Consider the following 57,671-nt stretch of genomic DNA (forward strand, 5'->3'; position numbering starts at 1 on the left):
CTCCCCGCGCGGTCGTGTATGATGCAGCCTTTGATTCCAAGCAACGTGTAATTACTGCCACTTCTGCGGGCATTGCCCAAGCTTGGCAGCTAGAGAACGGATCATGACAGATAAAATCATTCAGCAATTGGAAGCTCGCATCAATGACTTAGAATGTCAGCTTGCGTTCCAAGAACAGACTATTGAAGATCTGAACTGCGCCTTGTCGCAGCAACAACTGCAAATTACCAAGATGCTCGATCAGATGAAATATGTGGTAGGTAAAGTGAAAAATATGGACTCGTCGAATTTAGCCGATCCGTCAGAAGAAACCCCACCACCGCATTATTAAAATGCAGGCTCAAATAGCATAAAGCCCAGAACGTGTTCTGGGCTTTGTTGTATTCGCTACTTAAAAATGTTGCTTAGGAATGAGCGGGACGAAATTATTCGTCTGCGTAGATTTTAACGGTCAGCTCGCCTTGCGTATTGATGCCAGCTCGGTACATGCCAGAACTGTTCATCGCAAAGTGCAGCTCACCTTTAGCATCAATTGCAATCAAACCACCTTCGCCGCCCATTGCTTTTAAATCACCCTGAATAATGTGTTCGCACGCCGTATGAACGTCTTCTTGCAAATAACGCATGCGTGCTGCAACGTCTTCCGCAACACGTTTACGAATAAAGAACTCACCGACACCCGTAGTGGAAACCGCGACGACACCATTCTCTGCCACCGTACCACAACCAATCAGAGCGGAGTCTCCCACTCGACCGTATTTCTTGTTGGTCACGCCACCAGTACTGGTGGCAGCGGCTAAGTTGCCTTGTTGGTCCAATGCCACTGCACCAACCGTACCGTGCTTACGATCATCTGGGTAACGAGATTCCGACAGAGCAAACAGTCCTTTCTCACGCATAGACAGCAACTGCTCATAGCGGCGATCGGTAAAGAAGTAATCCTGCTCGGTGTACTCATGACCTTGTTCAAAAGCAAACTTCTCTGCGCCCTCGCCCACCAACAATACATGGTTGCTGTTTCGCATCACGTCACGAGCGAGTTCAATGGGGTTTCTGATATGACGCACCCCAGCGACTGCCCCTGCGGCTTGATGTCGACCATCCATCACAGAGGCATCCATTTCGACCATCTCGTTATGGGTCAGTACCGAGCCTTTACCCGCATTAAAATTAGGAGAGTCTTCCAGCACTTTCACTGCCGCCACGACCGCATCTATGGCTTCACCACCTGTTGCTAGGATTTGATGCCCCGCTTTTACCGCAGCTTCTAAATCCGCCAAGATGGATTGTCGCAGTTCGTCACTCATCTGTTCACGCAAGATAGTGCCTGCACCGCCATGAATGGCAATCGAGAAAGGTTTCGTCATCGCTTTGTCCAACTGTTATTCCTTGTATGATTGGCACTACACCCCAGATAGACAAAAAGCGCAAGTTGAAACCTCAACTTGCGCTTTTTAAAGCTTTGCTAGATAGCGTTATCTAGTGAAGAGCGTGCGATTAGTGAGAACCGCAACCGCCGCCGCCACAACATTCGTGGTCGTCAGCTTTTTCTTCGCCACCGCAGCAGCCGCCTTCGTGATCGTGGTCGTGACCGCCACAACAGCCACCACCTTGGTGGATGTGACCGTGTTCGATCTCTTCAGCTGTCGCTTCACGAGTAGCCATAACTTCTACTTCGAAAGTTAGTGTTTGACCAGCTAGCATGTGGTTGCCGTCTACAACAACTTCGTCGCCGTCTACTTCAGTTACTTCTACAGGGATTGGACCTTGGTCAGTATCTGCTAGAAAACGCATGCCAACTTCGATTTGGTCAACGCCTTGGAATACGTCTGCAGGAACACGTTGCACTAGTGCATCGTTGTGGTCGCCGTACGCATCTTCAGGAGCTACTGTTACTGAGAACTTGTCGCCAGCCACTTTACCTTCTAGTTCTTTCTCAAGACCAGTGATTAGGTTGTTGTGACCGTGAAGGTAATCAAGAGGTGCTTCAGAAGTTGATTGATCAACAACAACACCGTCTTCCAACATTACTTTGTATGCAAGGCTTGCAACAACGTTCTTTTCAATTTTCATACTAACTCCAGGGAGATTAATTGACCTAACCAGAATGGGGTTAAGTACCGAGATGATAGTATTATGGGGATCAATTAACGAAGTTCAATTACTCAGGCTTAAAAATCCCGATCATTTCTTGTTCTGAGTGTTTATTTTTTTCTACAGATTGCGGTTTACGCTGCTCGGTATAATCGCAGTCGACACACTCAACCAGCTCAATGTTGTTATCAATCCACCAGCGCAGAGTATCTTGCTGACTGCATTGCGGGCAGCTTGCACCCGCGATAAAACGTTTCTTGGCTTTCACTTTTGTTCCTTTTCCCGCTTGATGCTGCGCGGGTACTACTTCCAATGATTTGGCGACTGTTGGTCGCTTTCCATTTCACGACCGAAGATTTCTTCTAGTTCTTTACGTGCTTCTTTCGAGCGTTGAGCGAGTTCTTTGTCCTCATTGTGCTGAGGCAACAAGTCTTTGAGCATAGCATTATCTAGCTTGCGAAAATGTGCTTCTGCCCGCTTTGCTTGATACGGGTGCATGCCTAATTCTACGAGCGCTTGGCGACCTAGATCTAATGCGCCTAAAAAGGTTTCTCGCGAGTAATTTTGCACGCCATGGTTCATTAACTGGTAGGCTTCTACGCGGCTGCGAGCACGGGCAAGGATCTTCAACTTCGGAAAGTGCGCACGGCAAATGTCGACAATCGCCATCACCTCATCTGGTGAGTCGGTACAGATCACTAAGGCTTCTGCTTTATCCGCTCCCGCGGCGCGTAACAAATCAATCTGAGTCGCATCACCATAAAACACCTTATAACCGTATTTACGCAGCAAGTGGATTTGGCTCGCGTCACTTTCTAGTACCGTTACTTTGATCTTGTTGGCGTACATCAGGCGTCCAACAATCTGACCAAAACGACCAAAGCCTGCGATGATCACTCGTGGTCGACGATCCACCACATTGGTCGTCACGCTCTCTTCTTCTTGGTTAAGCGTGTGCGCAAACCACTTCTTCTGCCCCATGAGCAACAGCGGCGTGGTCACCATCGACAAGCTCACCACCACCAACAGGAAGGCAACTTGCTCTTTGGTTAAGATTCCTTCTTGACTTGCAGCGGTAAAAATCACAAACGCAAACTCACCACCTTGGCTCAAAATCGCCGCCATACGACTGCGCGATTTCGCACGGACTCGAGCAGTGCGAGCCAAGACATACAGCACCAAACCTTTGACCATCACGAGAGCAATCACGGCACCAATAATTGCGAACGGTTGCAAGGCTAACAAACCAAGATTCACTGCCATACCCACAGCAATAAAGAACAAGCCAAGTAGCAGACCTTTAAACGGTTCAATCGCAATTTCTAGTTCATGACGGTATTCACTTTCTGCCAGCAGCACGCCCGCTAAGAAAGTACCGAGTGCCATCGACAGCCCCAGCTTTTGCATCGCAACAGAAATGCCAAGTACGACTAGGAGGGCGGCAACGGTGAAGAGTTCTCGCACACCACTCATCACCACAAAACGGAACAGAGGACGTAAGAGGAAATGACCACCAACTAATAACGCAACCACACTGCCTAACACCCAAATAGCATCTAACCAATCACCGCCGCTTTGACCACCGGCGAGTAATGGCAGCATGGCGAGCATCGGGATGACGGCAATATCTTGGAACAGCAGCACCGCAAAACCCGATTGTCCGGTTTCCGTGCCAGCTTGCCCCTGTTCTTCGATCACTTTTAGTGCAATCGCGGTGGACGAGAGTGCCAAGCCCATACCGATCACTAAGCTCACTTGCATGCTCAATCCAAACAGGCTGACGATGCTGCCTATCACCGCCGTGGTGACAATAACTTGAGCGCCACCCAGACCGAGGATTGGTCCGCGCATCTGCCATAACTTTTTAGGGTTGAGTTCCAAACCAATTAAGAACAGCAGCAACACCACCCCGAGTTCGGCGAAGTGGAGAATCGCGTCCACATCACTGATTAACCCCAGCCCCCAAGGACCAATTAGAACGCCTGCAATCAGGTAGCCAAGCACAGACCCCAGACCCAGCCGCTGGGCAATCGGCACCGCAATAACGGCAGCAGAAAGGAATACCACACTACTTTGAAGAAACTCACTGGTTATCGCCATGTCGACCTCCTTGCTCATCCCACTCTCTCAGGGGGTTGTTCAGCCATTGACGATATTGTTCAGCATGCTGATAACGTTCGATATCCGATACATTACGCGACCAGTACAGCACTAAAGGCTCAATCCAATGCATCTGACATAAAGCGGCAGTCAGTTCAAACGGTTGTAGAATTTGCTCAAGTGGGTATTTGTTGTAACCCATCGGGCTGAACGCATCCTCTTTACCGCCAGTAGTGATCACACTGCGCCAGTACTTACCCGCTAATGCGCTACCATCACCGAACGCAAAACCTTTGCCCAACACACGATCCATCCACTCTTTCAACAGTGCAGGACAGGAATACATATAGAGAGGATGATGAAAAACGATCACATCATGCGACATCAGCAGATCGTGTTCGTAGTTCACATCAATAAAGAAATCAGGGTACGCGCCATAAAGATCGTGCACGGTGACATGACCCAGTGATTCGATTTTTTTAATCATCACTTGGTTGGCAATGGAGTTTTGCGGTTCTGGGTGAGCATAAATAACCAGAACCCTCGGAGGAATGGGCGTAGCAACAGCCAAATGGTCGTCCTTGTGTTGATTTCTCAGGGAAAATTATCGTTATCAGTTTGTTATACTTTTTTGTATAGCATAATGCAATTAAAGCGCAGAGATCGACTTTTCCCGCCAATACCCCTACTATTCACCGCGAGATCAACGACCAAGAAACGCGCACTGCGCAAAGTGAATTAAAACTCTATGATTACCTTCTCTGATATTCAGTTACTGCGTGGCGGTAAACCTCTTTTAGACCAAGCATCTGCAACCATTCACCCGGGCGACAAAGTGGGTCTGGTTGGTAAAAACGGCTGTGGTAAATCAACTCTGTTTGCCCTACTAAAAGATGAACTGTCGATTGATGCAGGCTCATTTAGCCAACCTCAACATTGGGAATTGGCTTGGGTTGCACAGGAAACGCCTGCACTCGACCGTAGCGCACTGGAATACGTGATTGATGGTGATCGTGAGTTCCGCGATCTTGAAGCTCAACTGGCGATCGCCGAAGAGAAAGACAACGGCACCCTAGTTGCGGAGATCCACGGCAAAATTGAAACCATTGGCGGTTACAGCATTCGCGCACGTGCTGCCGAACTGCTTGATGGTCTGGGCTTTAGCCAAGAGCAAATGAGTTGGAACCTGACTCAGTTCTCGGGTGGTTGGCGTATGCGCCTTAACTTGGCTCAAGCGCTATTGTGTCGTTCTGATCTACTGTTACTCGACGAACCAACCAACCACTTGGATTTGGACGCGGTAATGTGGCTAGAGCGCTGGCTACAAAACTACCCTGGTACGCTGATTCTGATCTCGCACGACCGTGACTTCTTGGACCCGATCGTTGGTCGCATCATTCACATCGAGAACCAGCAGTTGAACGAATACACGGGTAACTACTCGTCATTCGAAAACCAACGCGCACAAAAGATGGTGCTGCAACAGGCGATGTTTGAGAAGCAACAGAAACAGATGTCGCACATGCAAAGCTACATTGACCGCTTCCGTTACAAAGCATCAAAAGCGCGCCAAGCACAAAGCCGTATTAAAGCTCTGGAGCGTATGGAGAAGGTACTGCCAGCGCAGTTCGATAACCCATTTAGTTTCCAGTTCCGCGATCCTGCAGCCCTACCAAACCCAATCATGATGATGGATGAAGTATCGGCAGGCTACGGTGACAACCTGATCTTAGAGAAGATCCGCCTTAACTTAGTGCCGGGCAGCCGTATTGGTCTACTTGGTCGTAACGGCGCGGGTAAATCAACCTTGATCAAATTGCTGTCTGGTGAGCTCAAAGCGCAAGGCGGCGATCTCACTTATTCACAAGGCGTGAAGATCGGTTACTTCGCTCAGCACCAACTAGAAACACTGCACCCAGAAGAAACACCGCTGCAGCACATGATGCAAATCGCACCAGATCAAACCGAGCAGCAGCTACGTGATTACCTAGGTAGCTTTGGTTTCCAAGGTGATAAAGCACTTGAGAAAGTCGCACCGTTTTCTGGTGGCGAAAAAGCACGTTTGGTATTGGCATTAATTGTGTGGCAGAAACCGAACCTATTGCTACTCGATGAACCGACCAACCACTTGGACTTGGACATGCGCCAAGCACTGACCATGGCACTGCAAACATTCGAAGGTGCGATGGTGATTGTTTCGCACGATCGCTACCTATTGCGTGCAACCACAGATGATTTATACCTTGTGCACGATCGCCAAGTCGCACCATTCGACGGTGACTTGAACGATTACTACAAGTGGTTGACCGAGCAACAAAAAGCCGAGCGTAAAGAAGCACAAGCGGCTCAGCCAGTTAAAGATAACGCCAACAGTGCAGCGGCGAAAAAAGAGCAAAAGCGACGCGAAGCAGAATTTCGTAAGCAGACCGCACCAATTCGCAAAACGCTGACACAGTTAGAAAACAAAATGGATAAGTTAGGTGAAGCTCTAGCGAAAGCAGAAGAGCAATTAGCGGATAACTCGCTGTATGAAGCCGAAAACAAGGCTAAACTTAACGAAGTGTTGGCGCTTCAAGCTTCTAGCAAAGCAGATCTTGAAGAAGTAGAAATGGAATGGATGTCTGCCCAAGAAACACTCGAGCAGATGGAACTAGAGTTTAATCAATGACAAACGAGCACGCAGAATACACTCTTACCCTAGAACACCTTTGGCAGTTCAGTCTGCAATTTTATGGTGTGCGAGAAGTGAAGGAAGCGTGCTTATCATTGCAAAACAACTACCACGGCAACGTGAACCTATTACTGCTGCTCAGATGGCTCGATGAGCAGCAGGTGATTTTCCAAGAACAAGATTGGCATTTAGTTCAAGGCTGTCTTGGTCGAAGCGAAACCCTACTCCACTCTTACCGCGAACTTCGTCGCCACCTCAAAGCGCAAGTCAACGACGCACTTTATCGTGAAGCATTACAGTTCGAATTGCAGCTCGAAAAGCAGCAGCAATCAGACTTAGTTGACTGTGTTAACTCACTTCAATTAGTCAAAAACGATGGTGACCCACTGACACTGAGATACTGCCGCCAATTGGGTGGAGAGCATTTGCAACAGGCGTTCTCAATTCCCGTTCCGAACATTCACCATCCATAAATCCGTCATAAACCAGTAAAATATCTATACTAAAGCTATAAAGGATTATATTAATAAGTTCTTCAGCGAACATTGAAGGACCATATAAGAGCAGTTAGGTATGACACAATTTTTCGCAGCCACCGGGATTAAGAACCCGCATCTTCAGACGCTATTGCCACGCTTTATCCGCAAGAAAGCGTTGTTTACGCCTATTTGGCAAACACTCGATACACCGGATGGTGACTTCTTAGATTTGGCGTGGTCACAACAGCCAGATTCTGAAGCCGCTCACAACAAACCAATCTTCGTCCTCTTTCATGGCTTAGAAGGATGCTTCTATAGTCCGTATGCGAACGGTTTGATGAACGCCTTCTCTAAATCGGGTTGGCTGTCAGTGATGATGCACTTTCGTGGTTGCAGCGGTAAGCCAAACAAGAAAGCCCGCGCCTATCATTCTGGCGAAGTAACGGATGCTCGTTTCTTTCTTCAGCAACTCAATCAGCAATTCCCTAACAACCCTAAAGTTGCGGTCGGCATTTCCCTTGGCGGTAACATGCTGGCGAACTACTTGGCTGAGTATAAAGACGACCCAATATTAAGTGCCGCAACCATTGTCTCTGCACCACTGGACTTGGCAGCATGTGCCAATCGTATTGAGCAGGGCTTCTCGAAAGTTTACCGACGTTACTTGCTCTCTTCACTCAAACGCAATGCACTGCAAAAGCACGACTTAATCCAAGGTGAACTCGCCTTGTCGTATAACTCGATCAAACGCGTGACTCGCTTGTATGAATTTGATGACTTGATCACCGCGCCTCTGCATGGTTTTAAAGACGCGCAAGATTATTACGATCAATGTTCAGGCTTAAGCAAGTTGCAACAGATCACCTTGCCAACCTTGATCATCCACGCCAAAGACGATCCGTTTATGACCGAAGAGGTGATCCCAAAATTCGTATTGCCAGACAACATTGATTATCGGCTTTATGAACATGGTGGACACGTTGGCTTCCTGACGGGCACGGCATTAAAACCTAAATTCTGGTTAGAAGAAGCATTACCGGCTTATTACGAAAGTATCGCCGCTGAGTACCTTTCAGCTGTATCAGTGCCACGAACACAGTAAACTATCTAGGCGCGCCAGACATCAATAACCTAAGAGGCGCGCTTAAACATCATAAAAGTTTGAGGTATTTATGATCATTCCATGGCAAGACATTGCGCCAGAGACACTAGAAAACCTGATCCGTGAATTCGTGCTACGTGAAGGCACCGACTACGGCTCAGTCGAAGTTTCACTGCAGAGTAAAATCGATCAGGTCAAAACCCAATTAGAGAAAGGCGAAGCGGTCATCGTATTTTCTGAGCTTCATGAAACGGTTGATATCCAACTAAAAGCAAAGTTTTAGCCCCTTCACATTTTACCGTATCCCACTCGATGACAAGGGCTTGTTACGTGCTATAGTGGGTTATCGACCGTGCAGCATACGTGTGCTGCACTTTACAGGTAAGTAATTTTCGACAAGGTTTGTCATGTCAGCGAAACACCCAATCATTGCGGTTACTGGTTCGTCCGGTGCCGGCACTACCACCACTTCTGAAGCCTTCCGCAAGATGTTCAATATGATGAACGTCAAACCAGCGTGGGTTGAAGGTGACAGCTTCCACCGCTTTACACGTCCAGAGATGGATGTCGAAATCCGCAAAGCGCGTGAGCAAGGCAAACACATCAGCTACTTTGGTCCACAAGCCAATGACTTTCCGGGGCTAGAAGAGTTCTTCCGTCAGTTCGGTGAAGATGGCACTGGCAGCGTGCGCCGCTATCTGCACACTTTTGATGAAGCCGTTCCATACAACCAAATGCCGGGCACCTTTACGCCTTGGCAAGATCTGCCAGAAAACAGCGATGTGCTGTTCTACGAAGGTTTACACGGTGGCGTGGTAGATGGTGATGTCAATGTGGCGCGTCACGTCGACTTTCTAATTGGCATGGTGCCGATTGTGAACTTGGAATGGATCCAAAAGTTTGTTCGTGACACGCGCGATCGTGGTCATTCAAGAGAAGCGGTGATGGATTCGATCGTGCGCTCGATGGACGATTACCTGAACTACATTACCCCGCAATTTTCTCGCACACATATCAACTTCCAACGCGTACCAACCGTCGATACTTCTAACCCACTTAACGCTAAAGGCATCCCTAGCTTGGATGAAAGCTTCGTGGTGATCCGCCTGCGCGGTATCAAGAACGTCGACTTCCCGTATTTGTTGGCGATGATTGATGGCTCCTTCATGTCTCGCCATAACACCATTGTGGTTCCTGGCGGTAAGATGAGCTTTGCAATGGAGCTCATAGTGAGACCGATTTTGCAGCAACTCATCGAAACCGGGAAAATTGGCTAAAAACCTCGTTAATTGAGTGTTTACTTTTCATACCGTGATCATGTGCACAGTTTTGCTTACAAAATCTCAATCATGGCACGATTAAAATCAAGAAATCGTTTCCGAAAAAGGATACTATTTCTAACCGAAACACAAGAGAGCTTGCAGCATATAAAAAGTGCTCTTATTCTAGTAAGCCAATTCAGGCTTAGCTAAAATATGGATAGCGCAAGCGTACCCTGCAGAGGAAGTGAGATATTATGGTTCTAGGTAAACCTCAAACCGACCCAACATTAGAGTGGTTTCTTTCACACTGTCATATTCATAAGTACCCATCAAAGAGCACGCTAATTCACGCGGGCGAAAAAGCAGAGACTTTGTACTACATCGTTAAAGGTTCTGTTGCGGTTCTTATCAAAGACGAAGAAGGTAAGGAAATGATCCTTTCTTACCTAAACCAAGGCGACTTCATTGGTGAGCTTGGTCTATTCGAAGAAGACCAAGAGCGTACAGCTTGGGTTCGCGCTAAATCTCCTTGTGAAGTGGCAGAGATTTCTTTCAAGAAATTCCGTCAACTTATCCAAGTTAACCCAGACATCCTAATGCGTCTTTCAGCGCAAATGGCTCGTCGTCTACAAGTTACTAGCCAAAAAGTGGGTGACCTAGCGTTCCTAGACGTAACTGGTCGTATCGCTCAGACTCTTCTGAACCTTGCTAAACAACCAGATGCGATGACGCACCCAGACGGCATGCAAATCAAGATCACTCGTCAAGAAATCGGTCAAATCGTTGGCTGTTCTCGTGAGACAGTAGGTCGTATCTTGAAGATGCTAGAAGAGCAGAACCTAATTTCTGCGCACGGTAAGACTATCGTTGTTTACGGGACTCGTTAATCTCGATTAACGTTTAAAAAATTTAAAAGCCACCAAATGCAAGTTTGGTGGCTTTTTCTTTTTTTGGGAGTTAGACATTGAGAGTCGAGAGCGCTGCACTTCACAACGGACTTCATCCTTTGAGATGAAGCCCTCTCAGATTCCAAGTAAAAACCCTCTCGAAGCGAAGCGGCTCTCGTCTTGTATCTATTAACCGTTGGTACTCTCGAAGATCTTATCTGCCGATGCAGCTACAAATCCTGGGTACAACTCACCGTTATCCATTGGGTAGCGCTTAGCAAACTCGTAGAAGCCTCCAGGAATCACCTCAACGCCTTCAGTAAAGGTCACTGGCACTTTGTCTGCCATGGTCGATGATTGCTCTAGTAACACCTCTGGCGTGCCTTTTACTTCACCGCCATTCTCGTTGATGATAAAGCCTACGGTGCGTAGGTGGTCGTTCACTTGCTTCACTTCTTCATGCTGATTGAGTTGATTCACACTCACCGTGAAGTGGTTCGCTCCGTAACCGTGCGCAGCAAGCCAAGAGGCGTACTCACTCTCTTTCGCTAAGATTTGGAAGTCAGCATAGCTAAGGTCCCACAAACGTCCGCCGTACAAGAAGTCACTGCTGGTCAATTTAGAAGCATCAACCTGCTCTACCAGTTTATGAACGATGGCTTGTAGCTCTGGTGAGCACTCATCCACTTTCAATTCACTGATGAAGACTTTTGGCTGTTTCGGATCTGGGTGCTCAAAATGTTTTGCCACCAGCTTTTTGCTTTCAAATACGTAGTCACCACAGGCTTTGTAACCCACCGCTAGGAATGGCTTCGCTAACGTTTCAATGCCTAGGGGAGCGACATTAAACGTACGTAGCGCAATATGGTCATTAATCAGAGGCTCATCTTCTTGAAGAAGCTGATGAACTTTAGCAGCAGAAGGGCAAAGACGTTGAATGTAGTCTTGCCATAGCGATTCAAATAACACATCGGGCGTCATAACGACTCCTTGTTATGAAATGTAGAGTTAGGGGTAAGAGGAAGTTGACCGCTCGTTCACACTGTCCAGAATCACGAACGAGCGGTCATCAACCTGTGACGGTATGTGTGGCATAAGTGCCAGTCAGTCAACACGCTCTGGAGAGTCTTAAGCTCGCCTTTGGCGTTTGCCAGCGCGCTTACCAGAATCCTAACTTGGTAAATAGCTCCGGCAGAGAGAAGCGGTGATACTTTGTCACCACTTCGTGTTTCTCTATTACAGGCTTACACCCGGGCTCAATGTGGCAGGTAAGACCGTCTCTTGTCCTTCCATTGATGCCATTGGGTACGCACAGTAGTCTGCTGCGTAGTAAGCACTAGGGCGTAGGTTACCCGACGCACCCGGACCACCAAATGGCGCATCACCACTTGCGCCCGTCAGCTGACGGTTGCGGTTCACGATGCCAGCACGAATGTGGTCCACGAAGTATTCCCATTCTTGGTCATCGGTTGAAACCAGACCTGCAGATAGACCAAAGCGCGTATCGTTCGCCAGTTCTACTGCTTTCTCTAGCCCTTCGTAGCGCACCACTTGCAGAAGTGGGCCGAAGTACTCTTCATCTGGCAACTCGGCAATGTTCGTCACATCGATGATGCCCGGAGAAACAAACGCCGCTTCGCCTGCTTTTGCTTCAATCAAGCTTTCGCCACCCAGTGATTGCAAGTTCGCTTGTGCATCGAGAATGAACTTGGCCGCCGCTACCGAAATTTGCGGTCCCATGAAAGGCGCAGGCTCTGCAAATGGTTGGCCTACACGAATATTGCGTGTCGCTTCCACCAGCTTAGTAATGACTGCATCACCCTTGTCGCCAAATGGAATGTATAGTCGACGAGCACAGGTACAGCGTTGCCCTGCACTGATGAAGGCAGATTGGATGATGGTGTAAACCGTTGCGTCTAAGTCACCGTAGTTATCCGAGATAACCATCGGGTTGTTGCCACCCATTTCAAGCGCCAGCATTTTGCCCGGCTGACCAGCAAACTGACGATGTAGAACATGACCTGTGTTTGCACTACCAGTAAACAGCACGCCATCGATACCTTTCGCATCCGCCAGCGCAATACCGGTTTCTTTCGCGCCTTGGACTAGGTTAATCACACCTTTTGGTAGACCGACCTCTTCCCACAGCTTCATAGCGAGTTCACCCGTCCATGGCGTTTGCTCAGACGGTTTGAAGACCACGGTGTTACCAGCCAATAGTGCTGGCACGATGTGACCATTTGGCAGGTGACCCGGGAAGTTATAAGGACCAAACACCGCCATCACACCCAATGGGCGATGACGCAATACAATTTGGTTTCCTGCGGCTTCACGTGTCGCTTCACCAGTACGGTCGTGGTAAGCACGAATAGAAATCGCAATTTTACCTGCCATCGCTGCCGCTTCGGTACGTGTTTCCCAGATTGGCTTGCCGGTTTCTTTGGCAATCACTTCAGCGATTTTTTCGCTGTTCTCTTTTACTTTCTCAGCAAAAGCCAACACGATCGCTTCACGCTCTGCAAATGGGCGCTTCTTCCAATCAACAAACGCTTCACGCGCCGCAGATACCGCTTGGTTAACCTGCTCTGCTGTTGCGCCGTTGCCTTGCCAGATCACTTCTTGGTTGTAAGGCGACAGAGACGTAAATGCTTCACCCTGACCTTGTACCCATTCACCTGCAATCCAATGTGTCATTGTTTCTATCCTTAAATTCTGTCGTCAGTTACTGCGGAAGAAGGCGAACAAAATCCCCTTCCTCAACCAAGAGTGCATCCGCCAATTCTGGGGCTAGCACTACGCTTTGCGTTTCTGCGTCATACGCTGCTTTTGCTGCGGCTGCACGGAAGTTCTCGAATGACGAATTACACATCAAGAAGTCTTGTGTGCTGGTGTGCTCCGAGATTTTGACTTGCGCGCGGAATGAGTGGCGTACCGATTCGATATTGCGTAGATCACATTCCACCGTTGGACCACCATCGAAAATGTCGACGTATCCACGGTTGGTAAAACCTTCACGCTCAAGCAGCTTCAATGCTGGACGTGTGTTGTCGTGCACTTTACCAATCACAGCTTGCGCTTCTGGGCTCAGTAGGTTGATGTAGATTGGCAACTTCGGCATCAAGTCGGCGATAAAGCCTTTCTTGCCGATACCAGTTAGGTAATCCGCAAGCGTAAAATCGATAGAGAAGAAATGCTCTTGAAGCCACTGCCAGAATGGCGAGTTACCGTTCTCGTCTGATACGCCACGCATTTCAGCAAAGATGGTTTCCGAGAAACGTTCTGGGTGCTCTGCCATCATTAAGAAACGGCACTTTGACATCAGACGCCCGTTCAAGCCACCACGGAATTTCTCACGTAGGAACAAGGTACAGATTTCACTGTTACCCGTGTAGTTATTACCAAACGTCAGCAGCTTCACCACGTTGTTTACGCCAAGCTTTGGTGACGAGTGCACCACTTTGCTGATGTGGTAAGAATAAAAAGGCACATCCCAGCCGATCGAAGCTTCAATACCTGTGGTACCTGCCACTTCACCAGTTTCAGATTCAAAACCCACCATTAGGTAGCCTTCATCACCGGCTTCCTTAACGTCAGGTTTGCCAAAACTGTATTCTGAGTGCTTGATTCGATTGGTTAACAGTTCTTCGTTAACCGGTAGAGATGTAAATCCATGACCTGACTCAACCGCACAGGTGTGCAGCGCGTCATAATCCGACATTGCGATAGGGCGAACTACTAGCATCAATACTCCCTCCAGATGCAAGAAGATCCTAACTATATTGTAGGAACAATACCCCCATCAGAGATCCTTGATGGGGGTGTCTAGGTTGACGATAAGCGGAGATCGCGCTTAAACCAGCGTTGCGATCGCTTTATCCAGCTTCGCCAAACCTTCTTCGATTTCTTGTTGTGTGATAACGAGTGATGGTGTGAAACGTACGACATTGGCACCCGCAACCAATACCATGAGACCTTGTTTACCTGCAGCAACCAGTACATCACGCGCACGACCTTGCCACTCTTCATTCAGTGCTGCACCAAGCAGTAGACCTTTACCGCGCACTTCAGAGAAGATGTTGTATTTCGCGTTAATCTTCTCCAGACCTTCACGGAACATGGCTTCACGCTCTAATACGCCAGCCAGTACTTCTGGTTTTGTCACTTCTTCAACAACTGCTTCTGCAACTGCACACGCTAGTGGGTTACCACCGTAAGTTGAACCGTGCGTGCCCACTTTCATGTGCTCAGCCAGTTTTGCCGTCGTTAGCATGGCACCGATAGGGAAACCGCCACCCAGTGATTTCGCTGTGCTTAGAATGTCTGGCGTAATGCCTAGACCTTGGTATGCGTAGAAGTGACCCGTACGACCGTTACCAGTTTGCACTTCATCGAAGATCAACAGTGCGTTGTGCTTGTCACACAGTTCACGAACTGCTTGAGCGAACTCAGGTGTTGGTGGAATGATGCCGCCCTCACCTTGCAGAGGCTCCATCATTACGGCACAAGTGCGATCCGACATGTGTGCTTGAAGTGCTTCGATATCGTTGTAAGGAAGGTGTGTCACATCGCCAGGTTTAGGACCAAAACCGTCTGAGTAAGCCGCTTGACCGCCTACTGTTACCGTGAAGAAAGTACGACCGTGGAAACCTTGTTTGAATGCGATGATTTCAGATTTCTCTGTACCATGAACGTCTGCTGCGTAACGACGTGCTAGCTTTAGTGCCGCTTCGTTTGCTTCTGCGCCAGAGTTAGCGAAGAACACGCGCTCAGCAAAGCTGACTTCTGTTAACTTCTTCGCCAATCGCAGTGCTGGCTCGTTAGTCATAACATTACTTAGGTGCCAAAGCTTGTTACCTTGCTCAGTCAATGCGTTCACCATAACTGGGTGACAATGACCAAGACAGCTCACCGCAATACCACCAGCAAAGTCGATGTATTCATTTCCGTTCTGATCCCAAATGCGTGAACCTTCACCTTTTACAGGGATCATTTCCATCGGGTTATAGCAAGGTACCATTACCTCATCGAATAAACCGCGCTCTACTTTGTTTTCCGTTGTCATTGCACATTCCTTCTTGATACCGCATGCCTAGCAGATAAGCGAATTTAACCGGCACTCTTTGCCAGCAAATAATGTTTTGCATTTAAGCTATTGCGGCATTGTATTTACATTTAATTAACCATTTCAATAGTGATTTATTCTTTTCGCTTCCGAGCACGACTACCCATACTCACTATCTATGATTATTTATGCACCAAGAAACGTAAATAGAGAAGCGATTTTTTATAAAAGTTATGTATAGCAAGGTTTAGAAAGAAAGGAGAAAAATGAATAGCCGCCACCAAATAGACAGAACGCATAGTTTTGCATTCCCATTCTCAGGCGAAAAACATGAAGAATTTGTTAAGAAAGGTGATCGCGATCAGATCGCTTTGCGCGCAAGAAAGTTCGCAAGCAGCTCGTGACCTTGTTCTGTCTTAATCGACTCAGGATGGAACTGTACCGCGTCAATTGGCAGGGTTTTATGCTGATAACCCATGATTTCGTCCATGGCTCCGTCAGGCAGTTCAGTCCAAGCGGTCAATTCAAACACATCAGGTAATGTGCCGTTTTTCACCACGAGAGAGTGGTAGCGGGTTACCGTAAGTGGGTTATTAAGGTTTTTAAACACACTGCGACCGTTGTGACGAATTGGTGATGTCTTGCCGTGCATCACTTGTCGAGCACGTACCACTTCCCCTCCAAACACCTGCGCAATCGCCTGATGACCAAGGCAAACGCCTAAGATTGGTAACTTACCAGCAAAGCATTCGATAGCTTGTAGAGAGATACCCGCTTCGTTAGGGGTACAGGGACCTGGAGAGATCACCAAATGAGTTGGGTTGAGCGCCTCAATGCCTTGGATGTCGATTTCATCGTTACGCACCACCTTTACGTCTGCACCAAGCTCGCAGAAGTATTGGTAAAGGTTGTAGGTAAAAGAGTCGTAGTTATCGATGATCAACAACATAAAAGGTCGGTTGCTCCAATCCGTTTTGGCAATGCTTAAGTGGTGAATCGCCACGTTCGTGACAATCAAGGGCGGTATTTTGCTATACCAAGCAAGAAAGGCAAGTTTTTGCTGAATAAAAAGGCCAGCATAGGCTGGCCTTTGGTCTTTACAGCTATTTAGGAACTGTTTGTCAGGAAATAAATTCGCTTAGCGACGACGGCGTAGGAAGCCTAGACCTAGCATCGCAAGTAGCGCGCCAAAGCCAAATGAACCACCAGAACCATCTTTTTCTGGGTGAACAGGTTTCACATTGCTTGAATCACGTTTAATAAACTCCACATCCGTCACTTTCTGGTTAACAACACCTGAAGTTTCGTTGTTCAGAGTCATCGTCAGCTCATACTTACCAACTGGTAGTTTTGCTGAATCAAACATCACCATTTGCGCACCACCTTTATCCAGTGTCACTTTTGGTAGTGCTGGAGCATCAGCCGGAACAGGAGAAATAGACAAGGTTGCTACATCACCCTTTTGAGCTGTCGCTGGAACTGCGTAACCGATATCTGCGCGACCGCTCTTCGTTGCGATTGTCACAAGTCGCTCACCAGCCTCACCGTACTTGTAGCCTAGTGTAACGAGAGCAGAATCGTGGTCAGACGAACGGTATGGGTCTTGTGAGTAGAATGGGTTTGGTTCATTCGTATCACCGCCCTTGTACTTGCTGTTGTAATCGTACAGTGACGACTCTGGCGCATTAATGTGCCAATCAACAGCATCAATTAAGCGCTTATCTAGTGAACCAGAGATCAATAGGTGATCCAACGAGCCCACTTCATCATTGTATGAGTAACTCCAAGCCGTTTCGCCTGCAGGCATCATTCGATCAACCGCGTTGATGTAACCGTAAGTCTTAGTAATGACTTTGCCTTCTGGACCAAATTGAGGCAGTTTACCAATGAAGGTGTAACCCGCTGCAGTCAGAGTTTTACCTGTTGGGTTAGACGTTAGAACCAGCATTGGATCTTCGTGTGCGTAAGAGTTCATGTCACCAAGAACTACTTTGTCACCTTCGATCTTCGCCATCTCTTCACCTAGGTGGTAAGCCGCAGCAACACGGAAGTTCTCACAAGAACCCTGGAAGTCACCATCGCTCTTCACATCATCTTTTGAAGGATCGAATTTTTCCCATGTTTCCCAACCTTTCCAATCTTCGTAACAAGTCGAACCTTTAGATTTCAAGTGGTTTACCGAAACCGTTAGACGCTTACCTGTGTTCAAGACTTGGAAAGTAGCCGCTACCGTATTACGTTGGTAGTTATCACCGCTCTCACGGATTTCACCTTTGCTGTCTGTGATTGGAGCACCGTTTTCATCGACGATCATTGGTGCATGTTGACTTGGCATCGGGATAACTTGACCAGAGATCACAGAGACTTTTGATGGGCGGTAAATAATACCTGTAGTAATCGCATCAGAGCCGACCGTATCTTGGTCATCCAGAATGGTGTCGCCGTTTTTATCAAAACCAACGAACACGTAACGGTTGTGGATAGAGTTTGACTTATTACGGTCACCGTAATCTTCGTCGTAGTACTTCGCATTGATTGCGGCAAGCAATTCATTGATTGCACCAAAGTCACCGAAACCGTTGTTCTCGATTTCCATCAAACCAACGATATCCGCATCTAGACCGTAAATTGCTTCTACAATCTTGGCTTGTTGACGATCAAAGTCCAGCTGTGATTCAGCACCACGGTTGTCACCAAAGCTGTTATCAGAACCACCATATGGTGAGTTGAAGTAGTTCAGTACGTTTTGTGTTGCGATACGAATGTTGAATGAATCAGCCGCAGAGTACGCATCGTTTGTTTCCTTGATCGAAGGCGCTTTAGTTCGATCGGTATTGTGGATGAACGCTTTGCTATCAACCGTATTCGTTGGGATCAAACGGAACTCGTTGTACGAGTAATGCAGAACACCTTCTAAACCAACGACAGAGTCGTTGATGCGGATGTAGTTTTTCTTTGGATCAGCAAAGAAATCTGGGTAGTAAGGAATTTGACCATTTGGTGCTTTAGCATCGGTATCAACATAAACACGGAAGTCTTTGTTTTCTGCTTTTTGTGCCAGAGATTCTGCGCTGCCTGCTACATGATCTTGGTTTGGCTGTGGATTTGGACGCTTGTATGCCAATACCATGTTGTTACGGAAGCTATCAAAATCAAAGCTGAACGAACGAGAAACACGCATGTTCTGCTCGCCATCTTCAGCTGCATCCATATCTTTCACCAATCGAACAGGCATGCCTTCTAGACGTTCCAGTGTCGAACGGAAGTTTTCATCATCGCTATCGATACGAACCATATCAACTGGCGTTGGTGGTACTTGAGAAGCGTTTTCAACTTCCCAAATGTCATTCGTTGGAATCAGTGTTGTTACACCATAGTTCTCTTTTACTTTGGCACGAACACAGATTTGTTGACCAACCATGTCTTGAGACAGCTCGCCTTTCGTCTGAACGAACACACCGTCTGATGTCTTAACATTACCATCAGCATTGTTGTCGTAAAGGAAGAAACCCTTCACTAGATTCGTAGTTACCGCACTCACGACACCTGTCACTAAGTACTCATCTGCCGACTCGTAACCAGACTCAATCAGAGGCGATGAATAACCTTCACCTTGCACTTCACCAATGGTTTTGTAAGAAAGACTGCCTGCAGCATCAGCACATGGCGTGTTTTCTGGTGGTGTAATTGGATCGTTATTTACTGCAGTAGGATCACCAAGACCACCGAAGTCGTCTTTTGCAAACTTGTCCCACTGAGATTCATCATATGTCGTCGCTTGTGTTGAACCTGCTTTACGGCGCATGGTTCGGTCATCCCAAAGCTTATCGCCCTTGTAACCGTAAGTACCAAAGATATCCTTAATGTCCGCTTCCGCTGAGCTTGTACCCAACCACACTGCGTCATCACCGTTGAAGTTCATTGCTGAGTGTTTTACTTCATCGTAAGTACCAGCAACAACTGTCACGTCCTTACCGCCCAAACGTTCAATGAACGCTCGCATTTCAGCACCCGCGTCACCATTAATAACAACGATGCTCTTACCAGGTTGTAAAGTTCTACCGTCCTTACCTTTCAGTACGTTGTTACCATCTTTATCTTTAATCTGGTTTTTGTAAGACGAGTAGTACAGCGACAGTGTACCGTCAAAGGTATGTGCTGAAGAGCCTATGTTGGTAATTTCGACGGCTTTATTTGATGCCGAGCCTTCAACATACTCAGAAATAATGATGTCGTTAATATCCGCAAATGCTGCGCCACTTAGTACACTACTAATCGCACCCGCGAGTAGGGTCATTTTTTTATTCATGGGAAATCTCTCTATCGTGGGTTAGAAGTAAACGCGCGCATAAGCGTAAGCGTCTTGAGCAGCATCACCAGCGTTCATTTCAAGCGCAATAATGCTTGAGCTGGTTGGTTTGTAGTTCACGCCTAGCGTGCCCCATGTGCGGCTTGTACCCCAGCTGTATCGCTTACCATCCCAAACATCACTGCTTGGATCCCACGCTTCATATTCTTCGTAGTTGTAAGAGCCCACGAGCTCCCACTGTTTGGTGAAAATGTATTTCGCCGAAACCAAAGCACCTTGGTTTTCTTGGGTTTGGTAATCATTGAAGATGCTTTGCTTGTTCTCTTTATCGGTGTTATCGATAACCGTTTCTTTGCGAGCAATATCTTCTTCTTCGTAGAACGCGTTGAAGCCTAAGTGAATGGTGTCATTAACTGCGTAACGCATACCAAAACCAACCAAACGTTGTTCACCGTACTTCGACTTACCATCAGAACCACCGCGCCCTTCTAAACCAACAACAGCTGAGAAGCTATCGCCAAAGTAGCCAATGTAGCCGTTCACAATATCACCCAGCTCAGAACCAGATGAAGACTTACCACCGTAAGTGTATGAAGCACCGATTTTTACATCATCAAAGTAACGACCTTCGTATTTGATTGTTACGTCTTGGTCACCAGCTTCACCAGTTTCTACAGTTGTATCAAAAGTGAAGTCACCCCATTTATCGTAATCATCAAATGCCGTATCCGTCAGACCGGCTTCAATGTACTGGTTTTCCCACACATCGTAGCCAACAAATAATTTATCGATGGTTAGAACTAGATCGCCAGAACCGTGCTTCCAATTCTCACGTTCATAATCTAGCTCTAGACGGTAGTGCATTTTGTCTCGCTTACCTTTGACGCCTAACGTAGCGAAAGAGTCATCGATGTAGCTTTTTTCATCAGTGTAAAATTCACCGTATTCGTAGTTTGCGCCAACATGTCCGCCAACACCCACTTCGCCATACAGTTTTAGAAAGTCTCCGTTGTCATCTTCATATATGGTCGCAGCATTGACCGCTGTCGCCATAAATAGCGAAGAGATCGCTATAGCCACTGCATTTCTTTTCAGCATGCCTATTTCCTTGTTGTATTTAATTTCAAATGGAATTTCGTTCTATATGTCAAACTGGGCTCTGGCGTTTATTTAACCAATACTATTGAGTGTTTAATCGGTAAGTTTTGAGCGCGAAAAGTCTCCTGACCTATTCCTTGTGAGGAAGATCACAGTTCAACTTGATTCATTTATTAACTAGATAAATCTCTCTTTTTTATGCAAAAAGAAAAGTAAAAGGCATGCTAATTGAGAAATGTTTCACAAATATTTAGTTATTATTATGAGGTGTTTTATACATTCAACAGATTTTGTTGTTAACAGAATTAACAATAACTTTAAATATGTAAAATTAGATCAATTACTCAGTTTTATATTTCCCATAATGTTAAGCAAAATATTAATAATGGTTTTAACAAGGCTGTTTCGTATATTACTTAGGTCATTTTCCGAGCAACAAACATCAACACTTGCTAATTTAGTGGTTCATTTTCTTTATTTTATTGCGAATCATTCTCCTTTTAATGGCTGATTTTATAAATTAATCATTATTTTCGACACTAACACCTAGTCAATTTGATAATCAGGGGTTATAACAACGCAGCAGGATATCCATAAAAACTCATATTAAAAACAGGACTGAAAATGAGACGATTTCAACCAGTTGCGCTAACTCTCGCTTGCTCGGTATTTCTTGCTGGATGCCAAGCCATCCCAGACGAACTCAAGACAAGCCAACCATTAAAGCCGAACACAACCCAACACTTAATTGAGAACGCTAAAGCCGAGCTTAACCAGTATGAACACTTTGATGTAAGTGATGAGGGGATGATTACTTTCACCGCTCAGTTGCCGCGATTCTCGCGTTACGCTTGGGATCCAGTTTCGATTACCGAATCAAGCTATCAAATCGCATGCGAGGATCTGCGTTACTTCACGGAACGCGGTTTTGTTATAAAAGCATGGTTTGCAGGACCACGAGGACGTGCCGAGTACTACAATATGGCACGTTGCGAGGAAGAAGCCTCTTCCAGAAAATAAGCATAAAAAAAGCTCCACCAATGGTGGAGCTTTTTTGTATTCGAATTTTACCTATGGGCGAGCGACAAAACCTACAGCTTCGTACGCTTTCTTCAACGTTTCAGCCGCACGTGCCGATGCTTTCTCAGCGCCTTGCTTCATTACTTCGTTCATGTAAGCGCGGTCAGCACGAATGCGGTGGTATTCAGCCTGAATTGGCTCAAGCATAGTAACTAGAGCTTCACCAACGTCTTTCTTGAATGGACCGTACATTTCAACGCCTTGGTATTTCGCTTCAATCTCTTCAAAGCTCATGCCTGTTGCCGCAGAGTACAGACCCATTAGGTTAGAGATACCTGCCTTGTTGTCCCAGTCGTGAGCGATACGCGGTGGTGTTTCTGTGTCGGTTTGCGCTTTGTTGATCTTCTTAATGATCGACTTTGGCTCTTCCAGTAGCGTGATAACGTTCTTACGGTTGTCATCAGATTTAGACATCTTCTTGGTTGCGTCTTGAAGGCTCATTACACGCGCATTTACCGTCGGAATATAAGGCTCTGGCACTTGGAAGATTGGCTGCTCTGGTGAGTAGATGTTGTTAAAGCGGTTAGCAATATCACGCGCTAGCTCTAGGTGTTGCTTCTGGTCGCTACCTACAGGCACTTGGTGTGCGCCGTACAGCAGGATGTCTGCCGCCATCAGTACTGGGTAGTCAAACAGACCAACGTTTACATCACCAAACTGGCTCGAACTGTCGTTTGAGTAACGTGCAGATTTGTCTTTAAACTGCGTCATACGACCCAGTTCACCCATTTGGGTGTAACAGTTAAGAAGCCAACCAAGTTGAGCATGCTCTGGTACGTGTGACTGAACAAATAGCGTGCTCTTCTTCGGGTCAACACCAACTGCCAGACAGATCGCCAGTGCGTCTAGAGTCGCTTCATGCAGCGCTTTAGGGTCCTGACGAACCGTAATCGCGTGAAGGTCTACCACACAGTATTGGCAATCATAATCGTCTTGCATCTGCTGCCATTGACGTAGAGCACCCAAGTAGTTACCGATACTTAGTTCACCTGAAGGTTGAACACCACTCAATACAATGGGTTTGCTCATTAGAATGATTCCTTTGACTTCTTAATCTAATTAAATGAAAAAAACCGTGCAGTAATAGGTGCACGGTTTACTCAGTGTACTCATTAACGAGTATTTTGGAAGCTCTTTTGTAGCCGTTATGCAGAAACCGCTACAACGTCCAATAATTCTGCCAAACTGTCAGCGACAAAATCTGGATTTGATGCAGAGATAGACTCACCGTGGTTGTAACCATAAGTCAGACCAAATGAGGCACAGCCTGCATTCTTTGCCGCGAGAATGTCGTTCTTCGAGTCGCCGACCATCAACATTTCACTTGGTTGGATTTGGTGTTTTTCCATCAGCCAGTTCAGTGCTACTGGGTTTGGTTTTTTCTCTGGAAATGCATCGCCACCTAGCACATCAACAAAGTATTTTGCGATGTCGTGCTTTTCTAAAACATCAGGCACAAACTTCGAAGGCTTGTTGGTTACCAATGCCATAACAAAACCGGCTTTGTGTAACTCTTCCAGTGTCTCTTTTACCGTCGGGTAAAGGTGGCTTAATTTGTGACCGCTTTGATCATAGTAGTCATCAAACAGTACACGCGCTTTTGCACGAAGCTCTTCACTCAACTCTGGGTTGATGGTCAGGCTTTGGCTTAGTGAGCGTCCAATCAGCACGTCTGCGCCGTTACCAACATAGTCACGAACCTGCTCTTCTGAAACAGAAGGAAAACCAAGAGCTTGAACGGCTTGGTCTGCCGCAACCGCTAGATCCGGCACGCTATCAAGCAAAGTACCGTCTAGGTCAAAGGCAATGAATTTAATGTCTTGTTGAGTCATAACTTCCCTGAAGATTTTTATTTATAAATCGGTGAAAACGACAAAGGATGGCACCCCATCCTTTGTTTTTATCATTGTGTCTGACTTTGTAGTAACTATTTGTTTATTAGAAATTTATTTAGCAATTACTTTGCAGCAATACGCTGACGAACCGCTTCAAACAAACAAATGCCAGATGCCACAGATACGTTCAAGCTTGAAACGCTACCTGCCATTGGGATCTTAATCAAATCATCACAGGTTTCGCGAGTCAGACGACGCATGCCGTCACCTTCTGCACCCATTACGATAGCAAGAGGACCCGTTAGTTTTGCTTGGTAAATATCGTGCGTCGCTTCGCCCGCCGTACCAACAAACCAGATGCCTTGCTCTTGCAGTGTACGCATAGTACGAGCCAAGTTGGTCACTCGGATCAATGGCACGACTTCTGCTGCACCACAAGCTACTTTGCTTACAGTTGCGTTCATCGGTGCAGAGCGATCTTTCGGTACGATGATCGCTGCTACGCCAGCTGCGTCGGCATTACGTAGACAAGCACCTAGGTTATGCGGATCCGTCACGCCATCCAACACCAATAGTAGCGGTGACTCATGCTGCGCGAGGATGCCATCGATGTCGTTTTCGTTCAGCTGTTTCGCTGGCTTCACGCGAGCGATGATGCCTTGGTGGTTTGCGCCACGCGCTTTGTCATCCAAGGTTTTACGCGTCATTTGCTGAATCGAAACACCACATACCTGAAGGTCATTTAAAATTGGCATTAGGCGATCGTCTTGACGACCTTTTAGTACAAATGCTTCGATAAAACGCTCTGGTTCGCGCTCCAATACCGCCTTCACTGCGTGAATGCCGTAGATAAATTCGTTACTCATTGTTTAACCTGTTGTTCTGGTCGTATTGCCTGCGCCAATCTACCCCTTTAAATCCAGACTAGATTGGCGATTCAGCCTACTCAGCGTCGCTCTTAGTACGCTTAGTCTTTCTCGGCTTACTGTGTGGCTTTTTCTTGCGTGCTTTCTTCGGCTTTTTAGCACCTTCAGTGTCACTGCGTTTTGCTCCATTTTTGCGAGGTTTTTCTGCTTCAGCAGATTCTGGTCGCTTGGTTGGTTCAATCGCAGGTATTGCACGAGTGCCGCCTTTGGTTGCCGCACGTTTTTTCTCTTTCGCTTTGCGTTTGGCATCCGCTGCGCGTTTCTTCGCAGTCTTACCTTTGCCGCGTAGCTTACGGCTTGTTTCGATTAATTCAAAGTCAATTTGCTTGTCATTTAAGTTAACCGCAAGCACTTTCACTTTTACCGCATCGCCTAGGCGATAGATGTTACCGAAGCTTTCGCCGATAAGTCTTTGACCAATAGGATCAAATTGGTAGTAGTCGTTCGCTAACGTTGAAATATGCACCAAACCATCGATATGCAGTTCCGTCAGACGAACAAAGAAACCAAAGCTGGTTACATTGGCAATAACACCATCCAGCTCGTCGCCAACATGGTCTTGCATGTATTCACACTTCAACCAATCTGCCACTTCACGAGTTGCGTCGTCTGCACGGCGCTCTGTCATCGAACATTGCTCACCGTAGAAGTCCATGTCGTCAAACGAGTAGTGGTAACCGCCAGTTGGTGTCCAACGATCTTGGTTGCGACCTTCTTCTTTAGCAATCAGGTACTTGATTGCGCGGTGCAGCAACAGGTCAGGGTAACGACGAATTGGCGACGTGAAGTGCGCGTAACGTTTCAGCGCTAGACCAAAGTGACCGGCATTGTCTGCGTTGTATACCGCTTGCTTCATTGAGCGCAGTAACATGGTTTGAATCAGTTCTTTGTCCTGACGTTCTGCGATTTGTTTTACCAAATCTGCATAATCGGTTGGTGATGGCTCTAAACCACCTTTCAGATCCAGACCTAGCTCACTGAGGAAATCACGGAACCCCTGCAGGCGCAGTTCACCCGGAGATTCGTGAACACGGTACAACGCTGGCTCTTTTGCTTTCTCAACGTAAGACGCTGAAGCGATGTTCGCTAAGATCATACATTCTTCGATGATCTTATGTGCGTCGTTACGAATTACCGGCTCGATGCTTTCAATCTTACGATCCGCATTGAAGATAAATTTAGCTTCAATGGTTTCGAATTCAATCGCACCACGGTTATCACGCGCTTCTTTAAGTACTTTGTACATCGCGTGCAGCTCTTCAAGGTGAGGAACGACAGCGTGATAACGCATGCGCAGCTCTTCATCCCCTTCTAGAATCGCACCCACTTTGTTGTAAGTCAGACGCGCATGCGAGTTCATCACAGCTTCGTAGTGTTTATAGCCTGATAGCTTACCGGTGTCAGAGATGGTCATCTCACATACCATGCACAAGCGATCAACCTGAGGGTTAAGTGAACACAAACCGTTTGATAGCACTTCAGGTAGCATTGGCACAACTTGCGATGGGAAGTATACCGAGTTACCACGGTTGATGGCTTCTTTGTCCAGCGCAGAGTCTGTACGCACGTAGTAACTTACGTCAGCAATTGCGACCCATAGGCGCCAACCGCCACTCTTTTTCTTCTCACAGTAAACAGCATCATCAAAGTCACGAGCGTCTTCGCCATCAATGGTTACTAGCGGCAAGTCACGTAGATCGACACGGCCTTCTTTTGCTTCTTCTGGAACTTCTTCGCCCAGATTTTCGATCTGTTTATCGACGGCTGCTGGCCAATCGTGTGGAATTTGGTGGGTACGGATTGCTATTTGCGTTTCCATGCCCGGCGCCATGTTCTCACCAAGAACTTCAACCACTTTACCCATCATGCCACGTGAGCGAGAGCCGCGATCAGTAATCTCAATAACGACCACGTTACCCATACGAGCACCTGCTTTGTGCTCATTTGGGATCAGAATATCTTGGCTGATGCGAGAGTCATCTGGCACAACGTATGAGTAGCCGTATTCAAGGAAGAAACGCCCCACGATCTGCGTGTTACGCTCTTCTAAAACACGAACAAGACGACCTTCACGACGACCACGCTTGCTATTGTCAGTTGGTTGCACCAACACGTAGTCACCGTGGATGATGTGCTTCATCTGGTGATGCGGCAGTACAATGTCATTATCCTTGCCGACACTGCCTTCTGGACGAACCCAACCATGACCATCTTTGTGACCAATTACGTAACCTTTCACCATCTCAAGTTTTTCTGGCAACGCGTAACACTGACGGCGCGTAAATACGAGCTGCCCATCACGCTCCATTGCGCGCAGTCGACGGCGTAAACCTTCGTAATGCTCTTCACCTTCAAGTTTTAGCGCTTCAAACAAATCATTGCGATTCATCGGTACGCCCGCTTCTTCTAGAAACTCAAGAATGAACTCTCGGCTTGGAATTGGATTTTCGTAATTTTTGGATTCACGATCTGCGAAAGGATCGTTTGGAATATTGTCTGACATAGGCACGCCTATCTAGCAAGGAAGGTATAGAGCTAGTATATCCGAGTCTCTCGATAAGCTACAGAAATTGCTTTAAAAAAGAGTGTCAGTGAGAAGATTTATAGAACGTTAAGAAGGCTAAGGACGGGTAAGTAAGATCAGCAGTTCAGAATTATCACTTAATAGCTCTTCAATCGTGCAACCATCTAATTCAGCCAAAAACGCCATTTTCGCTTTCGCTAGCTTTTCTTTTAGACGACATGCCGGCGTGATATGGCAAAATTCCACAGAGCAATTCACCAAATCTAATGGCTCTAAATCACGCACCACACCACCGACAGTGATTTCTTGCGGCGCTTTCATCAAACGAATACCACCATTTTTACCGCGCACCGTATGCACATAACCAAGCTGACCAAGACGGTTAATCACTTTCACCATATGGTTACGTGATACACCAAATAAATCAGTCACTTCGGTAATATTTGTCAGCTCATCTTTTGGCAATGAAGCCAAGTAAATCAAGGTTCTGAGCGCATAATCGGTAAAGCTAGTTAACTGCATGTTGCTATCCTCTGTAGTAGCAAAATTGTAATTCTTTTCTTGATCGAAAGATACATTTGAGATACAACTTTAAACATGCATTACAAATACAACTTTAAATAGGAAGCCATTATGCTCAGCAACCAAACCATTGATATCGTGAAAGCAACCGCACCACTTCTTGCTGAAACCGGTCCGAAGTTAACGGCACACTTTTACGATCGTATGTTCACCCATAACCCTGAGTTGAAAGATATTTTCAACATGAGTAATCAGCGTAATGGTGACCAACGTGAAGCTCTATTTAATGCAATCTGCGCTTACGCAACCAACATCGATAACCTACCAGCACTGCTTGGTGCAGTAGAAAAAATCGCCCATAAACACACCAGTTTTATGATCACCAAAGATCAGTACCAAATCGTTGGCACACATCTACTTGCGACGATCGACGAGTTGTTCTCTCCAGGTCAGGAAGTGATTGATGCATGGGCAGAAGCTTATGGCGTGCTGGCCAATGTATTTATTCAGCGTGAAGAGCAAATCTACCAAGAGAATGCAGCACTGCAAGGTGGCTGGCGTGGTCTGCGTGAATTTGAGTTGGTGGGCAAGCAGCTTGAGAGCGAAAACATCTGTAGCTTTGTTTTCAAACCAACCGATGGTGAAGTGGTTTCTGAGTACAAACCTGGTCAATACCTAGGTATCTACATCAACAGTGATAAGTTCGAAAACCAAGAGATTCGCCAATACAGCCTATCCTCTGCGGTTCAAGAGAACACTTACCGTATCTCGGTAAAACGTGAAGAAGGCGGTAAAGTATCGAACTTCCTTCACGATGAGTTGAGCATCGGCGATAAGGTGCAACTTGCAGCACCTGCGGGTGATTTCTTTATGGATGTGGACGCGGCTACACCGGTTGTTTTGGTATCAGCGGGCGTTGGTCTAACTCCGACTCTATCAATGCTTGAGAGCCTTTCTGAGCACCAAGCACCAGTCACATGGGTACATGCTACAGAAAACGGTCAACAACACGCATTCAAACAGCACGTAAACCAGCTCGTAAATGCTAAAGAGAACATGAACTCGTTGATTTGGTACAACCAACCAACAGCAGAAGACAAGATTGGTGAAGACTTCCACTTCACCGGTTTCGTCAACTTAACTGAAATTGAAGCAGCCCTTAAGCAAGACAACGTACAAGTCTACTTCTGTGGTCCTGTTGGCTTTATGCAGCACGTCGCGAAACAATTACTTGAGCTTGGCGTAGCGCAAGATCAGTTCCATTACGAGTGCTTTGGTCCACACAAAGTCGTTTAATCGCCTGCAATTACGCTTCGGGAAAAACAACAAAGCCCACATGATGTGGGCTTTGTTGTATGTATTGGCAGAGCTTTATGAAGTTACTGGTGTTTTAAAAGTACACCTACCAGAAGGTGTCGCGGCGCTTAGCGCGCGCAATAATGTTTTGTGGCATGCGTTGCTCAAGACCGTTTCTCAGCATCGCAATACGTTTGTGCTTTCTTTGATCGGCAGTCACCGAATTATAAAGCCAACGGTAGGCATCTTCGTAATCCAAAGGGCTACCGTAATCACGCAGCAATAGCTCAGCAAGATGAATACGCGCATTTAAGTTGCCCATTGCCGCCGCTTCTCGCAGGTATGGGATTGCACGTTCTTTATCTTGTTGGACTAAAGTACCGCGAGAGTAATAGCGACCTAGCTGCTCTAGTGCAGCTGGCAAGCCTTGGTGGGCTGCGTTTTCCATGTAGTACAGACCGAGCTCTACGTCTTGCTCTACACATACGCCCCACGCCAACATATCGCCATAAAGGAATTCATAAGACGGCAAGTTAATGCGCGTCGCACGTGCCACGATATCTTCCACTAGCTGGCAGTTATCAGCGCGCACGCGTTCTAAGTGCTTATTCTGCTCAATAAGCTTAATAAGCTCTGCTTCGGTGTAGATGGGGACAGGCGCCCCTACATCGGCAACATCTGCCCAAGCCGATGTCGCACTCAGCATCAATAACAGTGAAGCAGCCACTGTTCGTAACTTCATAAATGTACTCTTTAAGGTATCTAAGAAACCAAAGATCAGCCAAGGATCTCCTCTGCTTGATAACCTTATCGGCAAAGGTCAGTTAAGCTTTAGGCAATTTTTGCCTCCTACTTAAGCTTAACGGCAAATATTTGCCACGGCGAGTCGCATTTTTCGGCAGTGAACCCAACTCACAGATACAAAAAAACCGGCTATAAAAGCCGGTTTTTATAATCTCTAACGAGTATCGATTAAGCTTCGAATGGGTGAACCTTAATGATAGTTTCGTTACGGTCAGGACCTGTAGAGATGATGTCTACTGGCACGCCAGTTAGCTCTTCGATACGCTTGATGTAATCTAGAGCAGCTTGTGGTAGCTCTTCGATTGATTTCGCACCGAATGTGTTCTCAGACCAACCTGGCATTGTTTCGTAGATAGGCGTTGCTTTTTCGAATGCTTCAGCAGCCATCGGAGAAACTTCTAGCGTAGAGCCATCTTCCATCTTGTAACCAGTACAGATTTTTAGCTCTTCTAGACCATCTAGTACGTCTAGTTTAGTTAGACAGAAACCAGATACAGAGTTGATTTGGATTGCACGACGCATAGCAACAGCATCGAACCAACCAGTACGGCGTAAACGACCTGTTGTCGCACCGAACTCATGACCAACTTCACCTAGGTGTTTACCTACTGGATCTTGCTTGTCTAGACCGTCGTATAGCTCAGTCGGGAATGGACCTGCACCAACGCGAGTACAGTAAGCTTTCGCGATACCAAGGATGTAACCGATGTGACGAGGACCGAAACCAGAACCTGCAGCAACACCACCAGCAGTCGTGTTAGAAGAAGTTACGTACGGGTAAGTACCGTGGTCGATATCAAGTAGAGTACCTTGTGCACCTTCGAACATGATCTTGTCGCCGCGCTTACGTGCTGCGTCTAGTTCGTCAGTTACGTCGATAACCATTGAAGTTAGTAGTTCAGCGTAGCCTTTCGCTTGCTCAAGTACTTCTTCGTAGCTTACTGGCTCAGCTTTGTAGAAGTTAACTAGTTGGAAGTTATGGAATTCCATTACTTCTTTTAGTTTCTCTGCAAAAGTAGCCATATCGAATAGGTCGCCAACGCGTAGACCGCGACGAGCAACTTTATCTTCGTATGCTGGACCGATACCACGACCCGTTGTACCGATAGCTTTTTTACCGCGAGCGATTTCGCGAGCTTGGTCCATTGCAACGTGGTAAGGAAGAATTAGAGGACATGCTTCAGAAATGAAAAGACGTTCGCGTACTGGAATGCCGCGCTCTTCAAGAGGTTTCATTTCTTTAATTAGAGCTTCAGGCGATAGTACAACACCGTTACCGATAACGCATTTTACGTTATCGCGAAGGATACCTGATGGAATTAAGTGAAGAACGGTTTTTTCACCGTCAATTACAAGTGTGTGACCTGCGTTGTGACCGCCTTGGTAGCGTACCACGTATTTTGCATCTTCAGTTAAAAGGTCTACGATTTTACCTTTACCTTCGTCACCCCATTGGGTGCCTAGAACGACTACGTTATTTCCCATCTTTCCAAGTCTGATTGCTAGTTAAAAATGGATTCTAGCACTGAATCACTCTTCTTGCAGTCATTTTTTGTTCACAGAGTTGATACTAGAATGCAAACTCGCCACCCCTGCTCATTTCGAAATCACTACATCGCTGATAATATTTACTTTTCAGAATTCAACTAGGAATCATGATGTCTGAGTCTATTTGGCTAGCGATAGGGCTAGTATTGATTGTTGAAGGTATTGGACCATTGGTCGCCCCAAATGGCTGGCGCAACATGGTGGCTCAGTTGAGTGAGCAGCCAGATAACCAATTACGTCGCATTGGTGGTTGCTTAGTGGTAGCAGGGGCTGTCATCGCTATCATGATGAGTTAATCACGCTTCTGACTCTATCTTGAATTTGTCTAGCAGATACCGTTAGAAACAAAAGATACAAAAAAGGCTCCATAACGGAGCCTTTTCAATTTGCGGTAACGCTTAGGTTATTTCGCTTCTGCGCCTTTCGCGTTGTTCATGTATTGGAAGAATTCACTCTTCGGATCCAGAACAAGGATGTCACTCTTAGAGCTGAACGATTTCTCGTAAGCCTTTAGAGAACGTAGGAAGCTGAAGAACTCAGGATCTTTGTTGTACGCATCTGCGTAGATCTTCGCTGCTTCTGCATCCGCTTCACCTCGCGTTACACGAGCTGTTTTGTCTGCTTCAGCAAGAATCGTTGCTACTTCAAGCTCAGCTTGTGCGCGGATTACTTCTGCTTTCTCACGACCTTGAGAACGGTGTTTACGAGCTACCGACTCACGCTCTGCGCGCATACGACGGTAGATAGATTCACTGATCTCATCTGGTAGGTTGATCTTCTTCATACGGAAGTCGACGATACGAACACCCAAGTCTTTCATTGCGCTGTCACGCGTGTCTTTCAACACTTCAGACATGATTAGGTCACGTTCGCCATCGATTTCTAATGCTTCACGAGCCGCCTCAGTGCTCACTTCATCACTGCTTGCGTCTTCTGGAAGTACGTCGTTATTACGTGGACCAGATACGATTTGCTTGATTTCACGAGAACCGATTTCTGCACGTAGAACGTCTGTTACTTTACGCTCAAGAAGCGCTTCAGCAGTCAGCGTGTTACCACCGCCAGTTGCTAGGTAGTAACGACCGAAATCCTCAATACGCCACTTCACGTAGGTATCGATGATTACGTCTTTTTTCTCAGATGTTACAAAACGGTCAGCACGACCATCCATTGTTTGGATACGCGCATCTAGTGTTTTCACGCGGTCAAACAAAGGCATTTTGAAATGCAGACCCGGCTCGTAAATACGAGTAATGTCGTTGTTGTCTTTCAAGACACGACCAAATCGAACCACAATACCGCGGTCGCCTTCAGGAATCACAAACAGTGACATCAGCATCAATGCCAGTGCGATGACCAGTACAGGGATCATTAACTTACGCATTCTTAGTATCTCCCTTGACGTGTACCAGTTGAACGAGACTGCGTGTTCGAAGTGTCTTCTTGCGAACGCTCAGATTCCAATTGGATGTGATCGTACGTTGAAGTCGATTTCGATTTACGTTTAGTGTCTGTTTGACCATCTTGACCAGCCAGTTTATCTATTGGAAGGTAAAGAAGGTTGCCGCTAGATTCAGAGTCAATCAACACTTTCGATGTGCTTGAGTAAACCTCTTCCATCGCGTCTAGGTACAGACGGTCACGAGTTACACCAGGTGCCGCTTGGTATTCAGGCAGTAGTTTTTCAAACTGAGCTACTTGACCAAGAGCTTCGTTGGTTACACGCTCGTTGTAACCTTGCGCTTCTTTCTTCAAACGCTCTGCACGACCTGTTGCTTTCGGCAAGATTTCGTTCTTGTAAGCTTCTGCTTCACGGATGAAACGCTCTTCATCCTCACGCGCAGCGATTGCATCATCAAACGCATCTTTAACTTGCTCTGGCGGACGCGCAGACTGGAAGTTCACATCAACAATCACGATACCCATATCGTAGCTATCGATGATTTGATTTAGCGTTTCTTGTGTCGTTTGACGGATTTGCTGACGACCACTTGTTAGGATGCTATCCATCAGTGAGTCACCAATTACCGCACGTAGCGCCGAATCTGTTGCTTGACGCAAGCTGTCGTCTGCATTGGTTACGCGGTATAGATATTTGTATGGGTCAGCAACACGGTATTGAACGTCCATTGCTACTGTTACTACGTTTTCATCTTTTGTCAGCATTAGACCAGATGCACGTAGCGAACGAATCGCTTGCACGTTAACCGCTTCGTATTCGTCGATAAAACGAGGACGCCAGTTCAGACCTGGGTCTACGATACGGTCGTATTTACCTAAACGCAGCACAACACCACGTTCTGCTTCACCGATGGTGTAAAAACCAGCGAAGAACCACACCGCAATCGCAATAACCGCAATTACGCCGAAGCCAATTGCGCCACCGCCACCGCCGATAGAAGAACCACCGCCGCCTTTTTTACCAAACTTGCCACCCAGCTTTTGACTCAGTTTGCTGAACACTTCATCTAAATCTGGCGGACCTTGATCTCGGCCACCAGGACGCTGGCCACCACGATTATTATTACCCCAAGGGTCATTATCGCGGCCATTGTTGCCGTTGTTATTTCCAGGCTCATTCCACGCCATTAGAAAGCTCCATCATTTGATATGACGTTATACTGTAGCAGTCCTTTAAGTGACTATAAAGTCGACTAAAACTGCCCCTTCTCTTTTTTCAAGTCTAGACCAATCTACCTGTTGCATTCGAATATCGATCAACAAGTTACCTTCCTGGTCATATTCCTCACGTTGAATACACTTCATTTGGAAGAATGTACTACGGAATCGTCCTTGATACTGTGGAGGAATTCGCAACTGATGCTCAACCATTTGCGACGCTAAACGCTCGGTCAGCGCGTCAAACAGAAGATCAATGCCTAATCCATCCATTGCAGAAACCCAGACCGCGCGAGGCACGCCTTCCTCATCTCGTTCTATACGTGGTTTCTGCTCTTCTAGATTGTCAATCTTGTTCATTACTACGAGCGTCGGCACTTCATGTGCATCGATCTCTTCTAAGACTTCATGAACAGCTTGAATATTCTCACGAAAACGCTCGTCACTGGCATCAACAACATGTAACAAAATGTCAGCTTCTTGCGTTTCCTGCAAGGTTGCTTTGAAGGCAGCAACCAAATCGTGAGGCAGGTGTCGGATAAAACCAACAGTATCTGCAAGTATTGCAGGTCCTACATCTGCTAACTCTATCTTACGTAAAGTTGGGTCAAGAGTAGCAAACAGTTGATCTGCCGCGTAAACGCCAGCTTCTGTAATACGGTTGAAGAGTGTCGACTTACCCGCGTTGGTGTAGCCCACGAGAGAAATGGTTGGTATTTCAGCTCGGTTTCGGGCACGGCGTCCTTGTTCACGCTGCTTGGCCACTTTTTCAAGTCGACGCAAGATAGCTTTGATTCTGTCACGCAATAAACGACGGTCGGTTTCTAACTGGGTTTCACCTGGACCACGTAGACCGATACCGCCTTTCTGCCTTTCAAGGTGCGTCCAACCGCGAATCAAACGAGTAGAAATATGGCGAAGTTGGGCTAGCTCAACTTGTAGCTTACCTTCGTGTGTTCGTGCTCGTTGAGCAAAGATATCGAGGATGAGACCGGTGCGGTCGAGAACTCGACATTTGCACAGTGCTTCGAGGTTACGTTCTTGGGCAGGAGAGAGGGAGTGATTAAAAATCACAATTTCAGCACCAGTTAATTGCACCGCAGTAGCAATTTCTTGTGCCTTACCCTCTCCGACATAGTATTTCGGGTGTGGGGATTGACGACTACCAGTCACAACTTGTAGCGTCTCTACCCCAGCGGAAGAAACCAGCATTTCGAATTCAGCTAGATCTTCCCATTCACCTTCTTGCGTGAAGTTGATATGAACAAGTACGGCTCGCTCACCGGATTCATAACGGTCAAACAAGCAATCAACTCCTTATTGTAAAAATACTAAATGAAGAATTAATCTTCAGATTTCTCTTGTGGACGATCACCTTGAGCACGATCACCGCTGTGGTGGCTTACTGGACGAGCCGGCACAACTGTAGAGATTGCGTGCTTGTACACCATTTGGTTAACAGTGTTCTTCAATAGGATCACGAATTGATCGAAAGATTCGATCTGACCTTGCAGTTTGATACCGTTCACAAGGTAGATAGATACCGGGATACGCTCACGACGTAGCGCATTTAGGAATGGGTCTTGTAGAGATTGCCCCTTAGCCATTTTATTTTCCTTATTTAATTTGTAGTTGTAATTATTTAGCTAGTGGTGCAATGCAAAAGGTACTGCTTTTTGCATCTGAGCTAAACGAATCAAAAATGCACCCTAAGTAATTAGCAGCATAGTATAAAAACCGCCAATAACAGATCCTTTGAGAGTGCGTTCACGCAAAAACGATCACATTATACACAGCTATCTCAATCAGATGCTATTGCTTCTGACATGGTTTCAAGTGCCTGTTCAATGTTATCGCTATCCAACCAAGTTAAATCATTCCAGCTGCGTAACCAGGTGATTTGACGCTTGGCCAATTGACGAGTTGCACAAATGCCACGAAAAACGGCTTCGTCGCGTGTGCAGTCCCCATCTAAGTACTCCCACATCTGTCTGTAGCCAACGCAACGGATAGAAGGAAGATCAGGGTGAAGATCCTTGCGCGCATACAACGCTTTCATTTCCTCTTCAAAACCCGCTTCCATCATCTTATCGAAACGCAGTTCAATTCGACGGTGAAGTTCTGCCCTGTCCTTGGGAGCTATTGCAAACTGTTTGACTCGGTAAGGCAAGCTGTCGCCTTTAGTTTGAGTCAACTCAGTAAGAGTTTTACCTGAAATACGGAAGACTTCCAACGCTCTCGATAAACGTTGAGGATCGTTTGGATGAATTCTCGCAGCTGATACAGGATCAATCTCTTTCAGCTCATCGTGCAACACCGACCAACCTTTAGTCAATGCCTCTTGCTCAATTTGCTGACGAATTTCAGGATTTGCAGCAGGAAGAGGTGATAAGCCTTCAAGTAACGCTTTGTAATACAGCATTGTACCGCCAACTAAGAGCGGAATTTTTCCTTCTGCAACAATGTCATCCATTGCTTGTAGTGCATCACGACGGAAGTCCGCCGCAGAGTACGATTCGCTCGGGTCAAGAATATCGATGAGACGATGCGGCGCTAGACTCAGCTCGCGCTCATCAGGTTTCGCCGTACCAATGTTCATGTCTTTGTAGATCAACGCCGAATCCACGCTGATGATCTCAACCGGATATTTCTGGCGAAGACGAATCGCTAGCTCTGTTTTACCTGATGCAGTTGGCCCCATTAAAAATAGCGCCAAAGGTAGTTTGTCTGTCATGGTCTTAATTTGGCAATCGTGGCAGAGAAATCAACAGCAGACACAAATTTCGTGTCTTCTAATGGCAATTGACCATGTCTTAGCTGTTCAAGTTCCGCAATAATTTGGATGGCTTCGGAAAGAGTATAGTGGCTCTTAACTGTGGTGACCTGCAAAGCAAGCCAATCTATCAGCTCAGATAATAACTGAGCCGTTGCCACTTCCCTCGTCACGCGAGTTTGCGCGTAAGATAACAGATCTGGTATCAAATTTTGTAAGTTTTGTTGACGCAATGGTGAAGGTACGCCCATGACCATCAAGGCTTTATCATTTCGAGCTTTTAGCTGAATGCCTAACTGAGCAAAATCTTGTTGGTAATCCTGCGCAAGTTGAACCAACTCCGGTTCCAATTTCACCGATAATGGTACCAGTAGTGGTTGCGCTTTTAATGCACCATCACTTGGTGTGAGTTGCCCTTTGGTTCGATAGAACTCAGCTCTTGGTAACGCAACCAAAGCCACACCACTGTCGCTGCTCATTAATACGTACTGCTCATCGACCACAGCTAAAGCTTTGCTCAGCGCCATCACTGGGGTTAAAGCTGTCTCTGCTTGATTAGTGATCGCAGCCGCACTGGTTTCGCTTCGAGGTTCAAAATCAGGTGTCTGTAGCAATTCATGATACGCACGCACCTCTTGTTTGCTTGGTGCTGGCTCAGCATGACGCTGTTCTTTGTGTGCACTCGGTTTAGGCGCAGGTTTTGATTCAATCCAATCTGTTCTCTTGAACGAGTCCGCTACGCGCGCTTCTCGCACAGAGGAATCGCTTGGCATACGATCGCGAGGTTTCGTTTCGTAGTCTGAGCGCCCCGGATAGGCTGGGGTATTATCAATCGCTTGATACACGCGTTCTGGCACTGGGGAAGCGATATGTTCTGGAGCACCAGTTAGTTCTGGAGTTCTAGTTGCCTCTGGCGAACTTTCTGGCTCAGGGAGAGACGTCATTGCCTCAAGTGACTCTGCTGCCTCAACAGGATCTGCGTGGTGGAATGCAGATTCATTCACATGTGGTTTATCAATCACTGAACTTTGCGCAAGGGCATCTGCCAACGCTTGATAGATGAAATCATGCACCAGACGTGCTTGATGGAAACGCACTTCATGCTTTGCAGGGTGCACGTTAACATCCACTTGGTGCGGATCGAGCTCAATAAACAATACATATGCCGCGAATTGATCAGGTTTGAGGCTGGTTTCGTAACTTTGACGAATCGCGTGATTGATCAATTTGTCACGCATCATGCGACCATTCACGTAGCAATACTGTAGATCACTTTGCTGCCTAGCCCCTTCTGGCGTTGTAATCCAACCATGAAGCTTGAGCCCTTGATGTTCCAGTTCTATGCGCAGCATATTACGCACAAAAGCATTACCACATACCGCAGCAATGCGTTTTTCTGTTTGAAGCTGATTTTTTGCCGCGCGATATTGGCGAATCATTTTGCCGTTGTGGCGAACATTGATAGTGACATCAAAGCGACTTAACGCAATACGCTTTAGCAGCTCGTCGATGTGAGCAAATTCGGTTTTTTCCGTGCGGAGGAATTTACGGCGCGCAGGCGTATTAAAGAACAGGTCTAAGACTTCAACTGAGGTACCAATTGGATGCGCCGTCGGTTGGAGTTTGACCTTCATGTCACGCCCTTCAGAATAGGCACTCCACGCTTGTTCCTGTGCGGCTGGACGAGAAGTCATGGTCAAGCGCGACACCGAGCTAATACTCGCCAACGCCTCACCGCGGAACCCCAAACTCATGATGGCTTCGAGATCGTCCAATGTATGGATCTTAGACGTAGCATGGCGACTTAGCGCCAAACCTAACTCATCTTTCACAATCCCTTTGCCGTTATCGCGCACACGAATTAGCTTAGCGCCACCTTTCTCGATATCAATATCGATACGGGTTGCACCAGAGTCGAGACTGTTTTCTACCAGTTCTTTCACGACAGAGGCAGGTCTTTCAACTACCTCCCCTGCCGCGATTTGGTTTGCCAATCGTGCTGGCAAAATCTTAATGGTCATGATGAGTTATCAGTTCACTTACTTGTTTGGAATAATCAGTACCTGCCCGACGGCAAGCTCATCAGAGCGCAAGTTGTTCGCTTTGCGAATGCTAGAGACACTGACACCATATTTCGACGCAATCTTGCCTAGGTATTCTCCACGAGCAACCTTGTGTTTGCGAATTGGTTTGTCTTTCACCGCAACGGTGATCTTCAACTTCTGACCGACCCAAAGCGTATCTGATTTCAAATTATTTTCACGGCGGATATCAGCAATCCTCACTTTGTAGTGACTTGCGATCTTACCGAGGAACTCGCCAGATTTAACAGTGTGCGTAATTGTCTCAGTTTCTACCGTGTTAGGTTTATTCGGGATGGATACTGAAACGGCACCTGTACCCGGGATTTTCAGCTTCTGACCGACGGCTAAACCGCTTGATTTGAGTTTGTTCGCACTCATAATCGCTTTGGTCGACGAGCCATATTTCTGTGCAATCACAGAAAGCGATTCACCACGCTTCACGGTATGCACAACAGGTTTCGCAGAAGACGAGAACACCGTGCCTTCTGGTGGATTATCTTTCAAGTACTGTACGACAGCTTTAGTAATCGCACGCGCTAGCTTATCTTGGTGAGAGCGTTGGAATAGTAACTTCTCTTCCGTTGGGTTCGAGATAAAGCCCGTTTCAACCAAAACAGAAGGAATCTGCGGAGAACGCAAAACTGCCAAGCTGGTATTGATTGGTTTCGAGTTATGCAGGCGAGCAACTTTGCCCATCTCACCTAAAATGTTTGTCGCTAACTTATAACCTTCTTTTTGCGAATGACTGAACTGAAGATCTAACAAAGTTTGGTTGACGTTACGGTCATTTGAATTGCTCACAAATGCCGTTCCAGAGCCACCAAGTAGCTCAGATTGTTTCTCGTGATTCTCAACCCAACGTGCAATTTCGGTATTGGCACGACGAGTATTTAACACGAACACCGAACCACCACGAGGTTTAGGAGAGGTAAACGCATCGGCGTGAATCGAAATTAATAAGTGTGCGTCATGTTCACGAGCAATCGCAACACGGCGATTCAAGTTGACGAAGTAGTCACCAGTACGAGTCATGCGAGTTTTGATGCCAGGTACTGCATTTAGCTGGGCTGAAAGCTTACGAGAGATGCTCAATACCGCGTCTTTTTCATACTTTCGACGTGATGGACCAATTGAACCAGGATCTTCACCACCGTGGCCTGGGTCGATCACGATCAGAATCTCTTGTGCACGTCGGACCGTACTCATGTCTTTGCTTGGTTTTGCCGGTTTGCTCGGCTTAGAAGTATTACTCGCCGCCGCTGATGTTTTCGCCCCATGTGGCAAATCAATCACCAAACGATGACCATACTGACCACCTGGCGTTGGTTTTAGCGTAAACAGTTCAGCTTTGACGCTCTTCTTCAACTCAAAAACCAAACGGTATGTGCTTTTGTTTGGCGGAGAGCTTTTACGAACACGCTTCAACACAGGACTGTCCGTTACCGTAACAGGCAACTTAGCTTGCATAGACGTGTTTTTAATATCCACGACTAAGCGATCCGGTCCAGATAAAGAGAAATAGGAATAGTCAGCTTCCGCGCTTAAATCGATGACAACACGAGTCTCATCTGGTGAAGGCCAAACTCGGAAACTTTTAACGACGTTAGCAAATGCTAAATTGGGGATGATAAGGAGAAAAGTGGCGACAAATGCCGCCACTACTCTAAATTTTGAAAGACTCAACATAGCTCCAATCGACTGAGTAACTGCACACCATATTCATTATTTGCCGTAAGTTCGGCTACGCGCTGCTCGCCTTGGTAGCGAATATCCACATCAAGATCCGGTTGTGGCAGCATTCCTTGCCCTTTTTCTGGCCATTCAACCAAACAAATCGCATCATCCGTGAAGTAATCGCGAATCCCCATGAATTCTAACTCTTCAGGATCTGCCAGTCGGTATAGATCAAAGTGGTAAACTTGCCACTTATCCAGCTGATAAGGTTCAACCAAAGTATAGGTCGGGCTTTTTACGTTTCCTTGATGACCAAGAGCACGGACAAAACCACGACTAAAGGTTGTTTTACCCGCACCCAGATCGCCATGCAGATAAATAGTGGTTTGTTGGGAACAAAGTTGAGCCAACGCGGTACCTAGTGCTACCGTTTCATGCTCATCTTTCAGGTTAAATTGTTTCGTGCTCATTGATGTTTCTCTAACTAATGATCGTTGACTATATAAAAATCAAAAGAACAGGAATAGTAAACTGTGTTGGTTTTGAGAGACAAGCTTTCAAATGTCATATGTGCGAAAAAAGTAGCCAATAAGGCAAAACCTAATTACCTGATTCTATTGAATGCATAAACAAAATTGCTCATGCCTGCGTCAACTTTTAATGACTTTGTTTCAAAATCTATTTCTCGACTTTATGTCTAGACTTTCTGGTAGCACCAATTCATAAGATCCGGTAAGATCCGCCCCCCCTTTATCTCGGTGATAAAACATGAACTTCGAACAACTCGCTCAACAAATCAAAATTTGGGGTAAAGAGCTCGGCTTTCAGAAAGTCGGTATCTGCGATGTTGATCTTAGTGAACATGAAGCGGCTCTGCAAAAATGGCTTGATCAAGGCTACCACGGTTCAATGGACTGGATGGCTCGTCACGGCATGATGCGCGCCAGACCAAATGAACTTTTGCCGGGAACCGTGCGAGTGATTAGCGTACGTATGGATTACTTGCCACCCGAAGCAAAGTTTGCTTCCAATCTGGCAAACAAAAACCACGCTTATATCAGCCGTTACGCGCTCGGGCGTGACTATCACAAATTGGTGAGAAAACAGCTTAATAAACTTGGCAAACTTATTGAGCAAGAAGTCGGACAATTTGGCTATCGCCCTTTTGTCGACTCAGCCCCGATCCTTGAACGTCCATTGGCGCAAAAAGCCGGATTAGGCTGGACTGGCAAACACTCTCTGATTTTGGATAAAGATTGCGGCTCTTGGTTTTTCCTTGGTGAGCTGCTTATCGACTTACCTTTGCCTGTTGATGAACCAAGCGTTGATCAATGTGACAAATGTAAAGCTTGCATCACATCTTGTCCGACACAAGCGATTGTCGATGAAAAAGTCGTGGATGCGAGACGCTGTATCTCATATCTCACGATTGAGTTTGATGGTGTGATCCCAGAAGAGTTCCGCAAACCGATGGGAAACCGTATCTATGGATGCGACGATTGCCAATTAGTTTGCCCTTGGAACCGATATGCAGAAATCACTGAGCAAGAGGATTTTCATCGCCGCGAGAGTTTTGAAGACCCAGATCTCGTTACCATGTTCAATTGGGATGAGGCAACCTTCCTAAAACAAATGGAAGGGTCAGCAATTCGTAGAATTGGACACCTGCAATGGCTACGTAATATTTCTGTCGCACTTGGCAATGCAGAATACAGCCAGAGAACAATTGATGCCCTAGAAGCAAGACGCGGTGAAAGTGAACTGCTCGATGAACACATTGAATGGGCTCTTGCACAACAATTCAACCAACTTCCAGCAAATGAATCGGATTCTATTGAGACCAAGAAAAAGCGTTTAATCAGAATCGTAGAAAAAGGACTTCCAAGAGACGCATAATGCGTAGCTCATATGCAAGAGATTGAAAACTCTTTTTGCACGATCAATTCATGACCTTGTTCTCAATTCTGTAATGTGGAAAAAAATTATAGAGTCGAAGGAATTCGGGGAAGATGAAAAAGTTAAACACAACCTGAAGAAATGACTAGGATCAAAAAAACACAAATTAATGATCCTAATTTAACGCATCCGATCCGCAATAAAAGTAAGTTTTACTATAAAAAACAAATAGTTACGTAATTACGAAAAACTTTTATTGTGCCCTCACAAAGAAAAGATCTTTCTTTACAGTCCTTCAAATTGAAGCTGAGAACACTTTATCAACCAACTTATCCACAGAATGACATATGTGGATAACTCTGTTAATTAAAGAACAGAAAGGGACCCGAACACCAGATTATTCGCTGTTCAGACAAGTCGTCTCATGTTTAAAACACAAACGAAATCGTCCGACATCAACTGATGCGGATTAAATATTGTTTTTCAGGGGTTCATGCTTCGCAGCATTATGAAAAGAGCGATGTGAATTGGTTGCGGGAGCCGGATTTGAACCGACGACCTTCGGGTTATGAGCCCGACGAGCTACCAAGCTGCTCCATCCCGCGTCCGTGTATCACTGCTTTTGCAGTAATAAGAATTGGAGCGACACACGAGGTTGCCCTATCTATAACAGAAAGGCGTGACCTCAACCTTGACAAGTTTTTGCTCTATAAACGAGCGAGTGTCGCAATTCATTGTTAAGCACAATGAAAGCTATAAAGCTGGAGCGACACACGAGGTTCCCTATTCATAATAGAAAGGCGTGACCTCAACCTTGGCAAGTTTTTGCTCTATAAACGAGCGAGTGTCGCAATTCACTGTTAAGCACAATGAAAGCTATAAAGCTGGAGCGACACACGAGGTTCCCTATTCACAATAGAAAGGCGTGACCTCAACCTTGGCAAGTTTCTGCTCTATAAATGAGCGAGTGTCGCAATTCACTGTTAAGCACAATGAAAGCTATAAAGCTGGAGCGACACACGAGGTTCGAACTCGTGACCTCAACCTTGGCAAGGTTGCGCTCTACCAACTGAGCTAGTGTCGCAATGTCACTGTTAAGCACAATGAGGGCTATCAAATTGGAGCGACACACGAGGTTCGAACTCGTGACCTCAACCTTGGCAAGGTTGCGCTCTACCAACTGAGCTAGTGTCGCAATGTCATTGTTAAGCACAATGAAGGCTATCAAATTGGAGCGACACACGAGGTTCGAACTCGTGACCTCAACCTTGGCAAGGTTGCGCTCTACCAACTGAGCTAGTGTCGCATATTCTCAGAAGAGAATTGGTTGCGGGGGCCGGATTTGAACCGACGACCTTCGGGTTATGAGCCCGACGAGCTACCAAGCTGCTCCACCCCGCGTCCGTATTTCATTGTTAAGCACAATGAGAGCTATAAAATTGGAGCGACACACGAGGTTCGAACTCGTGACCTCAACCTTGGCAAGGTTGCGCTCTACCAACTGAGCTAGTGTCGCATATTCTCAAAAGAGAATTGGTTGCGGGAGCCGGATTTGAACCGACGACCTTCGGGTTATGAGCCCGACGAGCTACCAAGCTGCTCCATCCCGCGTCCATAGTTCATCATTTAAGGTATGATGAAAACCTTTTAATTTGGAGCGACACACGAGGTTCGAACTCGTGACCTCAACCTTGGCAAGGTTGCGCTCTACCAACTGAGCTAGTGTCGCATATTCTCAGAAGAGAATTGGTTGCGGGGGCCGGATTTGAACCGACGACCTTCGGGTTATGAGCCCGACGAGCTACCAAGCTGCTCCACCCCGCGTCCGTATTTCATTGTTAAGCACAATGAGAGCTATAAAATTGGAGCGACACACGAGGTTCGAACTCGTGACCTCAACCTTGGCAAGGTTGCGCTCTACCAACTGAGCTAGTGTCGCATATTCTCAAAAGAGAATTGGTTGCGGGAGCCGGATTTGAACCGACGACCTTCGGGTTATGAGCCCGACGAGCTACCAAGCTGCTCCATCCCGCGTCCATAGTTCACCATTTAAGGCATGATGAAAGCCTTTCTTTCCACTTAAGAAAAGTGGAGCGACACACGAGGTTCGAACTCGTGACCTCAACCTTGGCAAGGTTGCGCTCTACCAACTGAGCTAGTGTCGCATCAACAACGTTTCCGCTGTTCAGGGCTGCGAATTATAAGAGCATTTTTTTGTGATGCAAGTCCTTCGTTCAAAAAAACTTTATTTTTTTACTGACAGATGAAAAAGCAAGCAAAACGCTCATTAATTACAACAATTTGGATCGCAGCCTTAACAGTTAGATCTTAAAGATCGTTTCGCGGTAGTACTTTAGCTCAGCAATCGACTCACGGATATCATCCAATGCCAGATGCGTGCCCTGCTTCGAAAAACCGTCTAACACTTCTGGTTTCCAACGGCGAGTCAGTTCTTTAAGCGTACTCACGTCCAAATAACGGTAGTGGAAGTATTCTTCCAACTCAGGCATATGCTTGTACAAGAATCGACGGTCCTGACCAATACTGTTACCACAAATTGGAGAAACGCCTTTTGGTACCCATTTCTCAAGGAACTCGATGGTCTGCGCAACGGCATCTTGTTCAGAGACGTCACTGTTGCGAACGCGATCAACCAAACCACTTGCAGTGTGCGTATTGGTACACCAGTCATCCATCTTCGCCAGCTCTTCTTCTGGCTGATGAACGGCTAAAACTGGACCTTCAGCTAAAATATTTAACTCACTATCCGTGACGATAGAAGCAATTTCGATGATTTTGTGCGTTTCAGGATCGAGACCTGTCATCTCTAAATCCACCCAAATCAGGTTTTGATCGCTAAAGGACATGGTTACGCCGCCTATTTGTTTATCGATAAAAGAGGTACTATACCTGAAAATACTTGAAACACGATACTCACGAGTTTGAGCCGAAAGCGTGCTCAATCAGTTGAGTTAACTCACATTAAGTACAAGATTGTGGCAAAAAAGAAAAAGTTAACCAAAGGTCAGGTGCGCCGCGTACGCAGCAACCAACAAAAACGCCTAAAGAAGCAAGAAGAGTCTATCCAGTGGGATGAGAACATGCTGGGCGCAAGTAAACAGGGTCTCGTTATCACTCGTTTCGGTCAGCACGCTGACATCGAAGATCTAGAAACCGGTGAGGTGCAGCGCTGTAACCTTCGTCGTGGTATCGAATCACTGGTGTCTGGTGATCGCGTGCTTTGGCGTGAAGGGCTTGAGTCAATGGCAGGTATCTCTGGCGTGGTTGAAGCCGTAGAACCTCGCACATCAATGCTAACTCGCCCTGACTACTACGATGGCTTGAAACCTGTCGCCGCTAACATCGACCAAATGGTGATCGTGTCTTCGGTTTTGCCTGAGCTTTCGCTCAATATCATTGACCGCTACTTGGTGGCGTCAGAAACCCTGAACATCGCACCGCTACTAGTACTCAACAAAATAGACCTACTTGCTGATGAAGATCGAGCGATGTACGAAGAGTGGCTAGAAGAATACAAACGCATTGGCTACAAAGTACTGTTTGTGAGCAAGCAGTCAGGTGAAGGCATTGCCGAACTTGAAGAGCAATTGCGTGATCGTATCAATATCTTCGTTGGTCAATCTGGCGTAGGTAAATCGAGCCTAGTAAACGCACTGATGCCTGAACTTGAGCAGGAAGTGGAAGAAGGCGAGATCTCAGAGAACTCAGGTTTGGGTCAGCATACAACCACAGCAGCTCGCTTGTATCACATCCCTACTGGTGGCGACTTGATTGACTCTCCAGGAGTACGTGAATTCGGTCTGTGGCACTTAGAAGCAGAGGAAGTGACCAAAGCATTTGTTGAATTCCGTCCTTATCTTGGCGGTTGTAAGTTCCGCGACTGTAAGCACAATGACGATCCTGGCTGTATCTTGCGAGAGGCCGTGGAAAAAGGCGAAGTGAGTGAAGTCCGTTTTGAGAACTATCATCGCATCCTAGAAAGCATGGTAGAAAACAAAGCCAACCGTCAGTACTCACGCAGCAAGAAAGCTGATCTGTAGCCGAGATAACGCTGCAACTGTGTAAGAAATCATCACCTAATACTGACAAGCAGATGAAATTTCAGTAACATCACGCGCCCTAAAGCGAGAATCTAACAGAAGTATCGGAATTAAAGATGGACAAGATTAAAGTTGGACTGCAGTACTGGATCCCACAACACGGACTAACGCGCCTAGTGGGTAAACTGGCTTCAGCTGAGGCTGGCGGTCTAACAACAGCAATCATTCGCTGGTTTATCAAACAATACAATGTGAACATGGATGAGGCGAAGTACTCCGATCCTAAGCACTTCAAAACCTTCAATGAATTCTTTGTACGTGAGCTAAAAGAAGGCGCTCGTCCAATTACGGAAGGTGAAAAGGTGATCACTCACCCTGCGGACGCGTGCGTAAGCCAATTTGGTCCGATTGAAGATGGTCAGCTTATCCAAGCTAAAGGTCATAACTTCTCAGCACAAGAGCTACTAGGTGGTGACACAAAACTGGCTGAAGAGTTCCAAGACGGCTCTTTTGCTACCTTGTACCTATCGCCTCGTGACTACCACCGCGTACACATGCCATGTGACGGTACGCTACGTCAGATGATTTACGTACCTGGTGACCTATTTTCAGTTAACCCACTAACCGCAGAGAACGTGCCAAACCTATTTGCACGTAACGAGCGTGTAGTGTGTATCTTCGATACTGAGTTTGGTCCAATGGCACAAGTACTGGTTGGTGCAACTATCGTAGGTAGCATCGAGCAAGTATGGGCAGGCACTATCACGCCACCACGCGGTAACTCGGTTTACAAATGGGACTACCCTGCTGAAGGCGATAAAGCGGTTATCTTGAAGAAAGGCGAAGAAATGGGGCGCTTCAAGCTTGGCTCAACCGTTATCAACCTTTTTGCAAAAGATGCTATCGCATTCGATGAAAGCATGGAAAATGGTAAGCCAACCGTAATGGGTACACCTTACGCTCATCAGCAGTAAGACTCCTACTCAAACTGACTTTGAAGCCTCCGTTTACGGGGGCTTTTTTATTGACGAAAAGCAAAACTCTGTTCGAAATTTCGCCTCTCTTTTTCAAACTCGTACTTGCCTCTAAGTACCTAAAAGCGCAATCAATTACTCTGCGTTGAGGGATGATGATAAAAGGGGCTGCCAATGCCAAAGATGAGTGCGGACACACTGGTCAAATTACTGGTGTGTTTTTTGATTCCACTCGGTGTCTTAATGATGCCGATCGATGCCATTCCAATTGACGATCTCACTTTAATTCAACATCGTCTATTGGCTATTTTCCTTCTTGCTGCACTACTTTGGGTTTTAGAACCCGTCCCCGTATTTGCTACGTCCATTCTTATCATTGCTCTTGAATTGATTATGATATCGGACAAAGGCTTACATCTCTTTCGTACCCCTCCTCCGGGGCATGATTTGGGAGATTTGATTGCTTATACGGATATATTTTCTGCGTTCTCTTCTCCTATTATCATCCTTTTCATGGGTGGCTTTGCGCTCGCGATTGCCGCTTCTAAATACGAACTTGATAACAACCTCGCCCGTGTTCTTCTTAAACCGTTTGGCACTCAACCTAAGTTCATTATGTTGGGTTTAATGCTGATCACTGCCGTGTTCTCGATGTTTATGTCAAACACTGCGACTACCGTTATGATGCTTGCGCTATTGGGTCCTATCGTTGCATCTGCACCAAAAGGCGATTTGGGGATAAAAGCGCTGGTTCTCTGTATTCCAATTGCGGCTAATACAGGTGGTATCGCGACACCAATCGGTACCCCGCCTAACGCGATTGCCTTGCAATATTTAACCGGAGAAAACAGCATCGATTTCCTATCTTGGATGATGATGGGCTTGCCTTTTGTCTTAGTGCAACTGACGCTAGCTTGGTTCTTATTGCAAAAGCTCTTCCCTTCTAGTGAACCGGAAATGAAACTGCGCTTGGATGGTAAATTTAAGAAAAGCTGGCGTGCCATAGTGGTCTACGTGACCTTCGCTATGACCATCCTGCTATGGATGACAACTAAAGTGCATGGCATGAATACCTATGTAGTCGCTATCATTCCACTCGCGGTGTTTACCTTAACGGGCATCATGGGCAAAGAAGAGCTCAAGCTTATCAACTGGGATGTGCTATGGCTGGTAGCTGGTGGTATCGCCATTGGTATTGCGTTAGATAAAACTGGCTTGGCTGAAGCACTCGCACACGCAATTGATTATGAGTCCCTATCACCATTCGCTGTCGTTGTTGCCCTATCGATCGTGTGCTGGCTAATGGCAAACTTTATGTCGAATACTGCCACTGCGAACTTGTTGATGCCGATTGCAGCGGCGATTGGTGCATCTATGCCGAGTCTGGTTGCCATCGGTGGCTTACAAGGATTGCTGGTTGTCGTCGCTTTCTCGGCTTCACTAGGTATGATCTTACCAGTATCAACACCACCAAACTCCCTTGCGTACTCGACGGGATTAATTGAAAGTAAAGACATGGCGAAGGTCGGTTTGATTATCGGCTTGGTCGGTCTGTTCATTGTCTATGGTGCGGTAATTATTCTGTTTTAGTCCATCGCTCTGCGGTAACAAAAGGTTGCCGCAGAGCTTTATCACCCATATACCTATCTGGTTTTGCATCACTCCCTCTGTTTTTATCTCAAATTTGATTCACTTAGTTAATCAATAAGTTGAATAAAAATCACACTATTCGACTCAAGTTTATCGAATATAGGTCGATAAATTTTGTACAGCCTTTCATGTAACTTTCAGTGCTTGAATCGTCTCATACCCTTTGGAGTCACAACTCGTGACGTTGATCTTTTTGTCTGTTTTATGAAGGTAAGACAATGAGAAATACCATCAAATTAAAAATACAGATTGCGATTGCAGTCATTATCGCCATTGTTAGTGGCGTTCAGGCTTGGGTTTCCGTCAATCAACTACGCGAAGAAACCACTTCTACCCTTAATCGAGAAATTCAAAACATCTCTCAATCGACCAACCGCTACATCAGTGACTGGCTTGCAATTCGCAGCGATATGATGCTCGCGAATGAAAACATCATCGCTGGCAGTGACGATGCCGATCGCGAGATGCTACTGACAAAGCGAGCCGGTAAGTTTCTATCGGTTTATGCTGGCTTCTCTGATGGCTCAATTGCCTACGGTGATAAATCTGAATCTTGGCCTTCTGACTACGATCCTCGCACTCGCCCTTGGTACCAAGATGCGATGGCGAAATCTGGTTTGATCATCACAGAGCCATACCAAGATTTCGATGGCAGCATTGTGGTTAGCTTTGCTAAGGCATTCAATCAAGGTAAGAAAGGGGTGCTTGCCGCTGATTTAGCGGTAACTGACATCATCAAAGAAGTCCTTAATATTCAGCTTGATAATGACGGTTTCGCATTCCTAGTTGATGGCAACAATAACTTGGTAGCTTACAAAGATGAAAAGCTTAGCCAAAAGCCGCTGACAGAGCTCAATCCAGCCTTAACTCATAGTACGATGATGACACTTGCTGGCGAAGCAAGGCTAGACACGATTCAATGGTCCAGCCAAGGCGATAAGCTGATTTACGTAGCTAAAGTGCCGAACACCGATTGGTCTTTAGGTATTGTGCAAGACAAACAAATGGCATTTGCGTCTGTCTCTGAGCAAGTGACATTTACGGCTATTGCTTCTATCGTGCTGTACCTGATTATTGCGGCAATCAGTACTTACATCATCACTCGCTTGCTACAACCTCTCCAAACGCTGTCTGATGCGCTTTCAGAGCTATCACAGGGCGAAGGCGATCTTACGCAACGCATCAAGATCGAGCGCATGGATGAAATTGGCGAACTCGCAACCCACGTGAACCAGTTCCTTGCACAAATGCAGACCATGTTAAAAAGCATTGTCGAGAACAGTGAACAGCTTTCAGAACAAGCGAATCAAGCAAATGAGCTATCTGCGATGGCTGCGGGTCGCGTTGAGCATCAACAAAACGACGTTAACCAAATTGCAACCGCCATTCATGAGATGTCAGCAACCGCTGCTGAGGTAGCAAGTCATGCAGAGCTGACGGCAAGCGCTTCACAAAACTCAGCGTCTGCTTGTATGGAAGGACAAAACGTCATCCAGAAGAATCGTGAAGCGATCGTAGAGCTCGCAGAGCAAGTTAGCGATGCCGCCAGCGTAATTTCGGAGCTAGAAGCAAACACGCAAAGCATCAACCAAATCCTATCGACGATCCAAGGTATTGCCGAACAAACTAACTTGTTGGCACTTAATGCTGCCATTGAAGCGGCTCGTGCTGGTGAGCAAGGTCGCGGCTTTGCCGTGGTTGCCGATGAAGTACGCGTACTTAGCCAACGCACCCATGGTTCGACGGAAGAAATCCGCACCATGATCGAAACGTTGCAAAACAACACCAAACTGGCAGTAAATAGCATGCAAACCAGTACCAGTTTGGCAGATACTAGCGTGGATTATGCTCAGCAAGCACACGACAGCTTAACCAGCATTACTAACTCGATCACTGAGATCAACGACATGGCAATGCAAATCGCAAGCGCAGCAGAAGAGCAACGCGCGGTAAGCGAAGACATCAGCCGTAACACGCAAGGCATTAAAGACGATGCCGATATGATTGCCGAGCAATCACTTAAGAGCAGTGAAGGTTCACGTCAGATGTACGATACCGCCAATACGATGCGTGAAAACATCAGTCGCTTTAAAGTGTAATCCTCCCCATCAAAAGCAGCTCAACGAGCTGCTTTTTTATTGGCATAAATATGCGCTTTTAGATCTTTATAAATTCATGCATATTAAAGCCTCTCCCCTGCTCTACAAGGATGTCTCGCAATCATGGGTTATGAATGGCTGGCGCTGTGCGCTGCTTTCTTATGGGCTGTTTCTAGCTTAATTTCTGTTGTTCCCGCTCAACATCTTGGGGCGTTTGCTTATAGTCGATGGCGTATGGGCTGTACCGCGGTCATCCTCTCCACGATGGCGTGGATCACGGGGGGCTGGCTAAGTGTCTCCACCGAACATATTACGCCAATGATGGCGTCCGGTTTAATTGGCATCTTTATTGGCGATACCGCGTTGTTCGCCTGTTTGAATCGCATGGGACCACGCCAAGCAGGCTTGTTGTTTTCTTGCCATGCGGTGTTCTCTGCCATCTTGGGTTACTTCCTATTTAGCGAAAGCATGACTGGCACGGAGTTGATTGGTGCAACCTTAGTCTTCAGCGGTGTCGTAATGGCGATTTTCTATGGTCGACGCGGGCAAGCTAGCAACGCGCTAGAAGAGATCAAAGGCAACGTTTGGATTGGTATCGGGCTCGGTTTAACCGCCGCTATGTGTCAGGCTCTGGGAGGCATCATCGCTAAACCTGTCATGCAAACCACTGTTGACCCTGTCGCAGCCTCTGCCATTCGTATGATCAGTGCCTTCATCGCGCACTATGCGCTCTGGTTAATTGGTGCGAAAGTGGCTCGCGCAACGCAAACTATCACGTGGAAAGTCTTTGGCATTACAGCATTAAATGGCTTTTTGGCTATGGCGATTGGTATGACATTGATTCTTTACGCCCTACGTGAGGGTAACGTGGGAATGGTAGCGCTGCTTTCTTCAACAACACCTATCATGTTGTTGCCACTACTGTGGATTTATACCAAGAAACGCCCAAATCGATTTGCTTGGTTAGGTGCTGCACTAGCGGTTATTGGTACGGGCATCCTAGTGCAATAGTTCAGGTTCAATTAGGGACTATTGACCTTAATAACTCTTCGCCTTACCCAACACAGGATCGCAGACACAAAAAAGCCCGAGTCAAACTCGGGCTTTTATCATTCTGAATCGTCAGTTAATTACTTAACTAGCACTTCACCAGACATTTCTGCAGGGATTTCTAGACCTGCTAGAGAAAGCATTGTTGGCGCAAGGTCAGACAGTTTACCGCCTTCTTTGAACTCAACCGCTTTGTCACCTACGTAGATTAGAGGTACTGGTAGGTTAGTGTGAGCAGTGTGGATGCCGCCAGTTTCAGGGTCGATCATCATTTCCGCGTTACCGTGGTCTGCCGTGATCAACAGTTGACCGCCAACTTCTTTGATCGCTTCAACCACTTTACCAACGCTTTCATCTAGAGCTTCGATTGCTTTCTCTGCAGCTTCGTAAACACCAGTGTGACCAACCATATCTGCGTTCGGGTAGTTACAGATGATAGTATCGAACTTACCAGACTTGATAGCAGCAACCATCTTCTCTGTTAGCTCTGGAGAGCTCATTTCTGGCTGCATGTCGTAAGTTGCTACTTTTGGAGAAGCAACAAGTTGACGCTCTTCACCTTCAAATTCGTTCTCAACACCACCGTTGAAGAAGAAAGTCACGTGTGCGTATTTCTCTGTTTCAGAGATACGTAGCTGAGTTTGACCTTGCTTAGATAGCCACTCACCGTAAGTGTTTTCTAGAGACGCAGGTGGGAATGCGATAGCTAGAGGGATATCAGCCGCGTATTGAGTCAGCATTACAAAGTTGATTGCTGGGAATGCAGCACGCTCGAAGCCGTCAAATGCAGGAACGAATGCACGCGTGATTTGACGCGCACGGTCAGCACGGTAGTTCATGAAGATAACTGCATCGCCATCTTGCATGATTGCGTCTTCTTGACCTTCCGCTTTAATAGCTGTTGCTTTAACGAACTCATCGTTTTCGTCACGAGCGTAAGCCGCTTCTAGACCAGCAACCGCTGTTTCTGCAGTGAACTCAGCTTTCGCTTGAGTTAGAAGATCGTAAGCAACTTGAACACGATCCCAGTTGTTGTCACGGTCCATTGCGTAGTAACGACCTACTAGAGAAGCAACACGACCTTTACCTAGTTTCGCAAATAGATCTTGGAAACGTTGTAGTGAGTTTTCGGCACTACGTGGTGGCGTATCACGACCGTCTAGGAAGCAGTGTAGGTAGATCTTTTCAGCGCCACGAGCTGCTGCCATTTCAACGGCTGCGTAGATGTGGTCTTCGTGAGAGTGAACACCACCTGGAGACATAAGACCCATGATGTGTACTGCTTTTTCAGCTTTTACTGCAGAATCGATAGCTTCTACTAGTGCAGCTGTCTCAGCAAATTCACCATCAGCGATAGACTTAGTGATGCGAGTTAGATCTTGGTATACAACGCGACCTGCACCGATGTTGGTGTGACCAACTTCTGAGTTACCCATTTGACCATCAGGTAGACCAACGTCCATGCCTGAAGCAGAGATAAGAGTGTGTGGGTTATTCGCAATCAGTGCATCCATTACTGGTGTTTTAGCATTTGCAATTGCGTTACTTGCTGTGTCTTCACGGTAACCGTAACCGTCAAGGATAACTAGAGCCAATGGCTTCTTAGCAGACATAGTGATGACCTCATCAAATTTAAGTAACTTTCGGTGTAGAGCTTCGCTGCTCCATCTAACCTTGAAACAAAACTAGCGTAATTTTACTACACTTTTTAACCAAAACTGTAGGTTAAGATCAAATAATGTTTGCGATTTATTGTTGCTATCTTACAAGTTAGCAAGCAATCCGACCTAGTCAGCAAACGTGTTCCACAAGCATAGTCACTTTCAAGATGCTTTGTACGACCACCGAAATACTTTGGTGAAAAACTTTTTGTTGTAACCCATTGTGCGCTTTTTCGACCAGAAGTGAAGTCAATTACGCCGATTGAATTGATAGGAGGAAGTGATAATAAGATTGCATGAATGACTAGCTTCAACCAGTTTGCTGGGAGCGCTTAGATCTCAATTATTCGTTAGAAAATTTTAACCCTCTCGCCTAAGGCGGCTATCCCCGCTATACTCCTGCTTTATTTTTCCGCCAACAGTGTAAGAGCTCAGGACATGCAAGAGTACATTGATTTTTTCCAACAGAACATGATTCTATCTTTGGTTTGGGTAGGTCTTCTTGTCGCATTCATCATGAACATCGTGAAATCTGCGACGGCAGCATACAAAGAGATTAACGTGAACCAATTGACTCACCTTATGAACCGTGAAAACGGCGTTGTGGTGGATATCCGCTCTAAAGATGAGTTCAAACAAGGTCACATCACCGACGCACTTCACATTTTGCCGTCTGATATCAAAGCAGGTAACTTTGGTAGCCTTGAAAACCGTAAATCAGACCCAATCATTGTGGTATGCAAAACGGGTCAAACCGCTCAAGAAAGTGCAAACCTACTAGCGAAAGCAGGCTTCGAAAACGTAAGCCTACTGAAGAACGGTTTGATTGCATGGAACGAAGCGAACCTTCCACTAGTACGTGGTAAGAAATAAGGTCGCGGTAAAACAATTTTGCCAGCCTCGTTTATATAAACTGAGCAAATAGAAAGCAGTTGAAGCACTAAGTTGTGATGCTTTGCACGTAATACGCGCTTCATCTAGTCAAGGTAGATTTGCTCAGTTAGTCTCAGGACAAACCATATTTCTGGGTTTAGAAAATCCTAGACCCAACAAATGTTTATTAAGGATTTAAAAATGGCTGAAGCAGCACCACAAGACGCACAACAAAACTTTGCAATTCAACGCATCTTCCTAAAAGACGTTTCTTTCGAAGCGCCTAACTCTCCAGTAATCTTCCAAAAAGAGTGGAACCCAGACGTTAAACTAGACCTAGACACTCAAAGCCGTGAGCTTGGTGAAGGTGTTTACGAAGTTGTTCTACGTCTAACAGTTACTGTTAAGAACGAAGAAGAAACAGCGTTCCTATGTGAAGTTCAACAAGGTGGTATCTTCACAGCTGAGCAAATGGAAGCAGGTCAACTTGCACATTGCCTAGGCGCATTCTGCCCGAACATCCTATTCCCATACGCTCGTGAAACTATCTCTAGCCTAGTAGTTAAAGGTACGTTCCCTCAACTGAACCTAGCACCAGTTAACTTCGACGCGCTATTCATGAACTACCTACAACAGCAAGCTCAACAAGGCGAAGCTGAAGCGTAATTCACGTTTTGTAAGTGACGTGTTGCCCTTCCTAAGAACGAGCTCACGTCATATACCTGAAGAAAATGCACAAAGCGTCCTCTCTGCGATGCAATGTGCATTTTTTATTTCTGATAAAAGTTCCTAGTTCCTAACCCCTAGAGAGCGTAAACTCTGGCGATTATGAACTAGATTCTACTAGTAGAAAGGCAATTAGGCGGTAGCATGACACAAGCAAATACAAACAATGCTTACGGTAAAGACATCGCAATGACTGTGATTGGTGCAGGCTCATACGGCACTTCTTTGGCAATCTCCCTTGCTCGTAACGGCGCAAACGTCATCCTATGGGGTCACGAGCCAGAGCATATGGCACGCCTTGAAGCAGACCGTGCCAACCACGAATTCCTACCTGGTATTGATTTCCCAGAGAGCTTGATTATTGAATCGGATTTAAAAAAAGCCGTTCAAGCAAGCCGTGACTTGTTAGTTGTGGTTCCTAGCCACGTTTTTGGCATCGTACTGAACAGCTGTAAGCCTTTCTTACGTGAAGATTCTCGTATTTGTTGGGCAACCAAAGGTCTTGAGCCAGAAACGGGTCGTCTACTAAAAGAAGTAGCATTCGATATCATCGGTGACAGCTACTCGTTGGCAGTTTTATCCGGTCCTACATTTGCTAAAGAACTTGCGATGGGAATGCCAACAGCAATTTCTGTAGCTTCTCCAGACGCGAACTTTGTTGCTGATCTGCAAGAGAAAATCCACTGCAGCAAAACCTTCCGTGTCTACGCAAACAACGACTTTATCGGCATGCAATTGGGCGGTGCGGTGAAGAACGTTATTGCCATTGGTGCAGGTATGTCTGATGGTATCGGTTTTGGTGCCAATGCCCGTACAGCACTGATTACACGTGGTTTGGCAGAAATGAGCCGTCTTGGTGCCGCACTAGGCGCACAACCAGAAACCTTTATGGGTATGGCTGGCTTGGGCGACCTCGTCTTAACTTGTACCGATAACCAATCACGTAACCGCCGTTTTGGTTTGGCACTAGGTCAAGGTAAAGACGTCGACACTGCGCAAGAAGAAATCGGTCAAGTCGTTGAAGGCTACCGCAACACCAAAGAAGTTTGGATGCTCTCTCAGCGCATGGGCGTAGAGATGCCAATTGTTGACCAAATTTATCAAGTATTGTATCAAGGAAAGGATGCACGCCTGGCAGCGCAAGATTTACTTGCTCGTGACAAAAAAGCCGAAGGAAAGTAGCAATCTACCGCCTTTTGCACCTCATCTGAGAAGAATAGAAGTTGTCGGGTCACGGAAGAACCACTCAGGATATTGAGAATGAAACACTGCGAAAAACAAAAAGTCTGGAACAAAATTGTTTCAGAAGCCCGTGAGATGTCAGAGCAAGAGCCTATGCTGGCGAGCTTTTATCATGCGACCATCATCAAGCATGAAAGTCTATGTGCCGCATTGAGCTACATTCTGGCCAACAAATTGAACACCGCTTCCATGCCAGCAATGGCAGTGCGTGAAGTGGTTGAAGAAGCCTTTGCCGCCGATCCAACCATCACCGACGGCGCGGCTTGTGACATTTGTGCCACGGTTAATCGCGACCCTGCTGTTTCAATGTACTCAATGCCATTGTTGTACCTGAAAGGCTACCATGCTCTGCAAGGGTACCGAGTGGCAAACTGGTTATGGAAGCAAGGTCGTCACGCTCTTGCGACTTACCTGCAAAATCAGATTTCTGTAGCATGTCAGGTCGATATTCACCCTGCAGCGCGTATTGGTAGTGGTATCATGCTAGACCATGCAACTGGCATCGTGATTGGTGAAACCGCCGTTGTCGAAAACGACGTATCTATTCTGCAAGATGTCACTCTAGGTGGTACCGGTAAAGAATGCGGTGACCGTCACCCGAAAATTCGCGAAGGTGTAATGATCGGAGCTGGTGCTAAAATTCTTGGCAATATCGAAGTGGGCGAAGGCGCAAAAATTGGCTCTTGCTCT

General features: G+C 46.4%; 50 protein-coding genes and 12 tRNA genes (2 of these 62 running past the window's edge). 21 read left to right on the top strand and 41 right to left on the bottom strand.

Going from position 1 to position 57,671, the window contains the following annotated elements:
* A protein-coding gene (locus J4N44_RS15320) for a WD40 repeat domain-containing protein (protein ID WP_005451464.1) crosses the window boundary here: on the top strand, positions 1–107 show its end. 880 nt of this gene lie to the left of the window's left edge; the window shows 107 of its 987 coding nt (coding positions 881–987); the start codon falls outside the window, past its left edge; its stop codon occupies positions 105–107.
* A complete protein-coding gene (locus tag J4N44_RS15325) occupies positions 104–331 on the top strand; it encodes a SlyX family protein (protein ID WP_252044620.1) in 228 nt (75 codons plus the stop codon). The genes J4N44_RS15320 and J4N44_RS15325 overlap by 4 nt, the downstream gene beginning before the upstream one ends.
* Before the next feature lie 94 nt (positions 332–425).
* Here J4N44_RS15325 and J4N44_RS15330 read toward each other — a convergent pair whose 3' ends face one another.
* The 5 genes from J4N44_RS15330 to kefG form a co-directional block, all read right to left on the bottom strand.
* A complete protein-coding gene (locus J4N44_RS15330; RefSeq protein WP_252044622.1) occupies positions 426–1,367 on the bottom strand; it encodes an isoaspartyl peptidase/L-asparaginase family protein in 942 nt (313 codons plus the stop codon).
* A 130-nt stretch (positions 1,368–1,497) separates the two neighbouring features.
* Positions 1,498–2,073 (bottom strand): peptidylprolyl isomerase, encoded by a 576-nt coding sequence (gene slyD, locus J4N44_RS15335; RefSeq protein ID WP_005432768.1) that lies wholly within the window; start codon positions 2,071–2,073, stop codon positions 1,498–1,500.
* 88 nt (positions 2,074–2,161) lie between these two features.
* Positions 2,162–2,362, bottom strand: a complete 201-nt coding sequence (locus tag J4N44_RS15340; RefSeq protein ID WP_005432753.1) for a YheV family putative zinc ribbon protein — start codon at positions 2,360–2,362, stop codon at positions 2,162–2,164.
* Positions 2,363–2,397: 35 nt separating this feature from the next.
* A complete protein-coding gene (kefB, locus tag J4N44_RS15345; protein WP_017190931.1) occupies positions 2,398–4,194 on the bottom strand; it encodes a glutathione-regulated potassium-efflux system protein KefB in 1,797 nt (598 codons plus the stop codon).
* Complete coding sequence (gene kefG, locus J4N44_RS15350) at positions 4,178–4,765, bottom strand: glutathione-regulated potassium-efflux system ancillary protein KefG (RefSeq protein ID WP_045401966.1); 588 nt, start codon at positions 4,763–4,765, stop codon at positions 4,178–4,180. Before kefG ends, kefB begins: the two co-directional genes overlap by 17 nt.
* Before the next feature lie 177 nt (positions 4,766–4,942).
* Between kefG and J4N44_RS15355 the strand changes: the two genes are divergently transcribed.
* From J4N44_RS15355 to crp, 6 genes are all read left to right on the top strand, one after another.
* Entirely contained in the window at positions 4,943–6,862 is a 1,920-nt protein-coding gene (locus J4N44_RS15355) for an ABC transporter ATP-binding protein (protein ID WP_009702946.1), read from the top strand.
* Positions 6,859–7,338 carry a TIGR02444 family protein gene (locus J4N44_RS15360; protein WP_009705493.1) on the top strand — a complete coding sequence of 160 codons (480 nt, stop codon included), beginning with the start codon at positions 6,859–6,861 and terminating at the stop codon, positions 7,336–7,338. Before J4N44_RS15355 ends, J4N44_RS15360 begins: the two co-directional genes overlap by 4 nt.
* 100 nt (positions 7,339–7,438) lie before the next feature.
* On the top strand, positions 7,439–8,446 hold the full coding sequence (locus J4N44_RS15365; protein ID WP_252044623.1) for a hydrolase: 1,008 nt from the start codon (positions 7,439–7,441) through the stop codon (positions 8,444–8,446).
* A gap of 70 nt (positions 8,447–8,516) precedes the next feature.
* Complete coding sequence (locus tag J4N44_RS15370; protein WP_029789497.1) at positions 8,517–8,729, top strand: YheU family protein; 213 nt, start codon at positions 8,517–8,519, stop codon at positions 8,727–8,729.
* Positions 8,730–8,853: 124 nt separating this feature from the next.
* The gene (locus tag J4N44_RS15375) at positions 8,854–9,723 is read left to right on the top strand and encodes a phosphoribulokinase (protein ID WP_005432770.1); all 870 of its coding nucleotides are present in this window, start codon (positions 8,854–8,856) and stop codon (positions 9,721–9,723) included.
* Positions 9,724–9,962: 239 nt separating this feature from the next.
* Positions 9,963–10,595, top strand: coding sequence for a cAMP-activated global transcriptional regulator CRP (gene crp / locus J4N44_RS15380; protein ID WP_005381432.1), 633 nt, complete (start codon positions 9,963–9,965; stop codon positions 10,593–10,595).
* A 189-nt stretch (positions 10,596–10,784) separates the two neighbouring features.
* Here the strand turns inward: crp and J4N44_RS15385 are convergent, their stop codons facing one another.
* From J4N44_RS15385 to J4N44_RS15415, 7 genes are all read right to left on the bottom strand, one after another.
* Positions 10,785–11,576, bottom strand: coding sequence for a DUF1338 domain-containing protein (locus J4N44_RS15385; protein ID WP_005451448.1), 792 nt, complete (start codon positions 11,574–11,576; stop codon positions 10,785–10,787).
* 255 nt (positions 11,577–11,831) lie between these two features.
* Positions 11,832–13,289, bottom strand: coding sequence for a succinylglutamate-semialdehyde dehydrogenase (gene astD, locus J4N44_RS15390; RefSeq protein WP_017819681.1), 1,458 nt, complete (start codon positions 13,287–13,289; stop codon positions 11,832–11,834).
* 28 nt (positions 13,290–13,317) lie between these two features.
* The gene (gene astA, locus J4N44_RS15395; RefSeq protein ID WP_005438349.1) at positions 13,318–14,337 is read right to left on the bottom strand and encodes an arginine N-succinyltransferase; all 1,020 of its coding nucleotides are present in this window, start codon (positions 14,335–14,337) and stop codon (positions 13,318–13,320) included.
* A 108-nt stretch (positions 14,338–14,445) separates the two neighbouring features.
* A complete protein-coding gene (locus J4N44_RS15400; RefSeq protein ID WP_005438347.1) occupies positions 14,446–15,657 on the bottom strand; it encodes an aspartate aminotransferase family protein in 1,212 nt (403 codons plus the stop codon).
* Between the two features lie 361 nt (positions 15,658–16,018).
* A complete protein-coding gene (locus J4N44_RS15405; protein WP_050922681.1) occupies positions 16,019–16,606 on the bottom strand; it encodes an aminodeoxychorismate/anthranilate synthase component II in 588 nt (195 codons plus the stop codon).
* Between the two features lie 189 nt (positions 16,607–16,795).
* Positions 16,796–19,966 (bottom strand): ExeM/NucH family extracellular endonuclease, encoded by a 3,171-nt coding sequence (locus tag J4N44_RS15410; protein ID WP_252044624.1) that lies wholly within the window; start codon positions 19,964–19,966, stop codon positions 16,796–16,798.
* A 21-nt stretch (positions 19,967–19,987) separates the two neighbouring features.
* A complete protein-coding gene (locus J4N44_RS15415; RefSeq protein WP_252044625.1) occupies positions 19,988–21,064 on the bottom strand; it encodes a porin in 1,077 nt (358 codons plus the stop codon).
* Positions 21,065–21,688: 624 nt separating this feature from the next.
* Here J4N44_RS15415 and J4N44_RS15420 point away from each other — a divergent pair.
* Positions 21,689–22,084 carry a hypothetical protein gene (locus J4N44_RS15420; RefSeq protein ID WP_005451435.1) on the top strand — a complete coding sequence of 132 codons (396 nt, stop codon included), beginning with the start codon at positions 21,689–21,691 and terminating at the stop codon, positions 22,082–22,084.
* A 51-nt stretch (positions 22,085–22,135) separates the two neighbouring features.
* Here J4N44_RS15420 and trpS read toward each other — a convergent pair whose 3' ends face one another.
* The 5 genes from trpS to nsrR all read right to left on the bottom strand — a co-directional run bounded on the left by trpS (position 22,136) and on the right by nsrR (position 27,951).
* The gene (trpS, locus tag J4N44_RS15425) at positions 22,136–23,173 is read right to left on the bottom strand and encodes a tryptophan--tRNA ligase (RefSeq protein WP_005432761.1); all 1,038 of its coding nucleotides are present in this window, start codon (positions 23,171–23,173) and stop codon (positions 22,136–22,138) included.
* 116 nt (positions 23,174–23,289) lie between these two features.
* The gene (locus J4N44_RS15430; RefSeq protein ID WP_005438341.1) at positions 23,290–23,976 is read right to left on the bottom strand and encodes a phosphoglycolate phosphatase; all 687 of its coding nucleotides are present in this window, start codon (positions 23,974–23,976) and stop codon (positions 23,290–23,292) included.
* Positions 23,977–24,101: 125 nt separating this feature from the next.
* Positions 24,102–24,845 (bottom strand): 23S rRNA (guanosine(2251)-2'-O)-methyltransferase RlmB, encoded by a 744-nt coding sequence (gene rlmB, locus J4N44_RS15435; protein ID WP_005451431.1) that lies wholly within the window; start codon positions 24,843–24,845, stop codon positions 24,102–24,104.
* A 76-nt stretch (positions 24,846–24,921) separates the two neighbouring features.
* Positions 24,922–27,408, bottom strand: a complete 2,487-nt coding sequence (gene rnr, locus J4N44_RS15440) for a ribonuclease R (RefSeq protein ID WP_199479942.1) — start codon at positions 27,406–27,408, stop codon at positions 24,922–24,924.
* Positions 27,409–27,525: 117 nt separating this feature from the next.
* Positions 27,526–27,951, bottom strand: a complete 426-nt coding sequence (nsrR, locus tag J4N44_RS15445; RefSeq protein ID WP_005451426.1) for a nitric oxide-sensing transcriptional repressor NsrR — start codon at positions 27,949–27,951, stop codon at positions 27,526–27,528.
* Positions 27,952–28,062: 111 nt separating this feature from the next.
* Here nsrR and hmpA point away from each other — a divergent pair, with 111 nt between their 5' ends.
* A complete protein-coding gene (gene hmpA, locus J4N44_RS15450) occupies positions 28,063–29,247 on the top strand; it encodes an NO-inducible flavohemoprotein (RefSeq protein ID WP_045485608.1) in 1,185 nt (394 codons plus the stop codon).
* A 106-nt stretch (positions 29,248–29,353) separates the two neighbouring features.
* Here hmpA and motX read toward each other — a convergent pair whose 3' ends face one another.
* Positions 29,354–29,989 (bottom strand): flagellar protein MotX, encoded by a 636-nt coding sequence (gene motX, locus J4N44_RS15455; RefSeq protein ID WP_005451422.1) that lies wholly within the window; start codon positions 29,987–29,989, stop codon positions 29,354–29,356.
* A 230-nt stretch (positions 29,990–30,219) separates the two neighbouring features.
* Positions 30,220–31,536: an adenylosuccinate synthase gene (locus J4N44_RS15460; RefSeq protein ID WP_005451418.1), complete on the bottom strand. Its 1,317-nt coding sequence runs from the start codon at positions 31,534–31,536 to the stop codon at positions 30,220–30,222.
* 173 nt (positions 31,537–31,709) lie between these two features.
* On the opposite strand from J4N44_RS15460, the gene J4N44_RS15465 reads away from it, so the two are divergent.
* Positions 31,710–31,895, top strand: coding sequence for a DUF2065 domain-containing protein (locus tag J4N44_RS15465; protein WP_005451416.1), 186 nt, complete (start codon positions 31,710–31,712; stop codon positions 31,893–31,895).
* A gap of 107 nt (positions 31,896–32,002) precedes the next feature.
* Here J4N44_RS15465 and hflC read toward each other — a convergent pair whose 3' ends face one another.
* The 8 genes from hflC to tsaE all read right to left on the bottom strand — a co-directional run bounded on the left by hflC (position 32,003) and on the right by tsaE (position 41,219).
* The gene (gene hflC / locus J4N44_RS15470; RefSeq protein WP_005438334.1) at positions 32,003–32,983 is read right to left on the bottom strand and encodes a protease modulator HflC; all 981 of its coding nucleotides are present in this window, start codon (positions 32,981–32,983) and stop codon (positions 32,003–32,005) included.
* Positions 32,984–32,985: 2 nt separating this feature from the next.
* A complete protein-coding gene (gene hflK, locus J4N44_RS15475) occupies positions 32,986–34,188 on the bottom strand; it encodes an FtsH protease activity modulator HflK (RefSeq protein ID WP_005451415.1) in 1,203 nt (400 codons plus the stop codon).
* A gap of 45 nt (positions 34,189–34,233) precedes the next feature.
* Positions 34,234–35,523 carry a ribosome rescue GTPase HflX gene (gene hflX, locus J4N44_RS15480; RefSeq protein WP_005451407.1) on the bottom strand — a complete coding sequence of 430 codons (1,290 nt, stop codon included), beginning with the start codon at positions 35,521–35,523 and terminating at the stop codon, positions 34,234–34,236.
* A gap of 38 nt (positions 35,524–35,561) precedes the next feature.
* Positions 35,562–35,825, bottom strand: coding sequence for an RNA chaperone Hfq (hfq, locus tag J4N44_RS15485; protein WP_005451405.1), 264 nt, complete (start codon positions 35,823–35,825; stop codon positions 35,562–35,564).
* Positions 35,826–36,019: 194 nt separating this feature from the next.
* Positions 36,020–36,952: a tRNA (adenosine(37)-N6)-dimethylallyltransferase MiaA gene (miaA, locus tag J4N44_RS15490; protein ID WP_005451402.1), complete on the bottom strand. Its 933-nt coding sequence runs from the start codon at positions 36,950–36,952 to the stop codon at positions 36,020–36,022.
* Entirely contained in the window at positions 36,949–39,012 is a 2,064-nt protein-coding gene (mutL, locus tag J4N44_RS15495) for a DNA mismatch repair endonuclease MutL (protein WP_239924179.1), read from the bottom strand. The genes miaA and mutL overlap by 4 nt, the downstream gene beginning before the upstream one ends.
* Positions 39,013–39,030: 18 nt before the next feature.
* Positions 39,031–40,761 (bottom strand): LysM peptidoglycan-binding domain-containing protein, encoded by a 1,731-nt coding sequence (locus J4N44_RS15500; protein WP_239924178.1) that lies wholly within the window; start codon positions 40,759–40,761, stop codon positions 39,031–39,033.
* Positions 40,755–41,219: a tRNA (adenosine(37)-N6)-threonylcarbamoyltransferase complex ATPase subunit type 1 TsaE gene (tsaE, locus tag J4N44_RS15505; RefSeq protein ID WP_005438321.1), complete on the bottom strand. Its 465-nt coding sequence runs from the start codon at positions 41,217–41,219 to the stop codon at positions 40,755–40,757. The genes J4N44_RS15500 and tsaE overlap by 7 nt, the downstream gene beginning before the upstream one ends.
* A 298-nt stretch (positions 41,220–41,517) precedes the next feature.
* Between tsaE and queG the strand changes: the two genes are divergently transcribed.
* A complete protein-coding gene (gene queG / locus J4N44_RS15510) occupies positions 41,518–42,645 on the top strand; it encodes a tRNA epoxyqueuosine(34) reductase QueG (RefSeq protein WP_005451394.1) in 1,128 nt (375 codons plus the stop codon).
* Positions 42,646–43,173: 528 nt separating this feature from the next.
* Here queG and J4N44_RS15515 read toward each other — a convergent pair.
* The 13 genes from J4N44_RS15515 to orn form a co-directional block, all read right to left on the bottom strand.
* A tRNA-Met gene (locus J4N44_RS15515) sits at positions 43,174–43,250 on the bottom strand.
* Positions 43,251–43,653: 403 nt separating this feature from the next.
* A tRNA-Gly gene (locus J4N44_RS15520) sits at positions 43,654–43,729 on the bottom strand.
* A gap of 35 nt (positions 43,730–43,764) precedes the next feature.
* Positions 43,765–43,840 (bottom strand) — tRNA-Gly (locus J4N44_RS15525).
* A 35-nt stretch (positions 43,841–43,875) separates the two neighbouring features.
* Positions 43,876–43,951: transfer RNA gene (locus J4N44_RS15530), tRNA-Gly, on the bottom strand.
* Between the two features lie 18 nt (positions 43,952–43,969).
* Positions 43,970–44,046 (bottom strand) — tRNA-Met (locus tag J4N44_RS15535).
* 39 nt (positions 44,047–44,085) lie between these two features.
* Positions 44,086–44,161: transfer RNA gene (locus J4N44_RS15540), tRNA-Gly, on the bottom strand.
* A gap of 18 nt (positions 44,162–44,179) precedes the next feature.
* A tRNA-Met gene (locus J4N44_RS15545) sits at positions 44,180–44,256 on the bottom strand.
* 42 nt (positions 44,257–44,298) lie between these two features.
* Positions 44,299–44,374: transfer RNA gene (locus tag J4N44_RS15550), tRNA-Gly, on the bottom strand.
* A gap of 18 nt (positions 44,375–44,392) precedes the next feature.
* Positions 44,393–44,469 (bottom strand) — tRNA-Met (locus J4N44_RS15555).
* A gap of 39 nt (positions 44,470–44,508) precedes the next feature.
* Positions 44,509–44,584 (bottom strand) — tRNA-Gly (locus tag J4N44_RS15560).
* Positions 44,585–44,602: 18 nt separating this feature from the next.
* Positions 44,603–44,679, bottom strand: a tRNA-Met gene (locus J4N44_RS15565).
* A 55-nt stretch (positions 44,680–44,734) separates the two neighbouring features.
* Positions 44,735–44,810, bottom strand: a tRNA-Gly gene (locus tag J4N44_RS15570).
* 156 nt (positions 44,811–44,966) lie between these two features.
* Positions 44,967–45,512 (bottom strand): oligoribonuclease, encoded by a 546-nt coding sequence (orn, locus tag J4N44_RS15575; RefSeq protein WP_005448335.1) that lies wholly within the window; start codon positions 45,510–45,512, stop codon positions 44,967–44,969.
* A 129-nt stretch (positions 45,513–45,641) separates the two neighbouring features.
* Here orn and rsgA point away from each other — a divergent pair, with 129 nt between their 5' ends.
* From rsgA to J4N44_RS15600, 5 genes are all read left to right on the top strand, one after another.
* Positions 45,642–46,706 carry a small ribosomal subunit biogenesis GTPase RsgA gene (gene rsgA, locus J4N44_RS15580; protein WP_005448333.1) on the top strand — a complete coding sequence of 355 codons (1,065 nt, stop codon included), beginning with the start codon at positions 45,642–45,644 and terminating at the stop codon, positions 46,704–46,706.
* A 116-nt stretch (positions 46,707–46,822) separates the two neighbouring features.
* Positions 46,823–47,680, top strand: coding sequence for an archaetidylserine decarboxylase (gene asd, locus J4N44_RS15585; protein WP_005448330.1), 858 nt, complete (start codon positions 46,823–46,825; stop codon positions 47,678–47,680).
* A gap of 174 nt (positions 47,681–47,854) precedes the next feature.
* Positions 47,855–49,270 carry an SLC13 family permease gene (locus J4N44_RS15590; RefSeq protein WP_005448329.1) on the top strand — a complete coding sequence of 472 codons (1,416 nt, stop codon included), beginning with the start codon at positions 47,855–47,857 and terminating at the stop codon, positions 49,268–49,270.
* A 278-nt stretch (positions 49,271–49,548) separates the two neighbouring features.
* Positions 49,549–51,429, top strand: a complete 1,881-nt coding sequence (locus tag J4N44_RS15595) for a methyl-accepting chemotaxis protein (RefSeq protein WP_047517371.1) — start codon at positions 49,549–49,551, stop codon at positions 51,427–51,429.
* A gap of 123 nt (positions 51,430–51,552) precedes the next feature.
* Positions 51,553–52,440: a DMT family transporter gene (locus J4N44_RS15600; RefSeq protein ID WP_050903338.1), complete on the top strand. Its 888-nt coding sequence runs from the start codon at positions 51,553–51,555 to the stop codon at positions 52,438–52,440.
* A gap of 119 nt (positions 52,441–52,559) precedes the next feature.
* On the opposite strand, the gene gpmM is transcribed toward J4N44_RS15600, so the two are convergent.
* Positions 52,560–54,092 carry a 2,3-bisphosphoglycerate-independent phosphoglycerate mutase gene (gene gpmM / locus J4N44_RS15605; RefSeq protein WP_005448323.1) on the bottom strand — a complete coding sequence of 511 codons (1,533 nt, stop codon included), beginning with the start codon at positions 54,090–54,092 and terminating at the stop codon, positions 52,560–52,562.
* 486 nt (positions 54,093–54,578) lie between these two features.
* On the opposite strand from gpmM, the gene J4N44_RS15610 reads away from it, so the two are divergent.
* From J4N44_RS15610 to cysE, 4 genes are all read left to right on the top strand, one after another.
* Positions 54,579–55,013 (top strand): rhodanese-like domain-containing protein, encoded by a 435-nt coding sequence (locus J4N44_RS15610; RefSeq protein ID WP_005448321.1) that lies wholly within the window; start codon positions 54,579–54,581, stop codon positions 55,011–55,013.
* A gap of 201 nt (positions 55,014–55,214) precedes the next feature.
* Complete coding sequence (gene secB, locus J4N44_RS15615) at positions 55,215–55,679, top strand: protein-export chaperone SecB (protein WP_005386410.1); 465 nt, start codon at positions 55,215–55,217, stop codon at positions 55,677–55,679.
* A gap of 204 nt (positions 55,680–55,883) precedes the next feature.
* The gene (gpsA, locus tag J4N44_RS15620; RefSeq protein ID WP_017190946.1) at positions 55,884–56,921 is read left to right on the top strand and encodes an NAD(P)H-dependent glycerol-3-phosphate dehydrogenase; all 1,038 of its coding nucleotides are present in this window, start codon (positions 55,884–55,886) and stop codon (positions 56,919–56,921) included.
* Positions 56,922–56,999: 78 nt separating this feature from the next.
* Positions 57,000–57,671: the 5' portion of a serine O-acetyltransferase gene (cysE, locus tag J4N44_RS15625; protein ID WP_005381475.1), read on the top strand. 150 nt of this gene lie beyond the right edge of the window; only the first 672 of its 822 coding nucleotides appear in the window; its start codon is at positions 57,000–57,002; its stop codon lies beyond the right edge, outside the window.

Origin of the sequence: Vibrio sp. SCSIO 43155 (genome assembly GCF_023716605.1) — a bacterium.
Classification (GTDB): domain Bacteria; phylum Pseudomonadota; class Gammaproteobacteria; order Enterobacterales; family Vibrionaceae; genus Vibrio; species Vibrio harveyi.

What these genes read in the sequence shown, in the direction of transcription:
- hflK (WP_005451415.1), bottom strand. Translation starts at nt 34,188, where the DNA reads ATGGCGTGGAATGAGCCTGGAAATAACAACGGCAACAATGGCCGCGAT.
- tsaE (WP_005438321.1), bottom strand. Translation starts at nt 41,219, where the DNA reads ATGAGCACGAAACAATTTAACCTGAAAGATGAGCATGAAACGGTAGCA.
- J4N44_RS15330 (WP_252044622.1), bottom strand. Translation starts at nt 1,367, where the DNA reads ATGACGAAACCTTTCTCGATTGCCATTCATGGCGGTGCAGGCACTATC.
- orn (WP_005448335.1), bottom strand. Translation starts at nt 45,512, where the DNA reads ATGTCCTTTAGCGATCAAAACCTGATTTGGGTGGATTTAGAGATGACA.
- hmpA (WP_045485608.1), top strand. Translation starts at nt 28,063, where the DNA reads ATGCTCAGCAACCAAACCATTGATATCGTGAAAGCAACCGCACCACTT.
- J4N44_RS15610 (WP_005448321.1), top strand. Translation starts at nt 54,579, where the DNA reads ATGCAAGAGTACATTGATTTTTTCCAACAGAACATGATTCTATCTTTG.
- J4N44_RS15500 (WP_239924178.1), bottom strand. Translation starts at nt 40,761, where the DNA reads ATGTTGAGTCTTTCAAAATTTAGAGTAGTGGCGGCATTTGTCGCCACT.
- J4N44_RS15600 (WP_050903338.1), top strand. Translation starts at nt 51,553, where the DNA reads ATGGGTTATGAATGGCTGGCGCTGTGCGCTGCTTTCTTATGGGCTGTT.
- asd (WP_005448330.1), top strand. Translation starts at nt 46,823, where the DNA reads ATGGACAAGATTAAAGTTGGACTGCAGTACTGGATCCCACAACACGGA.
- gpsA (WP_017190946.1), top strand. Translation starts at nt 55,884, where the DNA reads ATGACACAAGCAAATACAAACAATGCTTACGGTAAAGACATCGCAATG.
- J4N44_RS15405 (WP_050922681.1), bottom strand. Translation starts at nt 16,606, where the DNA reads ATGTTGTTGATCATCGATAACTACGACTCTTTTACCTACAACCTTTAC.
- J4N44_RS15325 (WP_252044620.1), top strand. Translation starts at nt 104, where the DNA reads ATGACAGATAAAATCATTCAGCAATTGGAAGCTCGCATCAATGACTTA.
- slyD (WP_005432768.1), bottom strand. Translation starts at nt 2,073, where the DNA reads ATGAAAATTGAAAAGAACGTTGTTGCAAGCCTTGCATACAAAGTAATG.
- trpS (WP_005432761.1), bottom strand. Translation starts at nt 23,173, where the DNA reads ATGAGCAAACCCATTGTATTGAGTGGTGTTCAACCTTCAGGTGAACTA.
- J4N44_RS15355 (WP_009702946.1), top strand. Translation starts at nt 4,943, where the DNA reads ATGATTACCTTCTCTGATATTCAGTTACTGCGTGGCGGTAAACCTCTT.
- crp (WP_005381432.1), top strand. Translation starts at nt 9,963, where the DNA reads ATGGTTCTAGGTAAACCTCAAACCGACCCAACATTAGAGTGGTTTCTT.
- hfq (WP_005451405.1), bottom strand. Translation starts at nt 35,825, where the DNA reads ATGGCTAAGGGGCAATCTCTACAAGACCCATTCCTAAATGCGCTACGT.
- hflC (WP_005438334.1), bottom strand. Translation starts at nt 32,983, where the DNA reads ATGCGTAAGTTAATGATCCCTGTACTGGTCATCGCACTGGCATTGATG.
- gpmM (WP_005448323.1), bottom strand. Translation starts at nt 54,092, where the DNA reads ATGTCTGCTAAGAAGCCATTGGCTCTAGTTATCCTTGACGGTTACGGT.
- secB (WP_005386410.1), top strand. Translation starts at nt 55,215, where the DNA reads ATGGCTGAAGCAGCACCACAAGACGCACAACAAAACTTTGCAATTCAA.
- J4N44_RS15430 (WP_005438341.1), bottom strand. Translation starts at nt 23,976, where the DNA reads ATGACTCAACAAGACATTAAATTCATTGCCTTTGACCTAGACGGTACT.
- J4N44_RS15385 (WP_005451448.1), bottom strand. Translation starts at nt 11,576, where the DNA reads ATGACGCCCGATGTGTTATTTGAATCGCTATGGCAAGACTACATTCAA.
- motX (WP_005451422.1), bottom strand. Translation starts at nt 29,989, where the DNA reads ATGAAGTTACGAACAGTGGCTGCTTCACTGTTATTGATGCTGAGTGCG.
- J4N44_RS15375 (WP_005432770.1), top strand. Translation starts at nt 8,854, where the DNA reads ATGTCAGCGAAACACCCAATCATTGCGGTTACTGGTTCGTCCGGTGCC.
- kefB (WP_017190931.1), bottom strand. Translation starts at nt 4,194, where the DNA reads ATGGCGATAACCAGTGAGTTTCTTCAAAGTAGTGTGGTATTCCTTTCT.
- astD (WP_017819681.1), bottom strand. Translation starts at nt 13,289, where the DNA reads ATGACACATTGGATTGCAGGTGAATGGGTACAAGGTCAGGGTGAAGCA.
- J4N44_RS15410 (WP_252044624.1), bottom strand. Translation starts at nt 19,966, where the DNA reads ATGAATAAAAAAATGACCCTACTCGCGGGTGCGATTAGTAGTGTACTA.
- J4N44_RS15365 (WP_252044623.1), top strand. Translation starts at nt 7,439, where the DNA reads ATGACACAATTTTTCGCAGCCACCGGGATTAAGAACCCGCATCTTCAG.
- J4N44_RS15370 (WP_029789497.1), top strand. Translation starts at nt 8,517, where the DNA reads ATGATCATTCCATGGCAAGACATTGCGCCAGAGACACTAGAAAACCTG.
- miaA (WP_005451402.1), bottom strand. Translation starts at nt 36,952, where the DNA reads ATGACAGACAAACTACCTTTGGCGCTATTTTTAATGGGGCCAACTGCA.
- J4N44_RS15420 (WP_005451435.1), top strand. Translation starts at nt 21,689, where the DNA reads ATGAGACGATTTCAACCAGTTGCGCTAACTCTCGCTTGCTCGGTATTT.
- J4N44_RS15360 (WP_009705493.1), top strand. Translation starts at nt 6,859, where the DNA reads ATGACAAACGAGCACGCAGAATACACTCTTACCCTAGAACACCTTTGG.
- J4N44_RS15465 (WP_005451416.1), top strand. Translation starts at nt 31,710, where the DNA reads ATGTCTGAGTCTATTTGGCTAGCGATAGGGCTAGTATTGATTGTTGAA.
- J4N44_RS15400 (WP_005438347.1), bottom strand. Translation starts at nt 15,657, where the DNA reads ATGACAACGGAAAACAAAGTAGAGCGCGGTTTATTCGATGAGGTAATG.
- mutL (WP_239924179.1), bottom strand. Translation starts at nt 39,012, where the DNA reads ATGACCATTAAGATTTTGCCAGCACGATTGGCAAACCAAATCGCGGCA.
- rlmB (WP_005451431.1), bottom strand. Translation starts at nt 24,845, where the DNA reads ATGAGTAACGAATTTATCTACGGCATTCACGCAGTGAAGGCGGTATTG.
- rnr (WP_199479942.1), bottom strand. Translation starts at nt 27,408, where the DNA reads ATGTCAGACAATATTCCAAACGATCCTTTCGCAGATCGTGAATCCAAA.
- J4N44_RS15460 (WP_005451418.1), bottom strand. Translation starts at nt 31,536, where the DNA reads ATGGGAAATAACGTAGTCGTTCTAGGCACCCAATGGGGTGACGAAGGT.
- queG (WP_005451394.1), top strand. Translation starts at nt 41,518, where the DNA reads ATGAACTTCGAACAACTCGCTCAACAAATCAAAATTTGGGGTAAAGAG.
- nsrR (WP_005451426.1), bottom strand. Translation starts at nt 27,951, where the DNA reads ATGCAGTTAACTAGCTTTACCGATTATGCGCTCAGAACCTTGATTTAC.
- astA (WP_005438349.1), bottom strand. Translation starts at nt 14,337, where the DNA reads ATGCTAGTAGTTCGCCCTATCGCAATGTCGGATTATGACGCGCTGCAC.
- J4N44_RS15595 (WP_047517371.1), top strand. Translation starts at nt 49,549, where the DNA reads ATGAGAAATACCATCAAATTAAAAATACAGATTGCGATTGCAGTCATT.
- J4N44_RS15415 (WP_252044625.1), bottom strand. Translation starts at nt 21,064, where the DNA reads ATGCTGAAAAGAAATGCAGTGGCTATAGCGATCTCTTCGCTATTTATG.
- J4N44_RS15590 (WP_005448329.1), top strand. Translation starts at nt 47,855, where the DNA reads ATGCCAAAGATGAGTGCGGACACACTGGTCAAATTACTGGTGTGTTTT.